General features: G+C 68.5%; 50 protein-coding genes, 1 tRNA gene and 1 pseudogene (1 of these 52 running past the window's edge). 30 read left to right on the plus strand and 22 right to left on the minus strand.

The window, feature by feature from the left end; translation table 11 throughout:
* On the minus strand, window positions 1-1205 hold a 1205-nt coding region (locus tag QR77_RS16670), incomplete at its 3' end, for a hypothetical protein (RefSeq protein WP_063798178.1).
* 293 nt (window positions 1206-1498) lie between these two features.
* Here QR77_RS16670 and QR77_RS16675 point away from each other — a divergent pair.
* The 5 genes from QR77_RS16675 to QR77_RS48675 all read left to right on the plus strand — a co-directional run bounded on the left by QR77_RS16675 (window position 1499) and on the right by QR77_RS48675 (window position 8426).
* Window positions 1499-3994, plus strand: a complete 2496-nt coding sequence (locus tag QR77_RS16675; protein ID WP_052489617.1) for a bifunctional SulP family inorganic anion transporter/carbonic anhydrase — start codon at window positions 1499-1501, stop codon at window positions 3992-3994.
* Window positions 3995-4341: 347 nt separating this feature from the next.
* Window positions 4342-6297 carry an acetate--CoA ligase gene (acs, locus tag QR77_RS16680; RefSeq protein WP_040022597.1) on the plus strand — a complete coding sequence of 652 codons (1956 nt, stop codon included), beginning with the start codon at window positions 4342-4344 and terminating at the stop codon, window positions 6295-6297.
* A 235-nt stretch (window positions 6298-6532) separates the two neighbouring features.
* Window positions 6533-7063 carry a phage holin family protein gene (locus tag QR77_RS16685; RefSeq protein WP_078876759.1) on the plus strand — a complete coding sequence of 177 codons (531 nt, stop codon included), beginning with the start codon at window positions 6533-6535 and terminating at the stop codon, window positions 7061-7063.
* Window positions 7060-8013, plus strand: coding sequence for an alpha/beta hydrolase (locus QR77_RS16690; RefSeq protein WP_040022598.1), 954 nt, complete (start codon window positions 7060-7062; stop codon window positions 8011-8013). Before QR77_RS16685 ends, QR77_RS16690 begins: the two co-directional genes overlap by 4 nt.
* A gap of 233 nt (window positions 8014-8246) precedes the next feature.
* Window positions 8247-8426 (plus strand): hypothetical protein, encoded by a 180-nt coding sequence (locus tag QR77_RS48675; RefSeq protein ID WP_078876760.1) that lies wholly within the window; start codon window positions 8247-8249, stop codon window positions 8424-8426.
* 35 nt (window positions 8427-8461) lie between these two features.
* Here the strand turns inward: QR77_RS48675 and QR77_RS16695 are convergent, their stop codons facing one another.
* The 3 genes from QR77_RS16695 to nth all read right to left on the minus strand — a co-directional run bounded on the left by QR77_RS16695 (window position 8462) and on the right by nth (window position 11439).
* Window positions 8462-9661 (minus strand): MarP family serine protease, encoded by a 1200-nt coding sequence (locus tag QR77_RS16695; protein ID WP_040022600.1) that lies wholly within the window; start codon window positions 9659-9661, stop codon window positions 8462-8464.
* Between the two features lie 72 nt (window positions 9662-9733).
* Window positions 9734-10438 (minus strand): CoA pyrophosphatase, encoded by a 705-nt coding sequence (locus tag QR77_RS16700; RefSeq protein ID WP_040022602.1) that lies wholly within the window; start codon window positions 10436-10438, stop codon window positions 9734-9736.
* A 191-nt stretch (window positions 10439-10629) separates the two neighbouring features.
* A complete protein-coding gene (gene nth, locus QR77_RS16705) occupies window positions 10630-11439 on the minus strand; it encodes an endonuclease III (protein WP_236710690.1) in 810 nt (269 codons plus the stop codon).
* A gap of 388 nt (window positions 11440-11827) precedes the next feature.
* Here nth and QR77_RS16710 point away from each other — a divergent pair, with 388 nt between their 5' ends.
* The gene (locus QR77_RS16710) at window positions 11828-12502 is read left to right on the plus strand and encodes a Crp/Fnr family transcriptional regulator (protein WP_040022606.1); all 675 of its coding nucleotides are present in this window, start codon (window positions 11828-11830) and stop codon (window positions 12500-12502) included.
* Window positions 12503-12662: 160 nt separating this feature from the next.
* Here QR77_RS16710 and QR77_RS16715 read toward each other — a convergent pair whose 3' ends face one another.
* From QR77_RS16715 to QR77_RS45105, 4 genes are all read right to left on the minus strand, one after another.
* A complete protein-coding gene (locus tag QR77_RS16715; protein WP_040022608.1) occupies window positions 12663-13493 on the minus strand; it encodes an MBL fold metallo-hydrolase in 831 nt (276 codons plus the stop codon).
* The gene (locus QR77_RS16720) at window positions 13490-14467 is read right to left on the minus strand and encodes an NUDIX hydrolase (RefSeq protein ID WP_040022610.1); all 978 of its coding nucleotides are present in this window, start codon (window positions 14465-14467) and stop codon (window positions 13490-13492) included. Before QR77_RS16720 ends, QR77_RS16715 begins: the two co-directional genes overlap by 4 nt.
* A 137-nt stretch (window positions 14468-14604) precedes the next feature.
* Complete coding sequence (locus QR77_RS16725) at window positions 14605-15075, minus strand: RidA family protein (protein ID WP_040022611.1); 471 nt, start codon at window positions 15073-15075, stop codon at window positions 14605-14607.
* On the minus strand, window positions 15072-15233 hold the full coding sequence (locus QR77_RS45105; protein WP_107068945.1) for a DUF4177 domain-containing protein: 162 nt from the start codon (window positions 15231-15233) through the stop codon (window positions 15072-15074). The genes QR77_RS16725 and QR77_RS45105 overlap by 4 nt, the downstream gene beginning before the upstream one ends.
* 72 nt (window positions 15234-15305) lie before the next feature.
* Here QR77_RS45105 and QR77_RS16730 point away from each other — a divergent pair, with 72 nt between their 5' ends.
* Window positions 15306-16268, plus strand: a complete 963-nt coding sequence (locus tag QR77_RS16730; RefSeq protein ID WP_078876763.1) for an ArsA-related P-loop ATPase — start codon at window positions 15306-15308, stop codon at window positions 16266-16268.
* The gene (locus QR77_RS16735) at window positions 16265-17635 is read left to right on the plus strand and encodes an ArsA family ATPase (RefSeq protein ID WP_040022612.1); all 1371 of its coding nucleotides are present in this window, start codon (window positions 16265-16267) and stop codon (window positions 17633-17635) included. The genes QR77_RS16730 and QR77_RS16735 overlap by 4 nt, the downstream gene beginning before the upstream one ends.
* Window positions 17636-17920: 285 nt before the next feature.
* Here the strand turns inward: QR77_RS16735 and QR77_RS16740 are convergent, their stop codons facing one another.
* Window positions 17921-18265: a WhiB family transcriptional regulator gene (locus tag QR77_RS16740; RefSeq protein WP_052489619.1), complete on the minus strand. Its 345-nt coding sequence runs from the start codon at window positions 18263-18265 to the stop codon at window positions 17921-17923.
* A gap of 450 nt (window positions 18266-18715) precedes the next feature.
* Here QR77_RS16740 and QR77_RS16745 point away from each other — a divergent pair, with 450 nt between their 5' ends.
* The gene (locus tag QR77_RS16745) at window positions 18716-21049 is read left to right on the plus strand and encodes a transglycosylase domain-containing protein (protein WP_040022615.1); all 2334 of its coding nucleotides are present in this window, start codon (window positions 18716-18718) and stop codon (window positions 21047-21049) included.
* Window positions 21050-21203: 154 nt separating this feature from the next.
* Here the strand turns inward: QR77_RS16745 and QR77_RS16750 are convergent, their stop codons facing one another.
* Window positions 21204-21668, minus strand: coding sequence for a GatB/YqeY domain-containing protein (locus QR77_RS16750; RefSeq protein ID WP_040022617.1), 465 nt, complete (start codon window positions 21666-21668; stop codon window positions 21204-21206).
* A gap of 63 nt (window positions 21669-21731) precedes the next feature.
* On the opposite strand from QR77_RS16750, the gene QR77_RS16755 reads away from it, so the two are divergent.
* From QR77_RS16755 to QR77_RS16770, 4 genes are all read left to right on the plus strand, one after another.
* Window positions 21732-22658 (plus strand): metallophosphoesterase, encoded by a 927-nt coding sequence (locus tag QR77_RS16755; RefSeq protein WP_040022618.1) that lies wholly within the window; start codon window positions 21732-21734, stop codon window positions 22656-22658.
* A gap of 31 nt (window positions 22659-22689) precedes the next feature.
* Entirely contained in the window at window positions 22690-23289 is a 600-nt protein-coding gene (locus QR77_RS16760) for an HD domain-containing protein (RefSeq protein WP_040022620.1), read from the plus strand.
* A 94-nt stretch (window positions 23290-23383) separates the two neighbouring features.
* Window positions 23384-23457: transfer RNA gene (locus QR77_RS16765), tRNA-Pro, on the plus strand.
* 99 nt (window positions 23458-23556) lie between these two features.
* Complete coding sequence (locus tag QR77_RS16770) at window positions 23557-25332, plus strand: PE-PGRS family protein (protein WP_236710691.1); 1776 nt, start codon at window positions 23557-23559, stop codon at window positions 25330-25332.
* Here the strand turns inward: QR77_RS16770 and QR77_RS16775 are convergent.
* The 4 genes from QR77_RS16775 to QR77_RS16785 all read right to left on the minus strand — a co-directional run bounded on the left by QR77_RS16775 (window position 25262) and on the right by QR77_RS16785 (window position 28552).
* Window positions 25262-26104: a hypothetical protein gene (locus QR77_RS16775; protein ID WP_040022622.1), complete on the minus strand. Its 843-nt coding sequence runs from the start codon at window positions 26102-26104 to the stop codon at window positions 25262-25264. The genes QR77_RS16770 and QR77_RS16775 overlap by 71 nt on opposite strands.
* A gap of 151 nt (window positions 26105-26255) precedes the next feature.
* Entirely contained in the window at window positions 26256-27791 is a 1536-nt protein-coding gene (locus QR77_RS16780; protein WP_040022623.1) for a LacI family DNA-binding transcriptional regulator, read from the minus strand.
* Window positions 27792-27838: 47 nt separating this feature from the next.
* Window positions 27839-28168, minus strand: a complete 330-nt coding sequence (locus tag QR77_RS43630) for a helix-turn-helix domain-containing protein (RefSeq protein WP_078876765.1) — start codon at window positions 28166-28168, stop codon at window positions 27839-27841.
* A 126-nt stretch (window positions 28169-28294) separates the two neighbouring features.
* Window positions 28295-28552: a helix-turn-helix transcriptional regulator gene (locus QR77_RS16785; RefSeq protein WP_040022625.1), complete on the minus strand. Its 258-nt coding sequence runs from the start codon at window positions 28550-28552 to the stop codon at window positions 28295-28297.
* 477 nt (window positions 28553-29029) lie between these two features.
* Here QR77_RS16785 and QR77_RS16790 point away from each other — a divergent pair, with 477 nt between their 5' ends.
* From QR77_RS16790 to QR77_RS16805, 4 genes are all read left to right on the plus strand, one after another.
* Window positions 29030-29872, plus strand: a complete 843-nt coding sequence (locus QR77_RS16790; protein ID WP_040022626.1) for a DNA-binding protein — start codon at window positions 29030-29032, stop codon at window positions 29870-29872.
* A 7-nt stretch (window positions 29873-29879) separates the two neighbouring features.
* A complete protein-coding gene (locus QR77_RS16795) occupies window positions 29880-30569 on the plus strand; it encodes a hypothetical protein (protein ID WP_040022628.1) in 690 nt (229 codons plus the stop codon).
* A gap of 1003 nt (window positions 30570-31572) precedes the next feature.
* Window positions 31573-31866, plus strand: coding sequence for a mobilization protein (locus QR77_RS48680; RefSeq protein ID WP_236710692.1), 294 nt, complete (start codon window positions 31573-31575; stop codon window positions 31864-31866).
* A complete protein-coding gene (locus tag QR77_RS16805; protein WP_040022631.1) occupies window positions 31863-33602 on the plus strand; it encodes a mobilization protein in 1740 nt (579 codons plus the stop codon). Before QR77_RS48680 ends, QR77_RS16805 begins: the two co-directional genes overlap by 4 nt.
* Before the next feature lie 114 nt (window positions 33603-33716).
* Here QR77_RS16805 and QR77_RS16810 read toward each other — a convergent pair whose 3' ends face one another.
* A complete protein-coding gene (locus QR77_RS16810) occupies window positions 33717-34538 on the minus strand; it encodes a DUF317 domain-containing protein (RefSeq protein WP_040022633.1) in 822 nt (273 codons plus the stop codon).
* Between the two features lie 324 nt (window positions 34539-34862).
* Window positions 34863-35216 (minus strand): annotated as a pseudogene (locus QR77_RS16815) (hypothetical protein).
* 381 nt (window positions 35217-35597) lie between these two features.
* Here QR77_RS16815 and QR77_RS16820 point away from each other — a divergent pair.
* Window positions 35598-36302, plus strand: a complete 705-nt coding sequence (locus tag QR77_RS16820) for a nucleotidyltransferase domain-containing protein (protein WP_040022635.1) — start codon at window positions 35598-35600, stop codon at window positions 36300-36302.
* Between the two features lie 138 nt (window positions 36303-36440).
* Here QR77_RS16820 and tyrS read toward each other — a convergent pair whose 3' ends face one another.
* Genes tyrS through QR77_RS16840 form a run of 4 tightly spaced genes read right to left on the minus strand, consistent with a single transcriptional unit; the run spans window position 36441 to window position 40763 of the window.
* A complete protein-coding gene (gene tyrS, locus QR77_RS16825) occupies window positions 36441-37844 on the minus strand; it encodes a tyrosine--tRNA ligase (RefSeq protein WP_040022637.1) in 1404 nt (467 codons plus the stop codon).
* A gap of 41 nt (window positions 37845-37885) precedes the next feature.
* Complete coding sequence (locus QR77_RS16830; RefSeq protein WP_040022639.1) at window positions 37886-38296, minus strand: NUDIX hydrolase; 411 nt, start codon at window positions 38294-38296, stop codon at window positions 37886-37888.
* A 57-nt stretch (window positions 38297-38353) separates the two neighbouring features.
* The gene (locus tag QR77_RS16835; protein ID WP_040028131.1) at window positions 38354-39307 is read right to left on the minus strand and encodes an FAD-dependent oxidoreductase; all 954 of its coding nucleotides are present in this window, start codon (window positions 39305-39307) and stop codon (window positions 38354-38356) included.
* Window positions 39308-39317: 10 nt separating this feature from the next.
* Window positions 39318-40763, minus strand: a complete 1446-nt coding sequence (locus QR77_RS16840) for a hypothetical protein (protein WP_040028132.1) — start codon at window positions 40761-40763, stop codon at window positions 39318-39320.
* Between the two features lie 202 nt (window positions 40764-40965).
* Here QR77_RS16840 and QR77_RS16845 point away from each other — a divergent pair, with 202 nt between their 5' ends.
* The 9 genes from QR77_RS16845 to QR77_RS16885 are packed head-to-tail and all read left to right on the plus strand — an operon-like array spanning window position 40966 to window position 50245.
* Window positions 40966-41493 (plus strand): ATP-binding protein, encoded by a 528-nt coding sequence (locus QR77_RS16845; protein ID WP_078876767.1) that lies wholly within the window; start codon window positions 40966-40968, stop codon window positions 41491-41493.
* Between the two features lie 44 nt (window positions 41494-41537).
* Window positions 41538-42848 carry a glycosyltransferase family 4 protein gene (locus QR77_RS16850; protein ID WP_040022642.1) on the plus strand — a complete coding sequence of 437 codons (1311 nt, stop codon included), beginning with the start codon at window positions 41538-41540 and terminating at the stop codon, window positions 42846-42848.
* Window positions 42845-43843, plus strand: a complete 999-nt coding sequence (locus QR77_RS16855; protein WP_040022644.1) for a D-2-hydroxyacid dehydrogenase — start codon at window positions 42845-42847, stop codon at window positions 43841-43843. Before QR77_RS16850 ends, QR77_RS16855 begins: the two co-directional genes overlap by 4 nt.
* Before the next feature lie 3 nt (window positions 43844-43846).
* On the plus strand, window positions 43847-44959 hold the full coding sequence (locus tag QR77_RS16860; RefSeq protein WP_040022646.1) for a radical SAM protein: 1113 nt from the start codon (window positions 43847-43849) through the stop codon (window positions 44957-44959).
* Window positions 44959-46077 carry a hypothetical protein gene (locus QR77_RS16865; RefSeq protein WP_040022648.1) on the plus strand — a complete coding sequence of 373 codons (1119 nt, stop codon included), beginning with the start codon at window positions 44959-44961 and terminating at the stop codon, window positions 46075-46077. Before QR77_RS16860 ends, QR77_RS16865 begins: the two co-directional genes overlap by 1 nt.
* A 16-nt stretch (window positions 46078-46093) precedes the next feature.
* Window positions 46094-46891: a radical SAM protein gene (locus QR77_RS16870; protein WP_040022649.1), complete on the plus strand. Its 798-nt coding sequence runs from the start codon at window positions 46094-46096 to the stop codon at window positions 46889-46891.
* Between the two features lie 23 nt (window positions 46892-46914).
* Entirely contained in the window at window positions 46915-48639 is a 1725-nt protein-coding gene (locus QR77_RS16875) for a carbamoyltransferase C-terminal domain-containing protein (protein WP_040022651.1), read from the plus strand.
* A 5-nt stretch (window positions 48640-48644) separates the two neighbouring features.
* Entirely contained in the window at window positions 48645-49259 is a 615-nt protein-coding gene (locus QR77_RS16880) for an HD domain-containing protein (protein ID WP_040022652.1), read from the plus strand.
* Window positions 49256-50245 carry a glycosyltransferase gene (locus QR77_RS16885; RefSeq protein WP_040022654.1) on the plus strand — a complete coding sequence of 330 codons (990 nt, stop codon included), beginning with the start codon at window positions 49256-49258 and terminating at the stop codon, window positions 50243-50245. Before QR77_RS16880 ends, QR77_RS16885 begins: the two co-directional genes overlap by 4 nt.
* 10 nt (window positions 50246-50255) lie before the next feature.
* Here QR77_RS16885 and gltX read toward each other — a convergent pair whose 3' ends face one another.
* Both gltX and QR77_RS16895 read right to left on the minus strand, forming a co-directional pair.
* Entirely contained in the window at window positions 50256-51629 is a 1374-nt protein-coding gene (gene gltX, locus QR77_RS16890) for a glutamate--tRNA ligase (protein ID WP_236711119.1), read from the minus strand.
* Window positions 51630-52176: 547 nt separating this feature from the next.
* Complete coding sequence (locus QR77_RS16895; protein ID WP_052488828.1) at window positions 52177-53322, minus strand: DNA cytosine methyltransferase; 1146 nt, start codon at window positions 53320-53322, stop codon at window positions 52177-52179.
* A 407-nt stretch (window positions 53323-53729) separates the two neighbouring features.
* On the opposite strand from QR77_RS16895, the gene QR77_RS16900 reads away from it, so the two are divergent.
* The 3 genes in view from QR77_RS16900 to QR77_RS16910 are tightly spaced (each overlapping or abutting the next) and all read left to right on the plus strand, a layout consistent with a single transcriptional unit that may run on beyond the window.
* The gene (locus QR77_RS16900) at window positions 53730-55562 is read left to right on the plus strand and encodes a hypothetical protein (RefSeq protein WP_040022658.1); all 1833 of its coding nucleotides are present in this window, start codon (window positions 53730-53732) and stop codon (window positions 55560-55562) included.
* Window positions 55562-57001, plus strand: a complete 1440-nt coding sequence (locus tag QR77_RS16905) for a hypothetical protein (protein ID WP_040022660.1) — start codon at window positions 55562-55564, stop codon at window positions 56999-57001. The genes QR77_RS16900 and QR77_RS16905 overlap by 1 nt, the downstream gene beginning before the upstream one ends.
* Window positions 56998-57671, plus strand: the start of a protein-coding gene (locus QR77_RS16910) for an FtsK/SpoIIIE domain-containing protein (RefSeq protein WP_040022662.1). 4363 nt of this gene lie beyond the right edge of the window; only the first 674 of its 5037 coding nucleotides appear in the window; it begins with the start codon at window positions 56998-57000; its stop codon lies beyond the right edge, outside the window. The genes QR77_RS16905 and QR77_RS16910 overlap by 4 nt, the downstream gene beginning before the upstream one ends.

Here is a 57671-nt window from a genome sequence, read left to right on the forward strand (position 1 = left end):
CCGGCCGGCGCCTGGCCGACCTCCAGGGCGCGCAGTTTGTCCAGGGTGACCGGGTCCTGGGCGTCCAGCCAGTCGGCGAGTTGCCGGAAGGACACGCACCGCACGTCCTGCTGCCCGCAGACCGTCTTGATCGTGTCCTCGACGGCGCGCATGTACGTGCCGCCGTTCCAGGACTCGAAGTGGTTGCCGATGATCAGCGGGGCGCGGTTGCCCTGGTAGGCGCGGTCGAAGGCCTTGACGAGGCCGTCGCGCATCTGGTTGCCCCAGTACTCGTGCTGGGAGGGGTCGCCGTTGGTCGTCCTGGACTGGTTGAACATGAAGTTGTAGTCCATCGACAGCGTCTCGAAGGCGCGGCCCGGGACCGGGACGGACTGCAGCGGCATGTTCCACAGGCCGTCGATCTTGCTGGGCCAGACCTGTGTGCCGGTGCCGCTCGAGTCGTAGCGGAAGCCCATGTCGCTCGCGGCCCGCATCAGGTTCTTCTGCCCTTCCAGGCAGGGCGCGCGGCCGCCGATGAGTTCCCTGTCGTAGTCGAAGGGCAGCGGGGCCTCGTCCTTGAGGCCCGAGTTGCCCTTCCACGTCTTGACGAAGGACTTGGCCTGCGCGATCTCGCTCTTCCACTCGTCGACGGACCAGGTGCCCACGCCGCCGTTCGCGCCGCAGAAGTGACCGTTGAAGTGGGTGCCGATCTCGTTGCCGTCCTTCCAGGCGCCGCGCAACTCCCGCAGGGTGTCCTTGATTCCCTTGGCGTCGTTGAAGCCGATGTCCGAGGCGCCGACGATGTGGTGCGGCGGGTCGTACTGCTTGGACTTGTCCTCGGGGAGCAGGTAGACGCCGCTCAGGAAGTACGTCATGTTCGCGCCGTACTTCTTGCCGACGCTCCGGAAGTGCGAGAAGAGTTTCTGGCTGTCCTCGCCCGCGCCGTCCCAGGAGAACACCACGAACTGCGGGGGTTTTTCACCGGGCTTCAGCCGCTGCGGCCTGATCTGGCCCGGCTGGGCTCCGGTGAAGGCGGTCGAGCCGTCCCCGATGAGCTGTAGGGCGTTCTTGTGTGTTCCGGGTGCGCCCTTGGCGGCCCCCGGTCCCGCCCCCTGTTTGCTCCGCGGCATCTCTTCCGGCTCGCCGGTCAGCGAACAGCCGGAGAGTCCTACGGCAACCGCCATGGCGGCTGCGCCGAAGGCGGTCCTCTTTGTGGCGGCCAGCATCCGCCCACCTCTTCCCTCAGATCACTTCGTCGGCACGGCGCCGAGCGCCGACAACGTCGCATCACTGGGAAAAATACGAAAGTATGACAAGCCGTAAAAAAATACTAATCACCATTAAGGGTGAAAGATTGCCCCGATTGCCCACAAATTAGTGCCAGAGTCTTTACCTGTCTTTACTCTCCATTACGATTCATTTACCGAGAGTGGAGCTGAGCATCCCGCCGCTGCACACCGTGACTCACGGCCGCGATCCCCATTTCCGCGACCGCGCCGCCCCGGAGGAGACGGGAAACATGTCTGTATCTGCCTACGTCCCCACTCGCACCGATCCCCCCGCCCAGGGCCCGCCGCCGCCCAGGCGCCGGCCCCGGATCACCGGCGGAGACCTGTCCGCCTCCATCACCGTCTTCCTGATCGCCGTCCCGATGTCGCTCGGCCTCGCCGTCGCCATGGACGCCCCTCTGGAGGCGGGCCTGATCGCTGCCGCCGTCGGCGGGATCGTCGCCGGGCTCCTCGGCGGCTCGCCGTTCCAGGTGAGCGGTCCCTCCGCCGGACTGACCGTCGTCACCGCCGAGTTGATCCAGCGGTACGGCTGGCGCACCACCTGCGCCATCACCGTCTGCGCCGGTCTCGTGCAGATCGCCCTGGGCTCGCTCAGGGCCGCCCGGTCCGCCCTCGCCGTCAGCCCCGCCATCGTGCACGGCACACTCGCCGGCATCGGTGTCGCCATCGCCCTCGCCCAACTGCACGTCGTCCTCGGCGGATCCCCGGGCAGCTCCGCCGTCGACAACGCCCTCGCCCTGCCCGAGCAGATCGGCAGGATCGGACCGGAGGCGCCGCTCGTGGGCGCGCTCACCATCGCCGTACTCATGCTCTGGCCCCGGCTTCCGGGGCGTACGGGCCGCGCTCTGCGCACCATCCCGGCCGCGCTCGCGTGCGTGGTGATCGCCACGGGCGTGGCCGCCGTCGCCACGCCCGGGATCACGCGGGTTGACCTGCCGTCGTGGAGTACGCATGTGCTGCCCGAGGCGCCCCGCGGCGCCGTCCTGCCGCTCGTCGCCGCCGTGCTCACCATGACGCTCGTGGCCGGTCTTGAGTCGCTGCTCTCCGCGGTGGCCGTGGACAAGCTGGCCGGCGACCGGGCCCGCTCATCCGGCAGGAGACGCTCCGACCTGGACCGCGAGCTGCGCGGGCAGGGCATCGCCAACGTGCTGTCGGGGCTGCTCGGCGGCCTGGCGGTGTCCGGCGGCGCGGTGCGCGGCTCGGCGAACGTACGGGCGGGGGCGACCGGCCGCGCTTCCACCGTCCTGCACGGCGCCTGGGTGCTGCTGGCCGCCTGGCTGCTCGTCCCCGTACTGGAGTGGATCCCGCTGGCCGCGCTAGGCGCCCTGGTGATGATGGTCGGCATCCAGATGGTGTCCTTCGCCCACATCCGTAACGTCCACAAGCACCGCGAGTTCCTGGTGTACGGGACGACGGTGGCCGGGGTGGTCGTCCTCGGCGTCCTGTACGGCGTACTCATCGGCATCGCCGTGGCGGTCGCGGTCGCGCTGCACCGGCTGGCCAGGACCCGGATCACCGTGGAGAAGGAGGACGGGCGCCACCGGGTGCGGGCGCGCGGCCAGTTGACGTTCCTGGCCGTGCCCAGGCTGATCCGGGTCCTGCACCAGGTGCCGGAGGGCGCCATCTGCGTCGTCGAGCTGGACGGCTCCTTCATGGACCACGCGGCGTACGAGGCACTGCACGAGTGGCAGACCGCGCACACCGCGCGGGGCGGCACAGCCGAGTTCACCGGCCGGAGCGGCGGGCGGATCGCCGAGCCCGCCACGGAGACGCATGCCTGCTGCCGGCCCTGGACACCCTGGCGTAACCACCACTGTGGCGAGCGCCCGGTGGAAGAGCGGACACAGCAGGCTCAAGGAGCCTCCTCAGCAGAGCGAGCAGGCGCGGGAGCGGGCACCGACACGGGCAGGGACACGGGCACGGGTACGGGTACGGGCACGGGACAACCGATCGGCGGGGCCCCGCGCTCCAGCCCTTCCCCGTTCGGTCCGGCCGACGTACGCAGGCCGAGCAGCAGTCAACTCGCCAGCGGGCTCAGCTCCTTCCAGCGCAACACGGCCCCGCTCGTACGGAATGAGCTGGCGCGGCTCGCGCGTGAAGGGCAGCGCCCGTCCCAGCTCTTCCTCACCTGCGCCGACTCACGGCTGGTCACCAGCATGATCACGTCCAGCGGCCCGGGCGACCTCTTCACCGTGAGGAACGTCGGCAACCTGGTGCCCCTGCCCGGGGCCGACTGCGGCGACGACTCGGTGGCGGCGGCGATCGAGTACGCCGTCGGCGTGCTGAACGTGGAGTCCATCACTGTCTGCGGGCACTCCGGCTGCGGTGCGATGCAGGCCCTGCTGAACTCCCCGCCGGACGCGGCCGGGCCGGCAACACCGCTGCGCCGCTGGCTGCGACACGGGAAGCCGAGCCTGGAGCGGATGGAGAGCCCCAGTCATCCCTGGGCCAGGATCTCCGGGCGCCTGCCGACGGACGCGGTCGAGCAGCTCTGCCTGACCAATGTGGTCCAGCAGTTGGAGCATCTGCGGGCGCATGAGGCGGTGGCGCGGCGGATCGCCGACGGCCGGCTCGAACTGCACGGCATGTACTTCCATGTCGGCGAGGCACAGGCGTATCTCCTCGCGGACGCCGCGGAGGCGGGCACCGCGTCCGGGGGCTCGGAGGAGGTGTTCGACCGCGTGCCGGCCACCGCCCCGACCGTGCTCGACGGAGCGCGGACCTGAAAAAATCTCAGGACCACGCGGCAGACGCCGGGGACGGCCCGGCGGGCGTGCGCGGGGCGCGGCACCACGTACCAACAGCGGCGCGTGACACGGCAGTCCGGCCTTCATATGAACCGTTCCCGTGCCACGTCCGTGAGTGTGAGTGGCCCCTTCCCCACCGCCCTGGGGAAGCGGGCCGTTCTTCGTTCGCCGTCCCCGCGTGATAAGTCGTGGGGCACCGCATCAGGCGATCCGCAATACAGAGACGCATAGGTCTAAACCAATTTCCTGAAGGCCCTTGTCACCCGGGCTTCTGCCTGATGAGCTAGGCCGGGGACACATAGGACGCCCTGGGAAAGGGAGATGTCGTGAGCAACGAAAGCCTGGCCAACCTGCTCCAGGAGAACCGGCGATTTTCACCGCCGGCGGAGCTGGCCGCGCACGCCAATGTGACGGCGGAGGCGTACGAGCAGGCCGCGGCGGACAGGCTTGGCTTCTGGGCCGAGCAGGCGAAGCGGCTCACTTGGGTCACCGAGCCGACCGAGACACTGGACTGGTCGAATCCGCCGTTCGCCAAGTGGTTCGCCGACGGCGAGCTGAACGTCGCGTACAACTGCGTGGACCGTCATGTGGAGGCCGGCCACGGCGACCGGGTGGCGATCCAGTTCGAGGGTGAGCCGGGCGACAGCCGTACCCTCACGTACGCCGATCTCAAGGACGAGGTGTCCCGCGCGGCGAACGCGCTGACGGAGCTGGGCGTACGCAAGGGCGACCGGGTCGCTGTGTACCTGCCGATGATTCCCGAGGCCGCCATCTCGATGCTGGCGTGCGCCCGGATCGGAGCGGCGCACTCCGTGGTCTTCGGCGGCTTCTCGGCCGACGCCGTCGCTTCCCGTATCCAGGACGCCGACGCCAAGATCGTGATCACGGCCGACGGCGGCTACCGCCGCGGCAAGCCGAACGCGCTGAAGCCCGCCATCGATGACGCCGTCGCGAAGTGTCCGCAGGTCGAGCACGTACTGGTGGTCCGGCGCACCGGCCAGGACACCGCGTTCGACGACAGCCGGGACGTCTGGTGGCACGAGATCGTGGGCCGCCAGTCCCCCGAACACACACCCGAGGCGTTCGGCGCTGAGCACCCGCTCTTCATCCTGTACACGTCCGGCACGACGGGGAAGCCCAAGGGCATCCTGCACACCTCCGGCGGCTACCTCACCCAGGTGGCGTACACGCACCACGCGGTCTTCGACCTCAAGCCGGAGAGCGACGTCTACTGGTGCACGGCGGACGTCGGCTGGGTGACCGGCCACTCGTACATCGTGTACGGGCCGCTCGCCAACGGCGCGACGCAGGTGATGTACGAGGGCACCCCCGACACCCCGCACCAGGGCCGCTTCTGGGAGATCGTCCAGAAGTACGGCGTCACGATCCTCTACGCGGCGCCGACGGCGATCCGTACGTTCATGAAGTGGGGCGACGACATCCCGGCCCGCTTCGACCTGTCGTCCCTGCGGGTGCTGGGTTCGGTCGGCGAGCCGATCAACCCGGAGGCCTGGATGTGGTACCGGGAGAACATCGGCGCCGGCAAGGCCCCGATCGTGGACACCTGGTGGCAGACCGAGACCGGCGCCATGATGATCTCCCCGCTGCCCGGGGTGACCGACACCAAGCCGGGGTCGGCGCAGCGCGCGCTGCCCGGGATCTCGGCCACGGTCGTCGACGACGAGGCCAACGAGGTCCCCGACGGAGGCGGCGGCTATCTGGTGCTGACCGAGCCGTGGCCTTCGATGCTGCGGACGATCTGGGGCGACGACCAGCGGTTCATCGACACGTACTGGTCCCGCTTCGAGGGGAAGTACTTCGCGGGCGACGGCGCCAAGAAGGACGACGACGGCGACATCTGGCTGCTCGGCCGGGTGGACGATGTGATGCTGATCTCCGGTCACAACATCTCCACCACGGAGGTCGAGTCGGCGCTCGTCGCGCACCCCAAGATCGCGGAAGCGGCCGTGGTCGGCGCGACGGACGAGACGACGGGCCAGGCCATCGTGGCGTTCGTGATCCTGCGCGGCACCGCGTCCGTGGACGACGGTCTGGTCGCCGAGCTGCGTAACCACGTGGGTACGACGCTGGGGCCGATCGCCAAGCCCAAGCGGATCCTGCCGGTCCAGGAGCTGCCCAAGACCCGCTCCGGCAAGATCATGCGACGGCTGCTCAGGGACATCGCGGAGAACCGTGAGCTGGGCGACGTCTCGACGCTCACCGACTCCTCCGTGATGGAACTCATCCAGAGTCAGCTCCCGAGCGCGTCCAGCGAGGACTGAGACCCCCGGACTCGTACGAAGCGGAGGGGCACCCGGCAGAGTCCGGGTGCCCCTCCGCGTTGTGGGCAGGAGACCGACCGGAGCCCAACAGGAGCCGGAACGGCGGACGGCGGGCCGAACACGCGGGGGCAGCGCGCGAGGACGGCCGTCGTCCGGCATGATCTGACAACGGATCCATGGACACGTACGGGACCCGTACACGCCTACACACGTAGTAACGAAAAGGGAGTCACGGATGAGCGACCCCGGCAAGCACGTTGCCGATACGGTGCGGACCGGCACAGTCGTCGGACCCATCAGTGCCGACCGCAGCATCGGCCAGCTCGTCGCCGGCGCGACCGCCGAGCTGTCCGCGCTGGTGCACGACGAGATCGCGCTCGCCAAGGCCGAGCTGCGCCAGGACGTCAAGCGCGGCGCGATGGGCGGCGCCGCCATCAGCATCGCGGGGGTGTTCGCCCTCTTCTCGCTGCCGGTGCTGAGCTTCGCCGCGGCGTACGGAATCCACAACCTGGGCCTCGGCCTCGCCTGGTCGTTCCTGATCGTGGGCGGCGCGTTCCTCGTGCTGGCCGGGATTCTCGCGCTGCTCGCCCTGTCGAAGTTCAAGAAGGTCAAGCCGCCGGAGAAGAGCATCGCCTCGGCGAAGCAGACGGCGGCCGTTCTCCAGAACGTGAAGCCCCACCCCCGAGCGGTCGGAGCGGCCGGACCGGTCGGAGCGGTCGGACCGGTCGGAGCGGACGTCGAGTCTGTGGCACGCTCGTCTGCATGACCGCCCCTGATTTCGGCTCCGGTTCGACGCCCGGCGCGACGGTTGCCTCAGCCGTACGGCTCGACGGGCCCTGGACCCACCGTGATGTGGCGGCCAACGGCGCGCGTTTCCATATCGCCGAGGCGGGCGACGGGCCGCTGGTACTGCTGCTGCACGGCTTCCCGCAGTTCTGGTGGACCTGGCGGCACCAGCTCACCGCGCTGGCCGACGCCGGTTTCCGCGCTGTGGCCATGGACCTGCGGGGCGTGGGCGGCAGCGACCGTACGCCCAGGGGGTACGACCCCGCGAACCTCGCCCTCGACATCACCGGTGTGGTGCGTTCGCTCGGTGAGCCCGATGCCGCGCTCGTCGGGCACGACCTGGGCGGATACCTCGCCTGGACCGCGGCGGTGATGCGGCCGAAGCTGGTGCGCAGGCTCGCGGTGTCCTCGATGCCGCATCCGCGCCGCTGGCGCTCGTCGATGCTCTCCGACTTCGCGCAGAGCAGGGCCGGGTCGTACGTCTGGGGCTTCCAGCGGCCGTGGATCCCCGAGCGTCAACTCGTCGCCGATGACGCGGCGCTGGTCGGGCAGTTGATCCGGGAGTGGTCCGGGCCCGGCCTGCCCGACGACAAGTCGATCGAGGTCTACCGGCGCGCGATGACCATTCCGTCGACGGCGCACTGCTCGATCGAGCCGTACCGCTGGATGGTGCGGTCGATGGCTCGCCCGGACGGGATGCAGTTCAACCGGCGGATGAAGCGTCCGGTGCGGGTACCGACGCTCCAGCTCCACGGGTCGCTCGATTCGGCCATCCGGACACGCAGCACGGCGGGGTCGGCGGCGTACGTGGAAGCGCCCTACCGGTGGCGGCTGTTCGACGGCCTCGGGCACTTCCCGCACGAGGAGGACCCGCTGGCGTTCTCCACCGAGCTGATCAACTGGTTGCAGGACCCGGAACCGGACCGCTGACGGTGGCGTGACGGGCGGTCGCGGGACCCGCCCGAAAGGCTGCCGGGGGCCGGCCGTCGAACCGCCGGCGGACGCGTCGGACGAACGCCGGACGTCCGTCGGCCCCGTCAGATTCGAACCAAAAGCGGTCCCGCAGAACATCAGTCCTACCAACAGCCAATTGCCTCACGCATAGGCCAATTGGCCGTCTCTCGCGCGATTACCGACCTTCGGGCACGGGCACACGTCGGGGTATGGGCTGGACGCACGACTACGGTGACGCAGCACGCAACCGCCGCTCGGCCTCTGCGCCGACCATTCACGACAAGGGCGGACCCGAAGATCAGGGCCATGATCCCCGGCTTGGCATTCCTCTCATCCTCCGCCGCAGGGCCCGCTGGGTCTCGGCCAGGCTCCGTCATACGCGTGGCTGACGCCGACCCGGCGGGCGCCGCCCCCGCAGGCGCCGTCAGAGCGCGCACCCCTCGCTGTCGACCTGCTGGTTAGCGGTGCGGCCGGCGTTGATGTCGTCGCGGATCTCGTCCGCCGTCAGGGCGTAGCCGGTGTCGGGGTCGTCGAGCGACCTGGCGAAGATGACCCCGTACACCTTGCCGTCGGGGGTCAGGAGCGGTCCTCCGGAGTTGCCCTGGCGGACGGTCGCGAAGAGCGAGTAGACATCGCGGCTGATCTCGCCGCGGTGGTAGATGTCGGGGCCGTTGGCGTTGATACGGCCACGGACGCGCGCGGAGCGTACGTCGTACCCGCCGTTCTCCGGGAAGCCGGCCACGATCGCACTGTCGCCGCTGCTCGCGTCGGAGTCGGTGAAGTGGAGCGGGCTCGCGGGCAGGCCCGGCACGTCCAGTACGGCGATGTCGCGGTGCCAGTCGTACAGGACGACCTTCGCGTCGTACAGCTTTCCCTCGCCGCCGATCTGGACGGTGGGCTCGTCCACGCCGCCGACCACATGGGCGTTGGTCATCACGCGGCGGTCGGCGAAGACGAAGCCCGAGCCCTCAAGGACCTTGCTGCACCCGGAGGCCGTACCGACGACCTTGACGATCGACTTCTGCGCGCGGGCGGCGACCGGGCTGCCGGCGAGCTTCGGGTCCGGCGGCTTCACGGCGGTGATCGGCTCGTTGGCGAACGGGCTGAAGACCTGCGGGAAGCCGTTCTGGGCGAGCACGGCGGAGAAGTCCGTGAACCACGTGGATGCCTGACTGGGTATCACCTGCGAGACCCCGAGCAGCACCTTGGAGTTCCGGACCTCCTTACCGAGGGTCGGCAGGGAGGTCCCGGCGAGCGCCGAGCCGATGAGCCAGGCGACCAGCAGCATCGCCACGACGTTGACGAGGGCGCCGCCCGTCGCGTCGAGGGCGCGCGCGGGTGACCAGGTGATGAAGCGGCGCAGCTTGTTGCCGAGGTGCGTCGTGAAGGCCTGGCCGACCGAGGCGCAGACGATGACGATGACCACGGCGACAACGGCCGCCGTGGTGGAGACATTCGCGTCCTCGGTGAGCTGGTCCCAGACCACGGGCAGGAGGTAGACGGCGACCAGGCCGCCGCCGAGGAAACCGATCACCGACAGGATGCCGACGACGAATCCCTGGCGGTAGCCGACGATCGCGAACCATACGGCGGCGAGCAGCAGCAGGATGTCCAGCACGTTCACCGTCAGTTGCCTCGCAGATTCGTCTCCGGTCGTCCCGCCCTGCCGGGGACGCGATAGCGCTGGGTCAGCCTGTCATGCACGCCAGTCGAACGGGACCTGTCTTGACGGGTCCCACGGCCGCTCCCAGCCGGCGAAGTGCAGGATCCGGTCGATGACCCCGGCCGTGAACCCCCAGACCAGGGCGGAGGCGACAAGGAAACCGGGGCCGTGATAGCCGCTGGGATGGACGGTGGTCAGCCGGTTGGCCGGATCCGTGAGATCGGCCACGGGCGCGGTGAACACCCGGGCCGTCTCCGCCAGGTCGACGGCGCCGACCGGGCTGGGGGTGTGCCACCAGCCGAGTACGGGCGTCACCACGAAGCTGCTGACCGGGATGTACAGCTTCGGGAGCACGCCGAAGAGCTGGACACCGGACGGGTCGAGGCCCGTCTCCTCCTGCGCCTCGCGCAGCGCGGCGCGCAGCGGGCCCGTGGTGGCGGGGTCGCCGTCCTCGGGGTCGATGGAACCACCGGGGAACGAGGGCTGACCCGGATGCGAACGGAGGCTGCTGGCACGCTCCATGAGGAGCAACTCGGGTCCGCGCTCGCCCTCGCCGAAAAGGATGAGCACGGCGGACTGCCGCCCGCCGCCGCCCTTGGGCGGCAGGAAGCGGCTGAGCTGCTCGGGCTCCACGATCCGAACGGCGTGCACGACAGGCAGGAGCCAGTCGGGCAGGCCGTCCGTGGTGACGGTGACCTCTGCCGTCGAGTCGTCGTAGGTCTTTCCAGCGCACGTCATAGGCACCCCTGTCGTACAACGCCTGCCGTCGGCCGGATCGTTCCGGACCTGTTCCGCACCACTCTTGCGTGTGTTGATACGGCGCTACTCCCTCGGGTGCTCACCCTCATGTGCTTCGTGCTTCGTGCGGTTCGCTTCGTGCGGTTCGTACGCTCACCGGCCCGCGGCCGCCCCGCTCGTCCGGCAGGACGTCAGGCGCCCAGCGGCTGCGCCGGCGCGCCCGGGTAGTCCGGGGGCGGGCTCAGCCGCTGGCCGGGCTGGCCGCCCATCTCGTACTTGAGCAGTTTCTTCGCCTTCTCGGGATCCGTCTCGCCCTCCCCGTACGACGGGCACAGGTGTGCGATCGGGCACGCGCCGCACGCGGGTTTACGGGAGTGGCAGATACGGCGGCCGTGGAAGACCACCCGGTGCGAGAGCATCGTCCACTCGCTCTTGGGGAAGATCTCGGCGATCTCCGCCTCGACCTTCTCCGGATCCTCCTGCTCGGTCCACTTCCAGCGGCGCACCAGCCTGCCGAAGTGCGTGTCCACGGTGATGCCGGGGACACCGAACGCGTTGCCGAGCACCACGTTCGCCGTCTTGCGGCCGACGCCCGGCAGAGTCACCAGATCCACCAGCCGGCCCGGCACCTCGCCGCCGAAGTTGTCCCGGAGCGCGGTGGACAGGCCGATCAGGGACTTCGCCTTGGCACGGAAGAAGCCGGTCGGCCGGATGATCTGCTCCAGCTCCTCGGGCACGGCCGCGGCCATGTCCTCCGGGGTCGGATACGCGGCGAAGAGCGCGGGCGTCGTCTGGTTGACGCGGAGATCGGTCGTCTGGGCGGAGAGGACCGTCGCGACGAGCAGTTCGAAGGGATCCCGGAAGTCGAGCTCCGGATGGGCGTACGGGTAGACCTCGGCCAGCTCCCGGTTGATCCGGCGGGCCCGGCGGACCATGGACAGTCTCGATTCGGGCTTGCCGCCGGAGCCGGACGTGCGAGCGGGCACAGTGGTGGGCGGCACCGCCGTTGGACCTTTTGCGGCTTTTTTCGGTTTCGCCGAGGGCTGTTCGCCCACAGCGGAATTACGCTTTGCGGACACTCTTCCGGCCCCCTTGGCCTGCGCTGTCTCCCGCGAGTTGGACACCCGGCCAGCGTAAAGCCCCGCACCGACATCCGCCCCGGCCCCGGCCGATCACCACTCGAACCGGCCCCCGGGCACGCTTGAGCACTCTCATACGTCAAACTTGTGACTGATCGAATAGTTTCAACAGCCGGTTATCGCGCCAGGCAACCGGAGGTCCGGCGGGCGGCAATGAGGCCGTGTGAAGCCGAGCCATCCGAGAAGTTGCGGCACGTACGGCATCATGGGGGCCACGGTCCCCATGAGCAGCTCGACAAGGAGAGAACACGTGGACGACGTTCTGCGGCGTGCCCCGCTCTTCGCGGCGCTCGATGACGAGCAGGCAAGTGAGCTCCGCGCCTCGATGAGTGAGACAACGCTCGCCCGCGGCGACGCTCTCTTCCACGAGGGCGACCCCGGCGACCGTCTTTATGTAGTCACCGACGGCAAGGTCAAACTCCACCGCACATCCCCCGACGGGCGCGAGAACATGCTCGCGGTCCTCGGCCCCGGTGAGCTGATCGGCGAGCTGTCGCTGTTCGACCCGGGCCCACGCACCGCCACGGCGAGCGCGCTCACCGAGGTCAAGCTCCTCGGCCTGGGCCACGGTGACCTCCAGCCCTGGCTGAACGCGCGGCCCGAGGTCGCGACGGCCCTGCTGCGCGCGGTCGCCCGCAGGCTCCGCAAGACCAACGACCAGATGTCCGACCTGGTCTTCTCCGACGTGCCGGGCCGGGTGGCCCGCGCGCTCCTCGACCTGTCGCGCCGCTTCGGCGTGCAGTCGGAGGAGGGCATCCATGTCGTCCACGACCTGACGCAGGAAGAGCTCGCCCAGCTCGTCGGCGCCTCCCGCGAGACGGTCAACAAGGCACTGGCCGACTTCGCACAGCGCGGCTGGCTCCGGCTGGAGGCGCGCGCGGTGATCCTGCTGGACGTGGAGCGCCTCGCGAAGCGCTCGCGCTGAGCTGTCCGCCCGTGCCACCTGTCCGCCCGGCCTGCCGGTTCGGACGAACATTCCGGTTCGGACGAACATTCCGGTTCGGACGAGCCCTCCGGTCCGGACGAGGACGGGTACGTCGCGCGCGAGGGCTCCCTCGCGCGCGTACCGTCCGGATCGGCCGGGGCTAGATCAGCCCGTGTTCCCGCAGGTACTCCAACTGCGCCCGCACCGACAGCTCCGCCGCCGGCCACAGCGACCTGTCCACCGCCGCGTAGACCTGCGCCACCACCTCCGGCGCGGTGCGGTGGCCGTTCTCGACCGCCGTCTCCACCTGCGCGAGGCGGTTGGCCCGGTGGGCGAGGTAGAACTCCACGGCGCCCTGGGCGTCCTCCAGAACGGGCCCGTGGCCCGGCAGCACCGTATGGACACCGTCGTCGACCGCGAGCGAGCGCAGCCGGCGCAGTGAGTCCAGGTAGTCTCCGAGGCGGCCGTCCGGGTGTGCGACGAGCGTGGTGCCCCGGCCCAGGATCGTGTCGCCGGTCAGCACCGCCCGGTCGGCCGGCAGGTGAAAGCTGAGCGAGTCGCCGGTGTGGCCGGGGGTGGGTACGACCCGCAGCTCCAGGCCGCCCGTCGTCACCACGTCCCCGGCGGCGAGCCCCTCGTCACCGAGGCGCAGCGCCGGGTCGAGGGCCCTGACCGGCGTACGCGTCAGCCGGGCGAAGCGCGTGGCGCCCTCCGCGTGGTCCGGGTGGCCATGGGTGAGCAGGGTCTGCGCGATCCGCTTGCCCGCCCTCTCGGCCGTCGCGATGACCGCCTTGAGGTGTACGTCGTCCAGCGGCCCCGGGTCGATGACGACCGCGAGGTCCGAGTCCGGCTCGGAGACGATCCAGGTGTTGGTGCCGTCGAGGGTCATCGCCGAGGCGTTCGGCGCGAGGACGTTGACCGCGCGCGCCGTGGCGGGCCCGGACAGCACCCCGCCGCGCGGCTGACCGGGAAGAGCGGCGGCCTCGGTCATCGGGAGCCTCCCTCAGGACGGCCCGCGGGACCGACCCGCTTGGTGAACTCTTCATGGCCCGGCCAGCTCAGCACGATCTCCCCGTCCTCCAGCCCGGCCGTCGCCAGAACGGGCGTCATGTCGCGGTCGCCGGCGGCGGCGAGCGCCTCGGCCGCCGAGCCGTACGCCTCAAGCCCGCGCAGCGTCGAGACGGTCGGCGGCATCATCAGCAGCTCGCCCCTGTCGTACGCCGCCGTCGCTTCGGCGGGCCTGATCCAGACCGTACGGTCGGCCTCGGTCGACGCGTTCCTGGTGCGCTGTCCCGCGGGCAGCGCGGCCACGAAGAACCAGGTGTCGTAGCGGCGCGGTTCGAACTCCGGGGTGATCCAGCGGGCCCACGCGCCGAGCAGGTCGCTGCGCAGCACCAGGCGCCGCCGGTCCAGGAAGTCCGCGAAGGACAGCTCGTGGCCGACGAGTGCCAGCCGGTCGGCCTCCCAGTCGTCGCCGGTGGTGTCGCCGACAACCGTTTCGGCGCTCTCCCCGGCGAGCAGGACGCCGGCTTCCTCGAACGTCTCCCTGACCGCCGCGCACACGATGGCCTGCGCCGAGGCGGGGTCCACGCCGAGGCGGCCGGCCCATACGTCACGGCTGGGACCGGCCCAGCCGACGAGGCGGTCGTCGTCCCGGGGATCGACGCCGCCGCCGGGATACACGTACGCACCGGCGGCGAAGGCCATGGACGCCTGGCGGCGCAGCATGTGCACGGCGGGACCGGGACCTGCGGAACCGGGACCCGCAGAACCGGGACCCGCAGAACCGGGACCTGCGGGACCGACCGAACGGGCCGAACCGGCGGAACCGACCGAGCCCGCGGGGTCGTCCCGGAGCAGCATCACCGTCGCGGCCCGGCGCGGTGTCACCGCCGTGATCCGCCCGGCGGCCAGAGCGCGAATCCGCTCCGGCCATTCGGGCGGGTACCACTGACCATTCGACATGGCCGGATCGTATGCGCTGACGCGCGGATGTTCGAGAGGCCCCTGCGAGAGGCCCCTGCGGGGAGCCCCTTCGAGAGGCCCCCGGGCGCTGCCTCCGCCCCGGCGCCTCCGAACGATCCGAGGAGCAGGACCATGGCTCAGTCCTCGGTCAGCTCCACCTGGATCTCGACCTCGACCGGCGCGTCCAGCGGCAGTACCGCCACGCCCACGGCGCTGCGCGCGTGCACGCCCTTGTCACCGAGGACCTGCCCGAGCAGCTCACTCGCGCCGTTGACGACCGCAGGCTGTCCGGTGAAGTCGGGAGCCGATGCGACAAAGCCCACGACCTTCACGACGCGCGCGATGCGGTCCAGGTCGCCCGTGACGGATTTCACTGCGGCCAGAGCGTTCAGCGCACAGGTACGGGCGAGGTTCTTGGCGTCCTCGGGGGTGACCTCGGCGCCCACCTTGCCGGTCAGCGGAAGCTTGCCCTCCACCATCGGGAGCTGGCCCGAGGTGTAGACGTAGCGCCCCGACCGTACGGCGGGCTGGTAGGAGGCCAGCGGCGGTACGACCTCCGGCAGGCTCAGCCCCAGCTCGGCGAGCGTGGCCTCGACCGCCCCGCTCACGCGGTCTTCTCCCTCTTCAGATACGCCACCAACTGTTCGGGGTTGTTCGCGCCGGGGACGACCTGGATCAGCTCCCAGCCGTCCTCGCCCCAGGTGTCCAGGATCTGCTTGGTCGCGTGTACAAGAAGCGGCACAGTTGCGTATTCCCACTTGGTCATGGCGCCGACTGTATCCGTCCCGTGAGGCAGCCTCGTGCGTAGCCCGTGGCCTTACTGGTTAGGCTCGAATGTGTGAGCAGGCTCCAGGTCGTCAGCGGCAAGGGCGGCACCGGTAAGACGACGGTCGCCGCCGCCCTCGCGCTCGCCCTCGCGACCGAGGGCAAGCGCACCCTCCTCGTCGAGGTCGAGGGCAGACAGGGCATCGCACAGCTCTTCGAAACGGAGGCTCTTCCTTACGAGGAGCGCAAGATCGCCGTCGCCTCGGGCGGCGGCGAGGTGTACGCGCTGGCCATCGACGCCGAGCGCGCCCTCCTCGACTATCTCCAGATGTTCTACAAGCTCGGCAGCGCGGGCCGGGCGCTGAAGAAGATCGGCGCGATCGACTTCGCCACGACCATCGCGCCGGGCGTGAGGGACGTACTGCTGACGGGGAAGGCGTGCGAAGCCGTACGCCGCCGGGACAAGCAGGGGCGGTTCGCGTACGACTACGTGGTGATGGACGCGCCGCCCACCGGCCGTATCACCCGCTTCCTGAATGTGAACGACGAGGTGGCCGGGCTGGCGAAGATCGGCCCGATACACAACCAGGCACAGGCCGTGATGCGCGTCCTGAAGTCGCGGCAGACGGCGGTGCACCTGGTGACGCAGTTGGAGGAGATGCCGGTCCAGGAGACCGCCGACGGTGTCGCCGACCTGCGGGCCGCCGAACTGCCGGTCGGCAAGGTCATCGTCAACATGGTCCGGCCGCATCTCGTCGACGAGGCAGCGGTCCGGGCGGCCGCCGGCGACCAGCGCAAGGAGGTCGCCAAAGCACTGGCGGCGGCCGGTCTCGCCGCGCCCACGAAGCTGGTGGGACCGCTCATGGACCAGGCCGCCGAGCACGCGCAGCGCGTCGAGCTGGAGCGCGCACAGCGGGCCGTCCTGGCGAAGCTGGGGCTGCCCACGTACGAACTCCCCCTGCTCGGTGAGGGAATGGACCTCGCCGGTCTGTACCGCATCGCGCGGGAGCTACGCCACCTTGGGGAGACCTCATGAAGCTCGACCCAGCGGCAGCGCCGCTGGCGATCGACCCGCTGCTCGACGACCCGGCCACCCGCATCATCGTGTGCTGCGGGTCGGGCGGGGTCGGCAAGACGACAACGGCCGCGGCTCTGGGCGTACGGGCGGCCGAGCGCGGCCGCAAGGTGGTCGTCCTCACCATCGACCCGGCGCGCAGGCTCGCGCAGTCGATGGGCATCGACTCGCTCGACAACACGCCGCGCCGGGTGAAGGGCGTCGACGGCCCCGGCGAACTCCACGCCATGATGCTCGACATGAAGCGGACCTTCGACGAGATCGTCGAGGCGCACGCGGACAAGGAGCGGGCCCGCGCCATCCTGGAGAATCCTTTCTACCAGTCGCTGTCCGCCGGTTTCGCCGGTACGCAGGAGTACATGGCGATGGAGAAACTGGGGCAGCTCAGGTCGCGCGACGAGTGGGATCTGATCATCGTCGACACGCCTCCCTCCCGGTCGGCGCTGGACTTCCTGGACGCGCCGAAGCGACTCGGGTCGTTCCTCGACGGGAAGTTCATCAGGCTGCTGATGGCACCGGCGAAGATGGGCGGCCGGGCCGGGATGAAGTTCCTGAATGTCGGTATGTCGATGATGACCGGCACGCTGGGGAAGCTGCTCGGCGGGCAGTTCCTGCGTGATGTGCAGACGTTCGTGGCGGCGATGGACACGATGTTCGGCGGGTTCCGTACGCGCGCCGACGCGACGTACCGGCTGCTCCAGGCGCCCGGCACCGCGTTTCTGGTGGTCGCGGCGCCGGAGCGGGACGCGCTGCGCGAGGCCGCGTACTTCGTGGAGCGGCTCGCGGCTGAGGAGATGCCGCTCGCCGGCCTGGTCCTCAACCGTGTGCACGGCAGCGGCGCCGCCCGGCTGTCGGCCGAGCGGGCGCTCGCCGCCGCGGAAAATCTTGAAGAGCTCGGCATTGTGGATCAGGAGCCCGGGAATGGTGTCGGTGACGCCGCTGCCCCGGCGGGCTCCTCTCCCGAAGCCCCCGAGGTTCCCGAGAGCCGGCGCTCACGGCCGAAGTCCGACCAGCCCGCTCCGACCGATCCGCCTGATCTGTCTGACCCGTCCGCCCCGTCCGCTTCCGCGACAGATGCGACCGCTTCCGCCCCCACGCCGGAGCCCACCTCTGTCACAACCGTGGAACAACTGACGGCGGGTCTGCTGCGCCTGCACGCCGAGCGCATGCAGGTGCTCGCACGCGAGCAGCGCACGCGTGACCGCTTCACGTCGCTGCACCCGGAGGTGCCGGTGGCGCACGTACCCGCCCTGCCCGGGGATGTGCACGACCTGGCGGGACTCAGGGCCATCGGCGATCGCCTCTCGGCTGCGGCCGACCAGACGTGACGGGTACGAGGCGCGCGTACGCACAGCACGCGCGTACAGCACGCACGTACGACAGGGGCTGAGGGCAAGGGCTGAGGACAAGGACAGGCGTGACGTGACCTTGTGACCACTTGCCCCGGCGATCAGGTGCGTCGGCGATCAGCCGCCTCAGCAGGCCAGTTGACGTCGCGATCTTGCAGAACCGATCCGGCAGAGAGACGTATCGGTACGGGACGTGCCCGTACCCCGTACGCACCGGGCCGGAACCGAACCGGAACGGACAGAACCGAACCCGACCCCGGGGGCTTACCCGGCCGCCGCGTACGTCTCGTACGTCTCGTCGTCCTCCAAGCCCACGGGCAGAATGCCCACGCTGCGCTCGTACTCCGTGCGCGCGGTCTCCAGCAGCCGGCGCCACGAGGTCACTGTGGGACGCCTGCGCAGAAGTGCGCGGCGCTCCCTCTCCGTCATCCCACCCCACACGCCGAATTCGACGTGGTTGTCCAGCGCGTCAGCCAGGCACTCGGTCCGCACCGGGCATCCCGTGCACACCGCCTTGGCCCTGTTCTGCGCTGCACCTTGAACAAACAGTTCATCCGGATCGGTAGTGCGGCAAGCTGCCTGCGCACTCCAGTCGGTTACCCAGCCCATGCCGGCGCCGTCCTCTCCCGAATCGAGGCTCCCCCACGGCGGCAGCGGCATATTCACCGCTGCCAGTTGAGGACGTTACGGAAGGTGCGCACGGCGCAACACCCCCTTCGGGCCCAATCTTGAATGGCCCGAACGGACTATGCGTACGCGGCAGATCACCCAGAGGAGTGACGCGAGGACATAACAAACCAACCCGGCATAGCCAGGCAATTAACGTGCACCACAACGGACATCAGAGGGCGTACGGGTGTAATTCAGGCAACGCTTTCCGGAGCTTCGGGTGGACCGGAAGGTGATGCCGGAGGGGGAGGGGGTCCGGCACAGCCAGTCGGAGCGGCAGGTCTGACGCGGGTCAGGCGTTGGTGCACAACCATGCCGCTGTGACAGTTGAGTACAGCTTAGGCCAGAGCCTTGACGCCTGTCCGGCGAATGAGAACGTAGGCTGCCCTCATGCGAAAGAAGCGCTCGGGTGGAGGTCTGTCCGGGACCCAGCAGGCCGCGAAGTTCCTCGGTGTCAGCGTGCTCGCGGGAGCGGTGCTGGCCGGCATCGCCCTGCCCGCCGCCGGAGCACTCGGTCTGGCGGCCAAGGGGACGGTCCAGGGATTCGACGAGATCCCCGCCAACCTCAAGACCCCACCCCTGAGTCAGCGCACCACGATCCTCGACGCGCAGGGCGGCACCCTCGCCACCGTCTACTCGCGTGACCGCACGGTCGTGCCGCTCAAGGACATCTCCCCGTACATGCAGAAGGCGCTCGTAGCCATCGAGGACTCGCGCTTCTTCGACCACGGGGCGATCGACGTGAAGGGCGTACTGCGCGCGGCGAACCGCAACGCCCAGACGGGCGGCGTCTCCGAGGGCGCTTCGACCCTCACCCAGCAGTACGTGAAGAACGTCTTCATCGAGGAGGCCGGTGACGACCCGGACAAGGTCGCCCAGGCCACTCAGCAGACGCTGGGCCGCAAGGTCCAGGAGCTGAAGTACGCGATCCAGGTCGAGGACGAGCTGGGCAAGAAGAAGATCCTCGAGAACTACCTGAACATCACGTTCTTCGGTGAGCAGGCGTACGGCGTCGAGGCCGCCGCCCAGCGCTACTTCTCCAAGTCGTCCAAGGACCTGACGCTGGAGGAGGCGGCGCTGCTCGCCGGCATCGTCCAGTCACCGAGCCGCTACGACCCCGTCAACGACCGGGCGGAGGCGACCGAGCGGCGCAACACCGTCCTCCAGCGGATGTACGAGGTCCACGACATCTCCAAGGCGGAGGCCGACCGCGCCAAGGCGACCCCGATCAAGCTCCACGTGAGCAAGCCCAACAACGGCTGCATCACGGCGGTCCAGGGCGCGGGCTTCTTCTGTGACTACGTGCGCGAGGTGTTCCTCTCCGACCCGGTCTTCGGCAAGACGCGCGAGGACCGCAACAAGATCTGGAGCCAGGGCGGCCTGACGATCCGCACGACGCTGGACCCGAAGGCGCAGAAGTCGGCGCAGGCCGCGCTGAAGAACCACGTCAACCAGTCGGACAGCGTCGCCGCCGCCACCACACTCGTCCAGCCGGGGACCGGCAAGGTCGTCGCGATGGCCCAGTCCAAGCCGTACGGCTTCGGCAAGGACGAGACGGTCATCAACTACTCGGTCAACAAGGGCATGGGCGGCTCGAACTTCGGCTTCCCGACCGGCTCGACCTTCAAGCCCTTCGTCGCCGCCGCCGCGATCGAGCAGGGGACGCCGCCGACGCAGGTCTACCCGGCCCCGTACGCGCTCCCGTACCCGTCGACCGTGAGCACGTGCGGCAAGCCATGGGTCAACACGGGGAACGACAAACTCACCAACGAGAACGAGACGGAGCACGGGCCGTACGACCTCAAGAAGGCCATGGCCCTCTCCATCAACACCTACTTCATCCAGATGGTCGGCGACGTCGGGCTGTGCCCGGTCAAGAAGATGACGGACAAGCTCCATGTCGTCCAGGGGAACGGCGACAAGCTCCCGCAGGTCCCGTCGATCGCGCTGGGCGCCCTGGGCCTGTCGCCGCTGACGATGGCCACGGCGTACGCGACGTTCGCCAACGAGGGTACGTACTGCTCGCCCGTCGCGATCGAGTCCATCACGGGCGCGGACGGCAAGAAGCTCGCCGTACCGAAGTCCTCGTGCAGCCAGGCGATGTCGAAGAAGACCGCCGACTCGATCAACACGCTGCTGCGGGGTGTGGTCGACTCCGGTACGGGTAAGGAAGCCGGGCTGACCGACCGGGACAACGCGGGCAAGACCGGTACGACGGACGGCCGTTACAACGCCTGGTTCGTGGGCTACACCCCGAACCTGTCGGGCGCGGTATGGGTCGGCAGCGCTCAGCAGAACGTTCACATGACGGACATCACCATCGGCGGCGTCTTCCACTCCGAGGTGTTCGGGGCCGATACGCCGGGGCCGATCTGGAAGGACGCCATGACGGGCGCGCTGGAGGGCCAGCCGGCGCCGCCCTTCACCACGGTCGACATCCCGGACGCCCCGAAGCCCGGCGACAAGGGCAAACCGGGCGACAACGGCGGCCAGAACGGCGGCCGCCACGGCGGGAAGCCCGGTAACAACGGCGGGCAGAACGGCGACGGCGGCAGCATCGGCGGCGGGGACAACGGCGGGAACGGTCAGAACGGCGGGCAGGACGGCGGGAACGGCGGGAACTTCCCCGGCGGCTTCTCGCTGCCGCCCGGCTTCCCCGGCGGTGGTGACCAGAACGGTGATCAGAACGGTGGCGGAGGCGGGGGCGGCGGGAACTTCCCGTAACCCGCGTTCGCACGCTCGCACGGATGAAGGCGCCCGGCCGGGGAACGACTGGCCGGGCGCCTTCGTGTGCCGGGAGGGGGGCGGGGCGGGGCGTACGACGCGGGGCGGCGCGCGGCGACGCGTACGGCACCAGGGACGCGACCCTCCGTCCCGTCTACTGCGCGAGGAGCTGCTTGACCAGGGCGGCGACCCGGCCGCCCTCGGCCAGACCCGCCACCTTCGGGTTCACGATCTTCATGACGGCGCCCATCGCGCGCGGCCCCTCGGCGCCGCCCGCCTTCGCCTCGCCGACGGCCTGGGCGACGACCTCGCGCAGCTCGTCGTCGGACAACTGCTTGGGCAGATACGTGTCCAGCAGCACGCCCTCGGCCCGCTCACGCTCGGCCTGCGCGGTACGCCCGCCCTGCTCGAACGCCTCCGCCGCCTCACGGCGCTTCTTCGCCTCCCTGGCGATCACCTTCCGCACCTCGTCGTCGGAGAGCTCACGGGCCGTGGTGCCCGAGACCTCCTCCTTCGTGATCGCGGTGAGGGTCAGCCGGAGCGTGGCGGAGCGCAGCTCGTCGCGCGCCCTGATGGCGTCCATGAGGTCGTCGTGCAGCTTTGACTTGAGGCTGGTCATGGGCCAAGTGTGGCAGGTGCCGCGGCGGGGCCGCCCCCGCATTTCGTCTGCGACCATGGGCGCATGCGCGCACGCTACGGAGTACCCCTGTCCATCGCGGCTGTAGGGGCGGCAGGCGTCGCCTACGCCGCCGCGTTCGAAGTCCGCTCGTTCCGGTTGCGGAGGGTGACCGTACCCGTACTGCCGCGTGGTATGCGCGACCTGCGGGTTCTCCAGGTCGCCGACATCCACATGGTGAGCGGCCAGCGCAAGAAACGGCACTGGCTCCAGTCGCTGGCCGGTCTGCGCCCGGATTTCGTCGTCAACACAGGCGACAACCTGTCCGACCCGGAGGGCGTCCCCGAGGTGCTGGACGCGCTGGGCCCGCTGATGGAGTTCCCGGGCGTCTACGTCTTCGGCTCGAACGACTACTACGGCCCGAAACTCCGCAACCCGGCCCGCTACCTCTTCGAGAAGGCCCAGGGCCGCCACGGGCTCAACGGCAACGCACCGGCCGTCTCGGCGGTGCACAACCCGTGGGAGCCCATGCGCGACGCCTTCGACGCCGCCGGCTGGATCGGCCTCAGCAACACCCGGGGGCGGCTGAAGCTCGACGGCCACGAGGTCGCCTTCACCGGCCTGGACGACCCGCACATCAAGCGGGACAGGTACGAGGAGGTCGCCGGCGGCCCCGAACAGGACGCGGACCTCTCGATCGGCCTGGTGCACGCCCCGTACCTGCGGAGCCTGGACGCCTTCACCGCCGACGGCTATCCGCTGATCCTTGCGGGTCACACTCATGGCGGCCAGCTCTGCGTCCCGTTCTACGGCGCCCTGGTCACCAACTGCGACCTGGACACGGACCGGGTGAAGGGCCTCTCCACGCACCGCTCGGCCGGCCACACCTCGTATCTCCACGTATCGGCGGGCTGCGGCACCAACCGCTACACCCCGGTCCGCTTCGCCTGCCCGCCCGAGGCGACGCTCCTCACCCTGACCGCGCGTGCCTGAGGCCCCTCCGGAGTCACGGAGAATCACCGGCATGAAGCTCGACGACCTGATCATCCCGACCACCCCTGCCTGCGCCGCCGCGGCGGAGGTGGCCGCCGCCTACTGCTCCCCCGCCCTGCTGAACCACTCCGTACGCGCCTACGTGTGGGCAGCCGCGTACGGCACGGCGCACGCCATCCCCTTCGACGCGGAACTCCTCTACGTGGCGGCGCTGTTCCACGACCTGGGCCTGGTGGCGGAGTTCGACAGCCACACGGTCCCCTTCGAGGAAGCGGGCGGCCATGTGGCCTGGGTGTTCGCGGCAGGCGCGGGCTGGTCGGCGGCGCGCCGGCTGCGGCTCTCGGAGGTGATCGTCCGGCACATGTGGGACGAGGTGGCCGTCACGACGGACGCGGAGAGCCACCTGCTGGCCCGCTCGACCGGCGTGGACATCTCGGGCCGGAACGTGGACGACTTCACCCCCACGTTCAGGACCGAGGTCCTGCGCCGCCACCCCCGCCTGGGCCTGCCGGACGAGTTCCTGACCTGCTTCCGCGACCAGGCAGAACGCAAACCCACCAGCACGGCGGCCACCGCGGTCACACGCGACAACATCGCCACCAGGATCACGACGAACCCCCTGGACCGCTAACCCCCGCCCCCCACCGGGGCCCACGAAACCGGATTTCGCGTGCGGCCCCCGGTGGGCTAAAGTAAACCTCGTTGCCACCGCAAGAGGCAGCGATCGGGGTGTAGCGCAGCTTGGTAGCGCGCTTCGTTCGGGACGAAGAGGTCGTGGGTTCAAATCCCGCCACCCCGACAGTGAAAACAGCAGGTCAGGGCCGGTGCTGAGAGATCAGCACCGGCCCTGATTTGCGTTGCGGGCCCATTTTGGGAGCCATTTGGGAGCCGACTGGGTGTGATCTTCGGGATCCGGCTCCCGGTGGCTCCCAGCGAGTGGCTCTCCGCCTTTGAGCAAGCCGTGCGCCGCGCGCACCCCGGGAGAGTCATCCCCACGGCTTGTGCCAAGGGGCCCGCAGACGGTACGACGATCGCCATGCACCCATGGTCTCCGTTAAATGACCGGCAGCTCGCGCTCCTCACCCGCATCGGGGGCGGAACCGACCCCGTCACGTCGGACAGCCCCGAGCTCGCTCTTACCGCCCGCGCGCTCAAGGAGCGGCGCCTGATCGCCATGCCCAAGCAGAGTGGGAAGTGGCAGGCGGAGATCACTGACGCGGGATGCTTCTACCTGGAGCACGGCCACCACCCGGACCGGCCGGAACCGGCTCAGCGCAAGCAGCGGTCGGCGGGTTCCGAGCAACTGACACGAACGGCACCTTCACCGCAGAAGCAAGCCACAGCCCCGTCCACGACGAAGCCGGCGCCGCAGCGCACCGCGGAGCCCCCTCAGCCGTTGCCGGCGGAAGTCGGAGCCGCTTTGATCGCGGAGGTACAGCAGGCTGGGCGATTCCTCCGGATCCCGAATCCCAGCGCCGAGGAGCGGGCCCGCTACCGCAGGGCGTTCGACGCAGCGCGGCACTGTGCCCCTGAGGGATACCACCTGAAGTACAGCGGGCGGGCGAAGGGGGACTTCTTCCTCGGGCTGCTCAGGGTGACCGGCGAGGACGAGACCGAGTGGAACCGGATCCGGCTGGCGCGCAGTCGTGTGATCACCGATGTCGAGGACGTGATCGCCGCGGTCACTGCGGACCACAGCGCCTTCGAGATCTCGGAGGATGTCCTCCCCCGGGTGCTCTCGCTGCTCCGGCTCCTTGCTGAGCAAGCCCTCTCACGCCACGGTGAGATCGCGGTGTCGAAGAAGCGCAGGCAGCCGAGGCCGCTGCTCACCGTCCACGGCAGGACGTATGAGGTCAGCTTCCGCGAACGGCAGAAGCCGGTCAGGTACGTCCCCAAGCAGCCGGGCCGCCGTACGTACGACTGGCAACGTGTCACCCCGGCCCAGAAGTCCGAGCCGTCCGGCGAGCTGGAACTGCTGGTCGGCCAGCAGTCGGACTACAGCTACGGCTGCAAGAAGGAATGGGCCGACACCGCCAAGAAGCCGTTGGAGGAGCAGATCGGTTCAGTCTTCCGGGCGTTGAAGGCGCGCGCGGAGGAGCAGGAGCGGGCTCGACTGGAACGTGAGGCGGAGCAGCAGCGCCTGCGAGAGGAGCGGGAGCGGCAGGAGGCCGAGCGCAAGCGCCTGGAAGCGGAGCGGGAGGAGCGCGAGCGGCGGGAGTGGGAGGCCGCCGTCAGCGGGGCTTCGATCAAGGCGGTTCACGCGGTACGGGCCGAGCACTTCGGTACGGCCCTTGAGAAGTGGCAGGCTGCCAGGGAGATCCGGACGCTCTGTGCCGCTCTGGATGAAGCCGCCGCCGCGTCGGAGGACGCCCTCGAAGCCGAGAGACTGCGAGAGTGGTCGGCTTGGGGCAGGGCGGAGGCCGACCGGCTCGACCCCACCCTGAGCGGCAGGGGCCTGGGTTCTCTCAATTTCCACGCGGAGCCGACGGGAGATCAACTGCGGCCGTTCCTCGACGGCTGGCACCCACACCGGCCGGAGAAGGAGAAGAAGCCAGCTACACAGGCGGCGCCGCCCAAGGCGGAGCAAGATCCGTGGCGCGGTCTCATCGACGCACGTCAGGATCAAGGCTGGCGACATGGACCCCAAGGTCGCGCTCAATGGTGGAGGCGATGACGCCGTGGCCACGGTCGCGTAGTGCCTTGACCGCCTTCTCGACCAGCTCTCCGATCCGGATGACCTCGGCACGTAGGGCAACCAACTCGTCGTAGCGGTCGGCCTTGTCTTGGCCGCACCACGCCCGGACGGTTCGCAGGACGGCCGCCTCCGCGTCCAGCTTGCGCTCGTCCCGCCGGTTGTAGGAGTACCAGGAGGGCTGGGCACGCTCCTGCTCGATGTTCTGCTGCTTGCGGTCCACCTCCGGAAGGATCTCGTCGGCGAGTCGGCCGGCCACGTGGCGGGCGATGCGCTCGGTGATCGACCACCCGGCAAGGCACATGCCGTGGCGGTTCTCGTACACCATGGCGTCGCTACGGAGCTCGGCCGCGTCGATGCCTGTGAGTGGTGCCGTCTCGTCGAGGCGGCTCAGCTCCAGAACCCCTGCGTCCGCCACGGTTCGGCGTAGGCGCAGCCTGTTCTTCGGGCGGACGAACCCAAGGATCATGCGGGCGGCCTCGAACTCCGTGCTGCCCCGGACGTGGCGGGAGGACTCCACCAGTGCCAGCTCCGCCGCGTCGTCCGCGCGGAACGTATCGACATCCGCCCACGGTGCTACGAGAGAGCCGGAACTGACCCACTCCTGCAGGCCAACGGCATCACCTTCGAGAAACCGCACGTGGATCCAGCCAGACCTGCCAGGGCCGCCCACTCGAATGATCTCCACCTGGCGAACCGCGCTACCCAGATCCTTCGGCTTGGCGCGGTAGGCCCAGTGTTCGCCAATCTCCATGTGCCCATTGAGCCAGGTCTGTTGGCCCCGCCACTGGGTATTTGCCGTAACTGCCGGAGCGAGCTGACCGCTCCATGTTGACGCTGGGCCGGTGAGGCATCGCGGGAGATGGCTGTGCTCCTGGCGGTGACCGCCAGGAGCACAGCAGCATTCACCGTTGGGGCTCTTCAAGCGCATGCGACTCTCTGCGTGCCCGTAGGAGATCGCCGAGTACACGGACTGGTGACGTGGGGCTCATCGCCAGGCGGGCGTCGAGTGCCGTCTCCCATTGTTCGGTCAGCCCGACCATGAGGCGCCTGCGCATGCCGGGGGTGACGTGGGCGTAGCGAGCGGAGACTGAGCCGTCGATGTGGCCCATGCGTTCGTCCATGAGGACCTTCTCGGTGCCGAGATCCTCCATCACGGTCCGGTGGGTGTGGCGAAGGCCGTGGGGCGTAAGGCCCTTGGCGATCGGGAGCCAGCAGGCGTCGGCTCGGTCGCTTGCGCCGCGTCCTCGGGCCGGGACGCCGGGCCACGGCTCGCCGAGCAGCGGTACGGGACGGGCCTCCTGTGGTGCCTTCCTCGGGTACCAGCCGGAGACCGCCGGGGTGAACAGCCATGTCGCAAAGCCGTTTCGGCGCCAGTGGGCTGCGTGCTGCGCCACCACGCCGCCCCGCACGAATCCCAGGTCCACGATGGCCTGCTCCACCCTCACCCGCTTCGCCTCGGTGACGCGGTCGGGGTGGTTGAGGACGTTGGACACCGTGCCCGTGGAGACTTCGGCACGGCGTGCGACGTCGATGAGCTTCGCGCCCTGGTGGCCGCCGGTGCGGGCCGCGCCCTGTCCCTGGAAGACGTAGGTCTTGCCGTGACACGGGCAGGCTTTCGGCTTCGTTCGGGCGACGTGGTTGGCAACCAGGGCCGACAGCCAGTCCATCGCATCGATCTTGCGGTAGCTGTCGTCCTTGGGCGGACAGCGCACCAGCTCGCCCGTGTCGAGTTCGTACAGCTGCCACTCGACGCGGATGGAGCCTGGGCGGGCGAACTCCGTGTCCAGGCCGACGATTTCGCCCCAGCGCATACCGGTGTATCCCTTGAGGACGACAGCGACGAACTCATCATCGCGGCCGGAGAGCAGGGCGGCCCGTTCGGCGGTCAGCAGGATGCCGAGCGGGTCAGTGATGACCTTCTCCGGGCCGCGGTAGCGGGAGCGGCCGGCGCGCTTACCGCGTCCGCGCCGCCTGGCCGCCGGGTTGGACGTGATCAAGCCCTCGTCGATCGCGTCCTCGAAGATCAGGTGGAGCGTCGAGCGCCAGGTCTTGACGCTGGAGGCCGCGTACACGGCCTTCTCCTTCTTCTCCCACAGATCGACGTCCGTGCGCAGGACGCCGGCGAGCCCTTTGTCCTCGAAGTCGGGGAGCAGGTGCTCCTCGATGTGACGCTTGTAATTCTGCATGGTCGAGGCGGCCAGGTCCTGGGCCGCGTACCAGCGGTTCGCGTACTCGCCGAAGGTCTCCTGGCCAAGCGACGGGTCGCGCCAGTCACCGCGCCGGTACTTGTTCTCGGCCTCGCTCGCGGCGCGCTGGGCCTCGCCCTTGGTGGCGAACCGGATCGCCTTGCCGTTCTCGTCGGCGACCGTGAGGTGCATGCCGGGCGCGGTCTTGTATCTGCCGCGCCAGTAGTTCCCACGCTTCTCCGCGAAACCCAACTTCCGTCTTCCTCCTTGCTCTTGGCTCGTGGCTGGGTGCGGGCGCGCTACGCGACGGTCTCGTACTGGGTACGGCGCGGCGGCCGGGCCCGCAGATGCCCCGTCGTCGCGTCCGTAGTCGGCCGAGGAGACTGGGCGGCGCGAGTTCGTGCAGCGGGAGGACTTGTTACTGCTGGACCGGCCGGCGCACTGCTGAAGGATTGCTTCGGGCGCTCTTCGTGGAGGCGGACGATCTCGGCGAGGTGTACGGCGGTGAAGCGGTAGGCGCGACCGACGCGGGTGTGCGGGATGAGGCCGCGCCGAGCACGGTCCTTGACCCACCAGGCGGAACAGCCGAGGGCTTCGGCGATTTCTTCGGGGCGGTAGAGACGGGGCAAGGAAGCTCCGCCCTCGGTGCTAGGAAGGCGGCGTACGAGGGCAGGGGGTATCTCGGAGTGGTGCAAGAAGAGTGGGTCCTAACTCGGTTGGGGGCCTGCTCACTCAGCAGTGCTGGGCGGCCTTCGTCACATGGCGCTCGGTCTCTGCAGCAGCACGAGGGGCGAGACGTGGAGGGCCTGGGCGAGGGCGACGAGGTCGTCGATGTCGCAGCGGCGTTCGGCACATTCGATGCGGGACAGCATCGTGTTGGACATCGGGCGGCCGAGGGCGGTGACACGGGCGGCCAACTCTCCTTGGGCGAGACCGCGTTCGGTACGGAGGACTTCGATGGTGCGGGCGGTCCGTATTCCGGCCGGACCGATTTCCAGGGATCGTGCTGCCATAGCTCCAATTGGAACTCGCATTCGCCGGTTTGGTAAACCGGCGATCGTCGGCTATGTTGCGCCCGGCCGGGCAAGGGGAGTTGCTGCGGGTTGGGTTCCGGGCAGCCGGCGGGTGATGGCTGCATCGGTCGGACGGGTGCTCTGACATGGGATGTTGTGTTGTAGCTTGCGCTCCGACGGAGGTCAACGGCCTCCCGATGTGATCCTTCTGGCTCAGTCCCGTGGGCAACCAATTTCGGCAACCGGCAGTCTGGGATTATCATTTAGGTAATGACCCGGAGCATGCGTTCGCCGTCAGCTGTCTGAATTCTCGGCGGAATGCTGGACTTCTGCGGCGTTGATGTGGCTGTCTTGGCTAGGCGAAGCCACCAACCCCCACGCCCCTCGGGCCGGGGCCGTACCGCCACCCTCCCCGCGCACCGCCCGACAAGGGCGCGCACCTCCACCTGCCCGACCTGACCCAGGAGCCGCCGACCCATGAGCCTCGACGCCCGAGAGTGGGTGTGGGACCACAGCCGAAGCAAGGGCACCGCCCGCATGGTGCTCGCGTTGATCGCCGACCGCTGCCGCGACCGGAACTGCGTCGCGTACGCCTCCGTCCCCACCCTGATGAAGCGAGCGAACGCCTCCCGTACCGCCGTACGCGACGCCCTGGCCAAGCTGATCGCCGACGGCGAGCTCGTGGCGCTCGGTGACCGCAAGGGGCCACGGGGAGAGACGTACTACCACCTCCCGGAAGCCGCCCGGTTCCTCGCCGAACACGCCGTTGAAGGGGACCGGGAACCGGCCCTTCCGGGAGATCGGATTCCGACCCTCGGGGTGCCGGAATCCGACCCTTCCGATCCTTTCGAAGAGGGGCCGGAATCCGGCCCTGGGCAACGGAATCCGACCCCGGGAGGGTCCGGATTCCGACCCGTCGGGGGCACGGATTCCGACCCCCAGAACGGTAGAGAACCAAAGGTGAACGGTAAGAGCAGCAGCTCTGCCCCACTCATCTCCGCCGACCAGTGGCAGATCGACGACGGCACCCGGACCTGGTTGCAACAGCACGGCCATCTCGACCGCCTCGGCGAGCAAGCCGTCCGATCGGCCGACGAGAAGTGGCGCGTCTACCGGGTCACGTGGCCTCCCCGTACCGCAGCCGCCTGGGCTGCCGACTGGCGCGCTTGGATCGCCCGGGAGCACACCCCCACCCCAGGCCGCCCGAACCTCTACGCCCTGCCCGGCGGCACGCCCACCCGGGCCCCTGGCATGACGCGCTCCGAGCAGCACATGGCCGCCCTGCTCGCCGCCCTCGACGAACCGACCGGAACGGAGTAACCCGCCCTTGGACCCACGCGAAGTCGCCGCTGTCCTCGCCTACACCGGTCGCCTCGACCCCCGCACCATCCGCACCGGCACGGGCGAAGCCCGTGACCAGATCACCCAGTGGCAGGAGTCGCTCGACGACGTGCCCTTCGCCACGAACCACGGCTGGGACGTCCGGGAGGCAATACGGGCACACGTCCTCGACTCCCCGTACCCGATCCTGCCCGTGGACGTCGCCCGCAGATGGCGGGCCCATCGGCGCGACCGCCTCGACCGGCACACCGACCCCACACCGACTGCCGACCCGGACGATCCTGCCGCTTGGCGAGCCGAGTTGCTCCGCGCCCGCCACGCCGTCGCGGCCGGCGTGGCCCCGCCTTCCACACACCGGCAGATCACCGGCGGTGACCCGCAACGCGACATCGAGGAGCACCTGCGCGCCATCGGGTCATACATCCCGCCGGCCGTCCGCACCGAGCTGACCCGCTACCGACCAACCCGCGCCGCACGCGAGGACGCCGTCACCGCAGGTGTCCCCGACGCCCTCAGTGTCCGGTGCGAGTGGTGTCACGCGCCTGCGGGCACCCCGTGCCGACAACGGCGGGCAAGCCCGGACGGCACCGCCAAGGGCAACGCGGTACGTGCGACTCCCCACCCGTCACGCATCGACCTAGCGACTGCCCGGATGGACCGACAGCGGACTGCGTGACGCGGGCCAGCCTCGCTCCTCACCGTAGCTTCGTAGTCCCACAGCCGTCGGGTCCCGGATCAGTAGGACCCGACGGACGAGGACGTCTCGATGAGCACCTTGGGGACCACGTCCCGGGGACCGAGCCTGCGAAGTTCGGGGACCGGATCTCGGTCCCCGACGGTCCCCGCGATCACGGTCACCCCTTGGCGGGGACCGTCATGTGCGGGAACACCACGCGTCGGAATCGGGGACCGTGACTCCACCGAACTGGGGACCGACTCGGGACCGGTCCCCCGGAAACTGCAGCTCAGACGGGCTATCTGGTTGGTCTCCAGAGCGTCCCCCTATGACGGGGACCGATCCCGCATCGGCGCACGCGGTTGGGGACCGGTCCCCGCAGTCCAGCAGGACGGGACGGTCCCCCTGACGACGTGTCACGGGGACCGTCCCCGATGAGCATCTCGTCACTGCCCCGAACCGTCTGGGGACCGTGCACCGCCGCCCGCACGCCGGGGAACCGGTCACCGGCGCACGTCCTTCGACCACGACTCTCGGCCCGACGGCCCTACCTCAACAGCCCGTCCCAGATCTCGTCCCGCAACAGCCCAAGAGCTGCCCCACCCCTGGTCAATCGGCGCCTTGGCAGTTCAGCTCCCCCACCCGAACACACCCCGGAGAACCGCACGTGCACGAACGACACAATGAACGCCTCGGCACCCGTCAACAGGAGGTGCCCACCACCCCAACCACCAGCGCAGCAAGTTGGAGGTTCGGACACTCCCCCGCAGGGGGAGCGCCCGAACCCGACCCCACCCCAGGGGTGGCGGGGCCCGACCAGCGCCAGGGGGCGCCGGACGGGAGGGCTGCGACCGAGGGCGGTTCGCAGCCAAGTACGGCCGGCCACACGCGCCTGACCAGGGGGAAATCCCGCCCGCGCGACAAGAAGCAGCGCCCCGCCCACAGCGTCCGACTCAACGAACGCGAACGCACCCTCATCCAGGACGGCGCCGATGCCGTCGGCATGAGTATCGCCGGATTCCTCGCCCACTCCGCCCTGGCCGCCGCCCGCGACCAGACCCGCACGGCCGCCAGCATCGCCGCCGACCACGACGTCCTCACCGAGCTCTTCGCCACCGGCCGCAAGCTCGGCTGGGCCAGCAGCAACCTCAACCAGATGACCAAGACACTCAACTCGGGCGGCGAAATCGACGGCGCCCGCATCGAGGAAACCCTTGCCTATGTCCGCCGAGCGGCCACCGCCACCAGGGCGGCCGTTGAGCGGATCAACAACCGCCAGATGAACGAGGCCGCTTGATTCCCCGCATCCACAAGCAAGGCAGCAGCACCCGCGGCCTGCTCAACTACCTCTACGGCAAGGGCACCCGCGAAGAGCACGTCGACCCGCACCTGGTCGCCTCCTTCGACGACATGGCGCCTGACCCCGGCCGCGACCCCTCCGCGACGAAGGAAGACCTCCAGCGGCTTCTCGACCAGCCACTGCACCTCCTTGACGCAGACCAGCGGCCCGACCAGCACGTGTGGCACTGCTCCGTCCGCGCGGCACGCACCGACCGCATCCTGAGCGACGAGGAGTGGGGCGACATCGCCCGCCGCATCGTGGCCGCCACCGGCATCGACTCCGGCGGCCCGGACGACGCCGGGTGCCGGTGGGCCGCCGTCCGTCACGCCAACGACCACATCCACATCATCGCCACCCTCGTACGCGAGGACGGCCGCCGCCCCGACCACCACCGCTCCGGCCAACGCGCCCAAGCCGAAGCCCGGCTCATCGAAGCCGACTACGACCTGCACCGCGTTACCCCCGGCGACGGCACCGCGGCCAAACGCCCCACCAGCGCCGAGCGCCACAAAGCCGAACGCCAAGGGCGAGAGCGCACGGTGCGGGAGGGGCTGCGCGAGACCGTGCGCGGCGCGTCAGCCGGCGCCGCCTCCACAGATGAGTTCTTCGACCGTCTGGCCGCCGAAGGCCTTCTGATCCGCAAGCGGATCGCACCCTCGGGCGAACTCCTCGGCTACAAGGTCGCGCTGCCCGGTGACCGCAACAAGGACGACGAGCCGGTCTTCTATGCCGGCTCCACCCTCGCACCCGACCTGTCCCTGCCCCGCATCCGCGAACGCTGGTCCCTTCACGCAGAGGCGGACTCCGAGGGCGGGCATGAGCCGGTGCGGCCCGCCCCGCCGCCGGTGACCCATCCCGCGTTCGCCCGGCGCCGGGCTGCCGCTGCCACCTGGCAGGCTTTGTTGATCATTGATCACGGCGACGATGGCGTGGCAGCAGCGCAGATCGCCGCAGCAGGTGAGGTCCTGGACGCGCTCGCCAAGACCTCTGCTGACCACACCCGTGCTGAACTCCGGCAGGCGGCCTTCGTGTTCGAGCGGGCCAGCCGCTCCCACGTGCGTGCCGTACGTGGGCATGACCACGCCCTACGGCAGGCCGCCCACGACCTCGTCCACAGCGGCCCCGCCCTCGGGCGCGGCGAAGACGGAGCCACCACAGCGATGGTCATCGACATGGTCTTCTTCCTCGTCATCACTGCGGCCAACTGGCACGACGAAAGGCACCACCGTCAGCAGGCAGCCGCAGCCCAGCAAGCCGCCGAGCATCTACGCACCGCCTACCAGGGCGCCGCGGCCCGCCCCTTGGCCGCCCTCCGTCGGCGAGGCCAGCGTCTGGCACCGCATTCTCAGCAACGGCAGGCCGATCTCCTGCACCGGGCGGTGCCAGAACTCGCCGAACGAATCCAGGCCGAGCCAGGCTGGCCTGCTCTGGCCGCCACCCTCGCCGACTCCCAGCAGGCAGGCCACGACCCGGCCGCACTGCTCGCCGAAGCCACACGACGTCGCGAGCTCGACACTGCCGACTCCATCAGTGACATCCTCGTCTGGCGCCTGCGCCGCAGCGCCCACCTGCCCGCCGCACCTGCAAACCCCCAGGCCACACCCACCCGAGACAGCCGGCGCACCCTGCCCCCAGCACCTGCGGCACCCTCGACGGCCAGGGCATCGAACTACCCCAGCCGTCCGCACTGATCGGTCAACGAGCCGGAACATAGCCGACGATCGTCGGTTACTGAGGCTGAACTCGTGGTCTCGTAGGGGCCGGGCCCCCGAACGGGGCCCGGCTTCATAACGTCGGGCTCCTGCTCAGCTGGCCGGGGCACGCAGGAGACGGTCCCGTGTGCTCTCCGGCAGCACCTGGCGTAGAACCGGCGCGGTGGAGCTGAGCGAGGAGGCGAACGCGGCGGCAAGATTGTGCGGCACGCTCGCGCTAAACGACGCAGCCCACAGATATGCGGCGCCCATAACCGGCTCAGCCCACGCCTGCCAGCCAGTCGCCCCTGGCTCCTGCGCCTCGACGCTCAGGGCGCGGGGATCGGTGTCCTGGATGAGGGGTGGGACCTCACCGAAGCTGAGATGAGAGGTAAAGGTGGGGTGCATCGCCACCGAGTAGGGCTGGTCGACATCGCGGAGCCAGCCGTGCTCCGCGACAACGTCCAGAACGAGCTCTGGGCCCATGAGCTCCGTGGTGGGCTGGTCGCGGGCGTCAAGCGCGAGGAGAAAGTCGCAGAGGACCTCACCCGGGATGCCAGGGGTGAAGTAGGCCGACCACCGCGCGAGCGGGCTGTCTGGATGCTCTCGGGCAGAAATCTGCCAGGCGATAGGCAGCTCACCCAGGTAAAACGGCTCATCCGGCAGCACCCATTGGGCCCACCGAAGAGTGTCGGGGCTAATGTGGAGGACGGTGCTGCGCACTACCTGCCGGTCCTCCGGGCCCTCGTTATGCTCCCGTCCGCGGACGATCACGAGGCTGGTCCAGCCGAGGCCGGCGAGCGTGTCAGCGACGGCATCGTAGAGACGTCCGTCATCACCAGCCAGGTGCCGGGGACCGACCCAGTACGCAGGCAGAGCTCCCCGGTTTGGAGTCGACGAGTCTAGCGGAGAGTCGGGATACAGGAGCGCCTCCAAGGCTTAGATGCGGATCTACTTGCCGCCAGCAACGCGGCAAGGGCGGCGGCGCCCGGACGGGAGCCTGCCAGTTCAAAGTGCCAGCCACCTCGGGCGGCAGGTGCCCGTGGGCCGCCTGTCCCGGTCCCGCCCCTCAGCCAGACTGACGACAGGCCGTCTGATCTCGCCACAGACTTTCGCGACGACATCACCGACGGTCATTCCCGAAGCCTCTGGGGCAACCGTCATTGCTCTGGGCAGCGGGCTGACAGACGCGGAGGACCGCCCCCTTCGGTGAGCGTGGGCTCTGTCCGCACCGAGTCAGCCGACGCCGGCAGACGTATCTCATCGAGGACAGGTGGTTTCCAGCACGCGCGTCACCGGGGCGGCGACAATATCGACCGGCATCTCGGTGTCGAAGGAGATGCTGTACCCAGGCACCGTCGCGGTACCGGTGACGCGATCTTCCATCCTTTGTCCTCAGTCCCCGGACAGCCGAGCCGACGACCAGCCCAAGCGGAACCGGCCGTCCTTTGAGTTGACGTGCACGTCGGCGCGGTCGTCCACAACCATGTGGAATTCCTCTGCGGCGAACTGATCCATCACAAGCGTGGGCTGACCCGGGCCAAGCTGCCAGTCGGGCACTTTCAGGGCCTTCGCGATGGTGGAGAAGCCGGGACTCATGGGTGCCACGGTCACGGCGATCATCTCTCTGAGCTGGGGGTTTCTAGGATTCGTCTACGTTGACATCCCTCTGCACCCGCTGGCCAGTCTTTCGCGACTCTTTCCTGTCTGCCCCCGGCGAACGGGCTGCTCTCCCTTCGCCGTCGGAACCACGGCATAGGAGATTTCCTCCCAAGCCGAACCCCTCTGCACAGCAAAGTGAGCCGAGTCGATGTCACCGCCGACGGAGGCCAAGACCATCGTCTGAGATCGCTCGCCGCCCTGTCGTTCGCCGGCAGGTGACGTCCGTTCTAGGGACGTGCCATATGCAGCGGCAGCCAATCTCGGGAGCACAGCACTGCGGCGTCCCCGAAGAAACCTCGTGCGCACGGTAGGCGGAGTGCTGATAGTTGCTACATGGATGCGATTGATGCTGCACGTGCCGTCGTAGAGGAACATCACTCTGACGCTCGGGCTGCGTTCTTGGGAGGCAGTGTCGTGACGGGCCGCCGCACGGCGATGTCGGACCTCGACATCGTGGTGCTCCTCCGTGGATCCCCAGCCCCGTACCGGGCAAGCCTTCGGAGCGGTGAGTGGCCGGTGGAGATGTTCGTGCACACCGAAGCGACGTGGCACGCGTACGTCCAACGGGAGGTACGTAAACGCCGGTCACCGCTGCTCTGGATGTGTGCCGACGGAATCCTGCTCTTCGACAACGATGGAGTCGGGGCGCACCTCGCCGCTGAGGCACGGAAGTTGACCGCTACCGGACCACCGGCGGTGTCGGCCGAAGAGGTCGATGACCGCCGCTACGCGATCACGGACCTCCTCGACGACCTCGCGGGGAGCGCGGACCAGAGCGAACGGTTGTTCATTGCCACCGAACTGGTCCGCCGAACGGGCGAGTTGGCGCTGACCGCTGGCGGATCCTGGAACGGGGGCGGGAAGTGGCTGGCCCGCCGTCTTGAGACCACATCCCCGGGGCTCAGCATGCACCTGCACGATGGCCTTGCTGAGGTCCTGGCGGGCCGGACGGAGCCCCTCGCGGCAGTGGTGGACGAGGTGCTGGGGCAGGTCGGCGGTCGTTTGTGGGTCGGCTACAAGCGCGGTGGAACTCCATGAACGAGGTCGCCGCAGGGCGGCAGGCCCGCAATGGAGTGGTCGTGCATCGCACACGTACAGCTCTGCCACACGGCGTCACACGGAGGCTGAGCAAGACGGCGCCGACCCACCGATGTGGGCCGGCGCTGGTTCTCGATCTCAGGCGTCGATACGGGCCACCTTGCGACCCACCTTGAGGTACAACTCGACGCCGTCGCCTGCCCCGATCTCGCTCACCACTGCGCCGAGCGCCTGCTGGACGGAAGCCTCCGTGAGCTGAGTGGTCTGCTGCTCTCCGTCTGCCTCACGGATGAGACGCAGACCCTTCTGCTGAGCTACACGGCGCACGGCGGAGATGCTGGGCGCGAAGTCCAGCGTGCGGCTGATCAGGGCACCCAGAGTGTCCTCGCCGTGCTCCTTCATGGATACGACTGGGAGGTTCTGGGTGTCCCCGAAGGACCGCTTGGAGAAGCGAGCTGTGAACTCCGCGCGGGCGGCGGCTGCGACGTGCGGGCCGTGGAGAGCGGCCACCACCTCACCGGCGAGGATCCGCTTGACGGCCATCGGGTGCGCGGTCCCCGCCTCCAGACGCTTGGTCACCACGCGGATCTCGTCGTCCGTCCACTCGGTGAGGAGCTGCAGGTACGGCTCGGTCAGGTGGTCGGGGATCGACATCAGCCGACCGTAGACATCATCGGGCGTTGCCGTCAGACCGACGTAGTTGCCCTTGCTCTTGCTCATCTTGGAGCCCGTGCCGTCGGTCCCTTCGATCAGCGGAGTGGTGATGACGACCTCGGGCGTCTGCTCCGAGATCTCCATGACCTTGCGGCACATCTGAAGGTTCAGCAGCTGGTCGACTCCGCCCAACTCGACGTCAGCTGTGATGGCCACCGAGTCCATCGCCATGACGACGGAGTAGACGAACTCGGCGAGGGACAGACCCTGTCCCTCAGCGATCCGGGTACGGAAGTCCTCACGCTGGAGCGACATGGAGACGGGTACTCGGGCGAGGATTTCTACGAGCTGCGGGAGGCTCACCTTGTTCAGCCACTCACCGTTGAAGCGCAGGTCGGCACGCTCGAAGTCGATGAACGGTGTGACCTGCTGCTGGTACGTGCTCAGGTTGCGGGCGATGTCCTCGTCGGTAAGAGTCGGCCGTTCGGAGGAGCGTCCCGAGGGGTCACCGATCTTCGCCGTCACGTCGCCGATGATGAAGACGACGTGGTGGCCCATGCGCTGCAGCCGGCTGGCGATGATGATCGGCACCGCGTGGCCGAGGTGAACATCGGGTGAGGTCGGGTCGATGCCGTACTTGATGACGAACTGGCGCCCCTCCGACCGCGCGGCCTCGATCTTCTCGGCGAGTACCCCGGCCGAGGGGATCAGGTTGATGGCGCGTCCCTCTACCAGCGCGGACTGCTCCTGAGGAGAGAGGTCGGAGAGATCCAGGGAGCGCCGGGCTGTTGTCTCGTCGAGCAGCTGCGAGACCGTATAGTCCGCGCCCAGGTCCGCTCCATCGAGGATGTGCATGACACTGGTGACGGACTCACTCAAACGGCTCATGGCGCGTATACGACCAGCTTCCGGGCCCGCGCGCCAACCTTTTACAGCAGTGCTGCGTCGAGGTAAGCCTGTACGGGCTCGAACAGCCCATACGGTACGTACTGCACGATCTCGCCGTGGGCCACCCAAGCGAGCTCGGCCAGCTCCTCGGTGTCTGCGACGTAGGCGGTACCGCTCAGCACGTCGCAGGCTGTGTATGACATCAGCCGACCCGTCTTCGGGTGGACCCGCTCGCCGAGCAGCTTCGCTGCGGAGACGGTCAGGCCCGTCTCCTCCCGGGTTTCGCGCACAGCGGCGCCCTCGCATGACTCGCCGGGCTCAACCTCGCCGGCAGGGAACTGCCAGGACAGCTGTCCCTCATTGACCCGACGGCGCACCATGAGGACCCGCCCCTCGTGGACGACGATCGCCGCGGCGATGCCTGGTCTCTGCCTCGCGTTCAGTTGCGTCACGTCTTCCCTCCAAGAGGGCCGCACGAAGCGAAAGATATGGCGGCCGCGGATCCAGAGTCAGTTCGGAGCAAGCAATTCCCGAACCTCCTCGGCGCACCCCCACGACAGAGTGACACCGGCACCCCCGTGACCGTAGTTGTGCACGACCAGCGCACCGCCCTCCCCCCGCTCCGCCTCCACGCGGACCGTAGTACGGGTCGGCCTAGCGCCGATGCGGTGCTCCAGGACACGGGCGCGGGCGAGGCGGGGTTCGACCTTGGCGCATCGAGCCAGAATGCCGGCCGCCGCCCCGTCGTCTGGAGCGAGGCCGCCTTCGCCGTCGATGGCTGTGCCGCCCAGGACGACGGTCCCGCCGTGGGGATAGAAGCACAGCAGATCCGGTGAAGTACCGGTGTCCTCGGAGAAGAACTCGGTGAGCCCCGGGTTGGTGACGACTACGTGCTGGCCGCGAATCGGCCGAAGTTCTGGATCCAGGACCAGCTCGCGGGCTCCCAAGCCCGCGCAATTGACGATCACAGGGACCGGACCGAGGTCCGCGAGCGAAGTCAGACGTCGCTGCTCGACCGTTGCGCCGGCCGTATGCAAACGGCGCAGGAGGTAGTCGAGATATGCGGGCATGTCCATCAGCGGCACTGTGAACCGGTACCCGGCGGTGAACCCGGTCGGAAGTTCGGTCGGCTCGCACGGCCGGAACCCCGGCAGGGTCGTAGCCCAGTCCGGTGGAGACTCGGCAGTACGCGATGCCTCAATGCCGCTGGTGAGCCGGACGCCTGTGGCCTGGTCCTCGGCCAGCTCCCGGAAGACCTCCAGGGACCGCTGCCCCCACCGGTCGACCTTGTCCTTCGGCTCGACCAGGTACGGGCCCCACATCGCCCCAGCGGCCAGCGAGGTGGCACCGGGCGCCTGCTCGGCGACCACCTGTACCAATGCCCCGGCCTCGGCGAGAACGACGGCGGTGGTCAGTCCTGCCACCCCAGCCCCGACAACGACAACACACTCCCCTGCGTTCATGATCTCGACATTAACGGCCGGGTGGCGTCGATGGAGCATGTCGGGCGAGGGCGTCTTCGAGGACCGGCAAGAAGCTGCGGACGTGCGGGTTGCGCTGGCGGCGGCGGAGGTCCGCGGCGAGCTGGTGCAGTAGGGCCGCGCTCCTCGGTGAACGCACAACGTCAAGGCGGTCAGCCGCGATCTGTCCGATCTCGCAGGCCGCCTCCAGGTCTCCGTGAGCGCTGTGCCCCAAGGCCAGCCATGCTCCCTCGAACATGGCCCTACGTTGGCTGGGATCGCCACGCGGAACGTCGTATGCCCCGGACAGGAGCATCTCGGTCCCCTGCGCGAGGAATCGTCGGGCCATCGTGCCGCCGTCGGCCTTCTGCCGCGCGCGCCCCATGTGAATGAAGCCGTAGCCGGCTTGGCAGTCCAGGTGGTTGCCGGTCAGGAAGTACATCCACCGGGGCTCCTCCTGGCTGCCGTCCCGACTTGCGATCAGTTCTCGGGCAGAGCCCCGGGTGTGTGCGAAGTCGTTGTCACGGCCGGCGGCGGCATACGCGTAGGCGAGCCGGGAAAGGACGGATGCCCGGGCGGCGGGCGGAGCGGCTTCGCTGGCGCGGCGGGCGGCCTCGCCCAGGGCGATTGCGTCCGCTGGGTGTCCTCGGCTCGCTGCCTGGAAGGAGAGGTCGCCGAGGATATGGGCGCACAGGGGAAGGTCGTTGGCCTGATGCGCGGCTCGCAGTGCCGTGGCGAAGTAGCGCTGCGCCAGGCCATGATCGGCGGCGTCGAAGGCCATCCAGCCGGCAAGCTGGCCGATCTCCGCGAGCGCGCGGATGAGTCTGCTCGTGACGACGGGCGAGTGACCGCCATCGTGAATGAGTAGTCCCACCGCGCGGAACTGAGCGCCTACGTAAGGGAGATGTCGCGCCCCGCCGTGCTCGTCGTCAAGCAACTGGAGCATGGGCAGGTGCTGCTCAACCTGGTCGACGAGTGGATCGGCGCCGTTCGACGGAGCTATCCGGGGCGCGTACTGGCCTCGCCCTGCCGTTCCGTCAAGGTACTGGGCGACGATCGCGAGGAGTCCCGCGCCTGAAATCGCGAGGAATCGGCGTCGGTCGACGAGCCCTCCCATCACCCAGTCCTCCACGATCGCCTCCATGCCCTGCACGGTCCAGGGCCGTGCGAGATCCGTGTCCGCCGGTACGAGCGCCGACGAGTCGCCCGCGCGGCCTTGCCACAGTTCGGCCACCGAGATGGCTCTGCCCAGCTCCTGGGAGAGCACGTAGGCAGCCATCATCGGCAACGGCGAACGCGGAAGGGAACCGCCATCCCTCCAGTGGTACGGCGCCGACTCGGCTACGGTGCCCGCTCCGAACACCCGGTTGAGCTTGCGAGCCAGCGCCTTGGGGCTCCATCCGAGTTCGTCGAGGCACCCCGACAGCACGGCGTTCGGCCCCCCTGCCTGCTGTGCCACGTGCGACCACCTCACGTCCCAGCGGTTCGTCGACCACTTCGCGCTCCCCATGGTGAGGCAGGCAGCTGCCGGATCTCCTGCCTATCAAGGAAGTTGACCGAGTTGACCGACTGATCGGGTGCTGTACGACCGGTCTCCTCCGGTGTTCTTGAGTCACGGCGGAAGGCGCCGCCTTCGACGCCGGCGGAGAAAGAGGTGGGCCTTGAGAAACCACACGAGCACCTCCCGAGACCGTCCGGGCAGTGTGCTGGAGCGTGACTCCGGGAGACCGGTCTCCGCGCCATCGCTCGGGTACGCCGATGGCGGCGGTACGACCACGCTGATCACGGACCTGCCGTACGGGCCGAGGGCGGCCGCGGTCGCTCGGGAAGCCGTCGCTGTAGCGCTCCACGGCACCGAGGCGGACCTGCTCGACGACGCCCGACTGATCGGTTCGGAACTCGCAACGAATGCGTTCGCTTCGGGGAACCCGCCCCTGGTCCTGTGTGTGGACCGTAGGAACCCGGTCGTCGGTGGCCTGGAGGTCGAGATCACCGTGACCGACGGTGGCTGCCTTCGACCCCCACCTACCTCTCACCCGGCGCCCGAGGAGCAGGCCGAATCGGGGCGGGGCCTGGTCCTCGTCGAGGCACTGGCCGACGCCTGGTCCCTGACGACCGGCGCCGACGGCACCCGCGCCTGGTGCCGGCTGACGCGCACGTCCAGCTCTTCGCCTGCGAGAACGCTCTGATACCCGCGCCCGCAAGATCCTGTCTTCGAAGGAGGCACCACACGGTGCGCATCGACCATGCGGCCCCGCCGTCCCCGTTCACCGACGCGGCCAGGGCCATCCGCCATCCTCGCGTAGTTGTCGCCCTTCACGAAGGCCTCTACGGCGCCGAGTCGGGCACCGGCTTCAGTAACCGTGCCTTCCTCACGGCACTCGCCCGCCTCCTGCCGACGGGCCGCCTCTCCGTGGTCTCCCCACCCGTCTCTGAAACAGCGGTCGCGCACGATCGGCGGTGGAGCTGCGAGGTCCAGCTGATGCTGGAGGAGGCGGAGGCCGAGGTGATCACGATTCCCGAGGTCCAGATGCCCCCGGGGTCGGTCCGCGGCTCCACCCACCTGTGCGGCCTGGCGGGGAAGGCTGCCGCACGCGTCGCCGATCGCACGAGCCGCTGCCTGCTCGTCGGCCTCGACGTTCCCTTCCTCGGCCTCGCGGCTTACACGCCACCGACCACAGACCTGCTGCTCGTCCCCCGCTCTGCAGCGGCCCTGACGCGGCCTGGAGACCTGTCCCGAATCCGCTGGGAACGTGAGGGCCTGCGGGCGGCGACCGCCCAGGGCGGTCGTATCGGGGCCATCTCCACCCACATGCGAGACCACCTCGTCACGAACTGTTCCATCCCGCGGGCGGGCATCGTGAACATCCCGAACGGGCTGATCCGAGAGGAGATGGCCAGGCCAACGCATGTTCGGCCCCTGCCCTTCAAGGCTCGAGCCGGCTTCGTGCTTGCGATGGGGCGCGCTGTGCCCATCAAGGGGTTCGAAGACCTCCTGAAGGCGCTGCACGTTCTGAAGGGCCGAGGAGTCCGTCTGCCGCACCTGCTCCTGGCCGCCGTCACGTCGGATGATCACGAGCACCTGACCTCGTACCAGAGGCACCTGGCGGCAGGTATCCGCGCCTACGACTTGTCCGCGACGCTGATCCCCCGCTTCACCCCCTCCATCCGCTCCTGGCTGCACAGTCCCGCGCTGCGCGCGGTCGTCGTTCCCTCGCGCGAGGAACCCTTCGGACGGATACCTCTGGAGGCGTTCGCGGCGGGAGCGGGGCCGGTCGTCGCGACCAGCGCCGGCGGACTGGCCCAGACCGTCATCGAAGGCGAGACCGGATTCACCGCCGCACCCGGGGACTCCCAGTCTCTGGCCTCCGCCCTGCGCCGAGCCCTGACCACCCTGCCCCGAGAACGCGAACGGCTCCGGAACGCCGGTGCGGCTCTAGTGCGTTCACGCCACGACTACGAGGCCAGCATCGGCTCCGCCATCGGCAGCATCGCCCCATGGGCTCTGGCTCCGTCGCCCACAGGGGAAAGCAGGGGCCGATGAGCTGGCCGGTGGTGCTCATCAGCCTGGAATCCCCGCACTCCTTCTGGCGGTTGTCCGCCGAGCACGAGCGTTTCCTACGTGCTTCTTTCCCGGGTGTGGATTTCCGTACGGCCGCCGAGGAGGACGTGCCGTACCGGCTGGCGGAAGTCAGCATCTACTTCGGCTGGCGGTTCGAACCATCGTGGCTGGTCGGCGCGCCGCATCTGAACTGGATCGCATCCCCGGCCGCCGGTACCGACCATCTGCCCGTTGCCGAGGCGCACTCCGCCGGGGTGGCCCTGACCCGCTCGTACGGGTTTCACGGCCGCCCCATGGCCGAGCACGCCATGGGGCTGGTCCTGGGCTTCTCTCGCGGGTTGTTCACGAGCCAGCGCGTCCAGCGGAACCGGACCTGGTGGAAGGACGACCTCGCCGAGGAGTTCTTCGACCTGGCCGGGTCGACGATGACCATCGTCGGCTGCGGCAGCATCGGTGGCCATCTGGCCCGTACCGCGCGCGCCTTCGGTACGGACGTGATCGGAGTACGACGGACACCGCCTGTGGCGGCGGGGGACGGGATCACCTGGATGCACGCCTCGGCGGTGCACCAGGCCGTCGCCATCGCCGACGTGGTGGTCGACCTGCTGCCGGCCACCCGGGCCACGAACCATCTCTTCGACCACGGCCTCTTCGCGGCCTGTAAGCCGGGAGCCGTCTTCCTCAATCTCGGCCGTGCGACAACCGTCGACCAGTCGGCCCTCCTGGCCGCCCTCAATACCGGCCACCTGCGGGGCGCCGCGCTGGACGTATCCGACCCGAGGCCCCTGCCCGCTCGCCATCCGCTGCGGCTCCACCCCCGGGTCGTGCTCACGCCGAAGAGTTCGACGCTCTGCCACACGTACATGGACGGGGCGGTCGCGTTCTTCGCCGAGAACCTGCGCCGATTCCTTGCTGGCCAGCCGCTCAACGGCCTGGCCGAAGTACCCGACGCCCATTCCCCCCTCGCAGGAGGCTGACCCATGCCCACCACCCGCCACCGTGACCTGATCGCAGCCTTCGCGGCTACCGGCCGCAACCACCCCTACCTGGCCTTCACCCTGAACTCGTTGTGCAACCTGGACTGCGTGTTCTGCAAGCCCCGCTGCATGCCGGACTACGGGCACAAAGACCGCCCCCTGACCACCGCCGACTACGCGGCCATCGCCGCCGAGGCCGGGATTTGGAAGATCCGGAAGGCGCACTGCTCCGGCGGCGAACCGACCCTGCGGGCGGACATCCTCGACGTGATCGAGGGCCTCGCCGACGGCCTCGGGTCCGACGCCGCGATCGGCATGACGAGCCACGGCAACCTACGCCGCGGGCTGAGCGTGGAGAAGCTGCACCGCGCCGGACTGACGTACCTCAACCTCAGCCTACACAGCCTCGACCCGACGCGATCCGCCACCATCATGGGCGGCGGCGACCCGCGCACGACTCTGCGCACCCTCGATGACGCCCTCTCCCTCGGCCTGCGAGTGAAGATCAACTGCGTCCTCCAGCGCACCTACCTGGACGACGCCTTCGCCGTGGCCGAGCTGGCCCGCGACCTGCCTATCGCCGTCCGCCTCATCGAACTCCAGAACATCGGGCCCGCACAGGCGCTGTTCGACACCGAGTTCATCAACGAGGCGGACGTCCGCAATCGTCTCCACGAATGGTTCGCGGGTGCGGGGGAGGTCTCTCGTGAACAGCTCGGGGTCCGTAGCCCCGGGCGGTATCTCCGTCCCGACGGCTGGGCGGGCTCAATCGGCTTCATCTCCAACTCCAGCTGTGCCACATGCTCCGACGCCAACCGCATCAAGATCACACCCACTGGGGTGGCCCGCCCCTGCATCCTCCACAACCGTGACATCCCCCTGAAGCCCCACCTCGCCGACAGCACCCTCGGCGATGCCTTCGCCCACCTCTTCCAGGCCATGCTCGACCGCAACACGAACGACGCCTGGCAGGGCTTCCATTACGTCGACTACGACCTTCGCTGGGACCGGATGGAGCGTCCCGAGGGCACCCCGGTCCTGCTGCCTCTGCTCCCCGTCCTCCCCTCGGACGCGGCTCAGCCCTCGTGCACCCGAGCCTCCACCGGAGAGCGGTGATGGTCGCGGCCGAAGCGCCGCCGCTGTACCCGGGTCTCGGAACGCTGTACGAAGGCGAGTTGGACGCCTACGGGGTCGGGGCCATGATGCTCACCCACAAGTGGCAGCCGGCCGATTTACTGGCTCCCCACTCCGACATCGACGTGCGCGTCCTCCTGCCCGAGGCACCCGCGAACTGGGAGGAGTGGAATCACCGTCTGGCCGCCGCGCATAAGTCCGCGGTCCGCCGGGAGGTCTCCCACAGGCGGCTTCTGGAGCATCCGCCCGGATTCGCGTTCACCGTGACCGAGGCGGACGGACGGTTCGTCTCCGCACCCGAGCTCGCGACCTGGTCGCTGATCAGCGGGAGCGCCCGGGACTTCCAACGCTGGAAGTCCCAGGCCCAGATGGCGCCCTGGTGCGAGGTCGACGAACGCTTCTACCGGGGAATCCTCCAGGCACGGGTCGGAGGCCGGTACCAGTTGGCGGCGGACAGTACCGACAACGTGGTCGAGGACATCACCGCGTACCGGCGTCACTGCGTGGCCTGGCACTACCTCGCCCCCTGCTGGTTCGCCGCCGCCGCACTCGCGACACGGACCCGCTGCCCCGGCAAGACGGCCGCGCTCACCCAGTGGCGCCCGGACGGGCTGGACGCGTACGCCGAGCTGTTCCTCCGACACTCCGAAGGCGGACCCGACAGGCGACGTCGTAGCCCGCGCCACCTGCTCCGCGCGGCACACGTCTCCCTGGAAACGGCCATGCGCCGCATTCCTCAGGCAAGCCGCCCTCCCGACAAGGGCAAGGAGTCCGCTGCCACCGACTGGGTAATGACCGCCGGAATGCTTCGCGTACGTGTCGCCCGCTGGCTGTACTACCTCGATCCGCCGCCCGGTGTCGCGACCGAGTACCTGATCCAGCGGGAGGCGAAGGAACTCCGTTCCGCCGCGCAGACCCTGAACGCGCTCGCGGAGGACGGGGTCACTCCCGCCCAACGCCTGGCCGCCCGAATGGCCGGGCTGATCCCCACCGGACCGACGACTCCCGACACCCTGCGCACCACCCTCGCGCTCTGGCACCGGCAGAGGTCCACGGTGCAGGACTTCCTCAGCCTCCCGCCCGGTGCCATCCACCCCTGACACAAGGAGCCTCGCCATGCCCGCGCGTGCGTCCCAGCCCCGCACCCTGAAAACGGCGAAGATCAAGATCACGACGAAGTGCAACCGGTCCTGCGACTTCTGCATCTTCGCCGACGGCGCCCAGGGCGAGAACATGGCCCCAGACCTGTTCTCCACCATCCTGACCCGGCTGGAGACCATCCCTTTCCAGCAGTTGCACATCAACGGCGGCGAACCCACCGTGCACCGGGACTTCCCCGCTCTCAGCGAAGCCGCCCGGACACGCCTGCCGGACAAGGTCATGGTTCTGGGCACGAACGCCATCACGCTGGCCCGCAACCAGCGGATCATGGAAGCCACGCTCCGCTCGTACGACCAGATCCTCATCGGCTGCGACGACGAGCACGAGAACTACGCCGAAGTACACGCCGCCGTGCCCCGTCTCCGCGAAGCCGGCAAGACCGTGGTCGTCAACAGCGTGCTGGAAGGCATCAGTTCCTCCCGGCTCGTGGAGCTCGCGAGGCTGTGCGACACGTACGGCGCGATCCACGTCACCAACCACGTGCACCACGTCGATGTCGGCCAGCCGTCGAACAAGCTGCGCGGCATCTGCGACCGCTACCTCGACCAGCACCTGATGATCGAGATGGACGGGTCCTGCTACCGCTGCTTCAACGCCATGGCGAAGGACGACAGCGAGTTCAGCATCTGGGACGAGGACTTCGGGGCCAAGGTGTTCGCCCCCCGCGGCCATCACTTCCGGTTCTGCCTGCGCTGCCACGAGTACACGGACTCAGGCGCCGCTCTCCTGCCTGCCCGCATTCCGACCGCATGACTCCAGACCGGAGGTACACGACCATGCCCGCAGTCCTCGGGCTGAACTTCCACCACGACACCGCCGCCGCCTTGATCGTCGACGGCCGCCTCTACGCGGCAGAAGAGGAACGCTGGAGCGGCGTCAAGCACAACCACCCCACCCGCAAGGGCACGCTCGCCGCGCCGGTCCGTGCCCTTCAGTGGTGTCTGGAGGCCGCCGGCATCGAACCGCAAGACGTCGACGCCGTCTGGGCCGCCTCCATGCGTCCCAATCCTGCCGCCGGCTGGTGGCTCACCGAGGAGCGGGACGAACTCGCCGCTCTCTTACCTGCCCCGCTCGGTGGCCATCTCCGCCTCCTCTCCCACCACACCGCCCATGTGCTCTCCGGGTACCTGCTCTCCGGACACGACCACGCGGCGGGCCTCGTCATTGACGCCGGCGGCTCCTCCCTCGGCTCCGACTTCGGTCCGGGGCGGGAACGCATCACCGGCTACGACCTGCGGCCGGATCGCATCGACCGCGTCCACCAGAGCATGCCGACGGTGGTCCCAGGCCCTGTCGGCCCTCGGCGCGTCCACTCCTCCCTCGGGCACTTCTACCGAAACCTGGCCCGCAGAGTGATCCCGCCGGGCGACGAACCCGAGGGCAGCATGATGGCGCTTGCCGCGTTCGGCGACCCCCAGCGTTACAGTTCGCAGATCCGCGAGCTCGTACTCCTCGGCGACGACGGCGAGGTCAGCATCGGCCACCCCTGGGGCTCGGCGGATAACAGCACACCGCTGCTACTCCGTGGCCGCGTCTGGACCGCTGACAACGTCGTGGAGCAAACCGACTCGGAACGGGCCGACCTGGCCGCCACAGTCCAGGAGGTCTTCTCCGAGTCGGTCATCCACATCGCACGCCATCTGCAACGGCTCACAAGAGCCTCGGCGCTGGTGTTCTCGGGTGGGTGCGCCCTGAACTCCCACCTCAACGGCCGACTGGCCGACGACAGCGGCTTCGACACCCTCTTCGTGGCGCCGGCACCACACGACGCGGGCACCGCTGTGGGCGCCGCCTTGTACGCCTGGCACTACCAGCTCGGGCAGGAACGTCTCCAGGTGCCGACCGACGCGGCCTGGGGCCCTAACCCGGGCACTCTGAAAGCGGGTGCGATGCCATCCGGGTACCGCGCTCTGACCGGCCTGGGGGCGGACCTGGCACCGGCGGCGGCAGCGCTGCTCGCTCAGCACCGCATTGTCGGCTGGGTACAGGGACCGCTCGAATTCGGGCCCCGGGCCCTCGGGCACCGCTCGATCCTCGCCCACCCGGGCCACGCCGCCACGCGGGACCGACTCAACGCGATCAAGCAACGAGCTGCGTACCGCCCGTTCGCCCCGGCCGTCCTCGCCGAGCACGCCACGGAGTGGTTCATGTCGGCGGGCGACCCCTTCATGAACCGCGTCGCCCACGTCCGCCGGTGCCGAGCCGACCGCATAGCCGCGGTCACCCACCACGACGGCACCGCGCGCGTCCAATCCGTGGCCCCAGACCATCAGGGCCTGCACGAGCTCCTGCAGCGGTTCCACGAGCACACCGGCCTGCCGCTGCTGTTGAACACCTCCTTCAACCTCAAAGGCACGCCGATCCTGCGATCCGCCGAGCAGGCCGTACAGGCGGCAGCCGGCCTCGGACTCGACGCCCTCGCCGTCGGAGACACCCTTCTGATCGCCGACCACGTCCCCGACCCCCGGGCTCTACCCCAGCCATCCTTACGAGAGGGGTGACGGAAATGGCCGTTGTCAATCTGCCTCACATCCTGACCACACTCGCCACCAGCACATGGGCCGTCGGGGACCGTTCCCGCGCCCGTGTGGCTGCCGGTCTGGCCCTCGCGATCTACGCCGGGCATACCCGAGATCAGGGCACCCCGTACGTCCAGCATCCGCTCGCCGTCGTCACGGTTCTGCGGTCCGAGCTCGGCGTTACACATCCCGAAACCCTCCTCCTCGGCCTTTTGCACGACGCACTGGAGGTCGATCCGGGCTCAGAGGCTCTCGTCACCCACCAGCTGGGGGCAGCCTTCGCTGAACGCCTACGCGCGATGACGCCCGACCATCGGCTCGAACGCCGGCCCAAGGTCCCGGGCGACGAGACCCGATGGCGCGTGAAGACAGCGGCCCTCCCCGCAGAGGAGCTCCTGATACGGCTGGCCGACCGCATCCACAACCTGCGCGACCTGGCCGCCTCGCCGAACCAAGAACGCCGGCGGAAGTTCGTACGGAACCTCACAGACTTCCACCTCCCCCTGGCCGCCGCCGCACGCCGCCTCAGCCCTCACCTGGAAGCCGCACACACGCTGCTCAACGCCGAGTACATCCACCGCCAACAGGAGATACGCCCGTGAGACGGATCGTGTACTCGATGGAGCCGGTCGGTCGGACTGGCGGCCGGGTCTACCTCCGGATGCTTCACGAGGCGACCGCCGACGATGTCGAGTGGCGCACGGTTCCGGACCACAAGCGCACCTACCACGTCCGCCGCTGGCGGAAGCTCCGCCACCTCGCCCGACTGGCCCCGACCGTCCGGGCGCTGAGTTCCGCCGCCACCGGCACCTTCGTGTGGGACGACCTCAGCCTGCTGCTCTTCACACAGGAGATGCGGGCCCGCACGGTGTTCCTCCTGCACCACTACGAGCCGTTGCAGCACGACTCCACTCCCGTGGAGGCCATGCTCTGGGAGCGGCTGTTCCGGGTGCTGCCGCAGTGTGCGGCCGTGGTGTGCGTATCCCCGTACTGGGCTGACTTCCTCCGGTCCCGCGGTGTCCACAACGTTCGGGTGATCTACAACGCCTTCGACATGACCGAGATCGAACGGGCACGCGCCCTTGACCGGGCTGAGTGCCGCGCCGAATTCGACCTGGCCGCAGACACGATCGGCGTGTACGCGGGCAAGGCCGTTCACTGGAAGGGCACCGCGGAGGTCGCCGCGGCCCTGGCCGGCGCACCCGGGCTTCAAGTGATCACCAGCGGCAGCAACACCATCGGCTTCGGCGGTGCGCACTACGACGTGGAGCGCGAGCGATACCTGCGGCTGCTGCGGGCATGCGACGTCGGCGTCTTCCTGCCCCGGATGCGGGAGGGCTGGAGCCGCTGCGCAGCCGAGGCACTGCTGCTCGGGCTGCCCTGCCTGATCCGACCGGTCGCGGGCCTCGGCGATCTCGCGGCCCTGACCGGCCAGCCGGCGCCAGACCTCGACCGTCTGTCGGCGCAGGTCCGGGAACACGCTACGGCGCGCCGAACCGAAGCCAAGGCCGCGTACGAGGCCCTGGCCCAGTTCGACCTGCACTACTTCGGAAACGCCTGGGGCGACCTTCTCGCGCAGGTCTCCTGACCGGGGACGCCTATACCTGCGCGGCCAGCTTCTCGGCCGCGGCGTCCAGACGGGCCAGGACGCGGTCCCGGCCAAGCAGTTCCATGGACTCGAACAGCGGGAGCCCGATCGTTCGGCCGGTGACCGCGACCCGGATGGGCGCCTGGGCCTTGCCCAGCTTCAGCCCGTGCTTCTCTCCCACGGCGAGCGTGACGGCCTTCAGGCCGTCCGTTTCCCAGTCCGAGACGGTGGCGAACTCGGCGCGGACATCGGCCAGGATGCCATCGGCACCCGCCTTCATCGCCTTGTTCCACGACGCCTCGTCCTCGACAGGCGAGTCGAGGAACAGGAAGTCCACGTTGTTGGTGATCTCGGACAGCAACGCCAGCCGGGTCTGGGCCAGCGGTGCCACCGTCTCGAAGACGGCCTGGTCGAACGCCTCCGGCTGCCACGGCGCGTACGGGGCGACGAGCCACGGCCCGCAGGCAGCTGCGAACTGCGCGGGCGCCAGGGCACGGATGTAGTCCCCGTTGAACGCCGTCAGCTTCTTCACGTCGAAGAACGCCGGGGCGGTGTTGACGTCCTCGATTCGGAAGAGCCGCTCCAGCTCCTCGTACGGCATGAGCTCCCGGTCACCGCCGGGGCCCCAGCCGAGGAGCATCAGGTAGTTCACCATCGCCTCGGGAAGGAAGCCGTCGGCGAGGTAGTCCTCCAGCGCGACCTTGTCGCGACGCTTGGACAGCTTCTGCCGCTTCTCGTTCACAATCACCGGCAGGTGCGCCCACACCGGCGGCTGGGCACCGAGCGCCTCCCACAGCAGCTGCTGCTTCGGCGTGTTCGAGAGGTGCTCCTCGCCGCGGATGACCTGGGTAATGCCCTCGTCCAGGTCATCGACCACGTTCGCGATCAGGAAGACGGGGGACCCGTCACCGCGGGCGATCACGAAGTCCTCGATCGCGCTGTTCGGGAACGCCGGCTCCCCGCGGATGAGGTCGACCACGACGGTCTCGCCCTCGTCCGGTGTCTGGAACCGCAGTGCCCGGCCCTCCTCGAAGGCCAGCCCGCGGGCCCGACAGAACCCGTCGTACCCGAGGTGCTCCGACCCGGTACGCTCCTTCAGCTGCTCCCGGGTGCAGTCGCAGTAATACGCCTTGCCCGCCGAGTACAGCTGCTGGGCGGCCTCGCTGTGCCGGGCCGCGTTGTGCGACTGGAAGTACGGCCCCTCAAAGGCCGCGTCCTCGCCATGGATACCGATCGCCGCGAGAGCGCTGACGATGCCGTCGATCCACTCCTGCTTGTTCCGGGCCGCGTCGGTGTCCTCGATCCGCAGGACGAACGTGCCGCCGGACTGTCGTGCCACGGCCCAGTTGTAGAGAGCGGACCGTGCGCCACCAACATGGAACATGCCGGTCGGAGACGGGGCGAAACGAACGCGAACCGGGGCAGTAGACATGTGCTCCAGGGTACCGACGCCGGGCACCCGCCCTGAACCACTCCGCCTCTCCCCACCCTGTCGTTTTCCCCGGCCGCCCTCGACTCCTATTCGTACACCATTTCGTCGCTCCTGATGCCGCCGGTCGCCTTGCCCCTTTCAGCGCGCCGAGCGACAACAGAGATACACCGTGGTTCCACAGCCCAAGGTGAATTCGGTGGAGGTCGAAGGTGCCCTTCTCCCCTATGGTGCGACGGGCTTGCAATCAGAGTCTCCATGACCGGTGGACGGACCGCTCCGTCGTCATGGAAATCACTTAGGGTCAACACTCAAATAGACCGCTGAAACCGAGCTCACGGCATGACCATTGATTAGCGACCGCAACTCAAAGGCCAGCCATGGAGGGCTCACCAAACGCACAACAGGAAAGCTACGCGAACCTGGCGAGGGACTTACTAGGCCACCAGCGGGCAATTGGCCCGCCTCAACGTCCTCGGACGGACATCAGTTCGTCGGAGGCTCAGCAGGCGAGATCTACGGCAGCGGTAGCGAAGCCGTCATCGCGCTGCCGAGACGCGTCGTTCTTCGCCTGCAGAACTTCAGCATCGAAGAGTCTGGAGGTCAGCGCCTCTGTCAGGGGTGGGGGTACGGCGTTGCCAATGATGACCTGAACCTCGGTGCGAGTCAGCTCGTAGCGAGGCTTGACCCTCTCATCGACGAACTTGAAGTAGTCCGGGAAGCCCTGGATGCGCGCGGCCTCATGGGCGGTTAGACATCGAGGAACAGCAGGGTGAACAAAGCGTCCGCGCCCCATCGTCGCAAATCCACTGGTAATGGTCTGAGACGGACGATCCCACCATAGACGGCCATACATGGCGGTATAATTGTGCTCGCCGCGATGGCACTCGGGGCGCTCTTCGTTCGGCAGATTGTGCTCGTCATTCTCGAAGAGATACTTCATACGCCGTTGGTTGTCCGCGTTGGGTATAGCAGCTTCATCGAAGAATGATTTGGCGGGAACGCCGAGCAGGTCACCGATCGCCCACCGCAGGTCATGCGGTACGGCAATGCGGTCCTCGACCTTCAGCAAGTCAGCAGCCGAGAACCCAAAAGGCAGCGCGTCTTCGCGGATGGCCAGTAGTATGTGGCGCTTGCGTGTCTGAGCGACCCCGAGCTTGAGCAGGTCGATACGACCAGTGGCGACATCATATCCAAGCCTCTTGAGGTGAACGATGGCGCGGGAGACCACCTGCTGCTTGTCGTTGACAACGGCCAGCACGTTCTCAATGACGACTGCACTGGGGCGCAGAACCTCTGCGGCACGAGCCATACGCAGGTACAGCCGGTTCTTGGGATCATCGCGGCGGGTGTGGTTGTTAAGGTTACTGTGCCCCTGACACGGTGGCCCACCGATCAGGAGCTCCACCTCACCCACCGCGGATAGAGTCTTCTCCTCCTGAGCGGTCAACGTGGCGCCAAGGTCACCATCGAAGAAGGATTCGACGCTCCCCTGTTGGACGTTGGCCTTGGGAAAGTTAGCCTTGAAGACTTTGGTGGGAGCCGCCTCAAAGTCAACCGCGAGACGAACGTCGAGCGAGACGTCAAGCCTGTGCGCCGCCTGGGCAATACCGAGGGTGAGGCCACCACAGCCGGCGAAGAGGTCCACGACTCGCAGGGAACCGACACCCTCCTCAAACTTCGGCCGACGCTTGGCCCGCAAGGGGTGTCGCTCACCCACGTGTGACCCCCATCTGCACTTGCTCGTAGAACCGGCGGAACGAGCGGTCATCGTACTCGATCAAGGTTGATCACGCGCTGCAGACGGGCACCTACCCATCGGCTGACGTGCCGATCACGTCGGGTTCGCGCCCCCTGAACAAGCTCGTCAACGACCATCGCCCTGCGCCCCTGTTGCTCCTGCGGCGTCGACGAGATCGACGCCTGCGTTACTTCAAGGGGACCAGAGTCAAGCCAGGAGCATTTTCGCGCCGTGTCGCAACATTTGATCTACCGTCAGGCCCGCTGGCAGCTAAAATTCTGCAGCCCTGGGCTCGGTCGACGAAGGACAGCAGCATGCCGCTAGAGGTCAACAAGCACGTCGAACGGATTCGTCGTTACCAGCCGTTCGACGTCGCCACCTCTGAGATGGTCTATGAGACGCAGGCAGACTGGACACAGCCACAGTTCCCCGTCGTGACACTGGACTACCTACTGAGCGCCATCGAGCGACAGGCCACGAAGACCATCGTTCTCACCGGAGACGCCGGGCATGGCAAGACGAGCCTGTGCGCCAGCCTTCTGGCCAAACTGCGGGCCGGTGACGAGCCGATCACGCCAGATGTCCGGAAGGCGGTCTTCCTCGGCCTGTCCGAGGCAAAAGGCGCGAGCCGCCCTGTCGGCCGGACCCGTAGCGGACGCCCGCTGTACATCCTCAGCGATCTGAGCGAGCTCAGCCCGCAGGCCGGTGCTCACAAGCTCGTGGAGCTTCTCGACCCTCCGGACAAAGGCATCGCGATCATCTGCGCGAACGAGGGCCAACTACGCAAGTGCGTCGCCGAGGATGACAACCTTGGCAAAGCCGGCACGGGACGTGCCAAGGTTCTGGTGCAGACCCTCACGGAAGGCATAGTTCGCGGGCAGGTCAGTGATTCTGATGGTGCTGTGACCGTCATCAACCTCAACTACCAGTCCGTAGCGGCGGACGGTTCCAACGGCGGGCTCATCCCTTGGGTCCTGAAGCAGTGGACAACGACCCAGTCATCGCGGTGGAAGCGGTGCGAGACCTGTGATGCGCGCACGGTCTGCCCGATTCTGGCCAACCGCAACGAACTGAGTGATCCCACCCGCGGGCCTCAGCGGCGGGCCGCGATCCGGGACATGTTCGCTGCGGCCGAGCGGACCGGGGCCGTAATCACGACACGTCAGGCGCTGTCGGTCACCAGCTACATGCTCACCGGCGGCCTGTCCTGCGATGACGTCCACGCCAGGTACCAGCGATCGCATTCGAACCGGCAGTGGCAAGCTCCCCACCTGTACCATCAAGCGCTCTTCGGCGACCGGTTGAGTCAGCAACAGCGTCACCTGGTTCCTGCCTTCTTCGCGCTACGGAAGTTGGACCCGGGCCGGGTCTCCCGTCGACAGGTCGACGACCGACTGGACCCAGACACGGCGGGCGACTTCCCTCCCGCGGACGCCAGCAGCTACCTGCAGAAGGTCCGCACGAGTCGGGACGCCCTGAAACAGGCCGAACAGTTGCGGGGCGTGTACGCGTTCCTGCGGCGAGCCGACTTCTTCAACAGTGACGACGATACGGACCGTTTCGCCCGCATGGGTCTGCAGGCCGGAGACGACTTTGTGCGTGTCCAGGACAAGAACCGGGACCCGGCAGACACCAGAGTGCGAGACCTATTTCTCAAGGGCCTGGAGGCCGTCCAGGGCATTCACCGGGCAGCGAGCAACCCTGACTTCTTCGTACTTGACCCCGCCTTCTTCACACACCGCGCCCGCGCGGCCGTGGTCTCCCGGCGAGTGCCCAGCAAGGGCGTCGAGGTGGTCGACCAGGTCACCCAGTGGCAAAGGGAAGCCGGCACGAGCACCACCCCCGAGATGCGGAGTGCCGTCGAGTGGCTCAACCGGGCCATCTACATCCGTATCCCAGCCGTCGCCCCTGACCAGGACGCAGTCTCGGTGGAAGCGGACCTCTTGCGTTTCGAGTTGTTGACGCGGTGGGCCGCGGGCCTGCGCAGCGAGGTGCAGCACGAGGCAGAGATCCGCGGCCTGAGTGGAACCCTGGCTGAGCTGGCTGACTCGTCGGACAAGGACGACGAGATCCAGGTACTGGTGGGCAACGTCATGCGAAAACTCATGATCGACGTCGGCGACAAGATCAGGTCGGTGCGTGCGTAATGGCTGATCGTTCCAAGGCCGAGGTCGTCCTTCGCCTCTTTGGGGTAAACCTCGAACAGCAGGGCCGCGGTTTCTACATCTCGCTTGAGATGCTCGCGATCGCCCGCGGCGTCTACCTAGCACATCAGGAGGACCCGGAGCAGTTCGCAGGGCTCCTGGACAACGGAGCCGGCACGGCTTACAAGAGAACCTCGCACGACCTGGCCCGGCGAATCGCGACCAAGACCCGCATAGTCGAGGGCGATGAAGAACTCGGCAAGGCCGTCGAGCTGGACTCTCCCGAGACGATGGAAACGCTCCACGCCCTGTTCTCTTCGCTGTTGGTTGAGATCCCAGGGCGGCGTAGCCAGCCCAGCTGGTTCGGCGCGCACATCTATCCGTTCGTCGGTGAGCTCATCCACTACGACGCAGTCGAACGACGAGTCAAGCAGATCGATGCCAAGAAGAGCGCTAAGAAGCGCAAGCAGGCCACCAAAGTCGATGTCGGCATCAACGCTCCTACTATCGAGCGCTACCTCTTCCGCGATGGTGGGAGTTGGGCCTACAAGGCCCTTCGTGCCGACTTCGATCCTGACCGCAAGGACGCGACCCGGCAGGGCCTGAGCGACCTCGTGCAGGACAGCGAAACGCCGCTGGGCAATCTCGCCAAGGCCCTCAGCGCGCACGACTTCGACTACGACGAAGCTCCCGTGGAGGGCTCAGACACAGGAATCGAGCTGTATGAGGAGCTCAGCCCCTGGCCTGATCTGTTGAGGGAGGGGACCTGCAACATCGTCAGTCGGATCGCTACGGTCCCGAGGGCCAAGCGCACGGAGAGCCTCATGCACTGGGTCCCCTACTGTTTGGCACGCCATCAGCTCCACCTCGCACGCACCAAGCTCGGTGCCACCAACCGTGAGTCGATCCTGTTGGACTTCGGCAACGAGGCAACCCCGCTGCGCAGGGAATCGCAGAAGAACCTCGCTGGCTTCCGCAACGACATCGTCAAAGCGATCAACGTCCAGGCCCAGGTAATGATCGGCGAAGCCGAAGGCGACGAGAGTAAAAGACGCCGCTACGAGAGATTCATGAAGGAAGGCGGCACCGCGGTCGCCTCACCCCGAGCGTTCTTCAGCGAGACCCTCGCCGCTGTCGGAGCCTTGAACGCGACGGCCGGGCGACGACACTTCACCATGAAGCCCCCGATGCTCGAGGCTCTGGTCTCTGCCACCGTCGCTCAGGAAGCGGAGATGGAGTTCGACAAGTTCTGCACGCTGCTGTACGAGAGGTATGGGCTTGTGATGGAGGACAAGGTCGCGGCAACGAGCCCGTTGGCCTACGAGGTCGACCCATCGGTCCTTGACCACAACGGCAAGGCGTTCCGGGAGAAACTCGCCGCTATTGGTCTGCTCACTCAATATTCAGATGCAACCAGCATGGTTCGAGGGGAGCCCCGGTGACCGACAGCAGCATCCGAGCGCTCGGTCGGTTCGTCGCCGACGAAGCACTCCGCAAGGTCACTGAGGCCAACGGGGCCCGCGCCGTCCTACGGGTCAGCGGCTTCGACCGACCGACCGTGGCCGAGGCTCTCCGCCACACTGCCCGGCAGCTGTTGGGCTCGCCGGACCGTCAGGTTGTCGTCAAGGTCGGCACCTCAGAGCCAATCGAAGGTGTCCCTGCTGACTACCTGTTGGGGCCGCAGGACCAGCTGACCAAGTGGCGAAATTCGGGACAGGGCAGAGCGGTGTTGCTCTTCGAGTGGGGGCAGTCTCCGGACGCACAGGGGCTGGCAGCTATGAACGCCCTGAACGATGCCACGATCCTGGGCAACTACCGTGACCTATCCGGCGAGCGCGGGTTCGACAGATTCATGGCGGAAGCATGGCGGGAGGCGGGGGGTATCGGCACTGTTCCAGCCGCGATGGGCACCGTTCTGCTGGCGATCTGGGGTGCCGTCACGGATGAGGAGCCCCGGTCCTTGCACCGCTGGGCAGCCTTCCTGGTCGACACTGCGCAGAAGGTCGCAGCAACTCAGGTCCGCACCCCTGACGTGGTCTACCCGGAGATCTCTGCTGCCCTGCCGGCTCTTGATCTCTTCCCAGACCGAGGACTCTTCATCAAGCCCGCCGC

The sequence above is a fragment of the Streptomyces sp. 150FB genome (assembly GCF_000818195.1).
Taxonomy (GTDB): domain Bacteria; phylum Actinomycetota; class Actinomycetes; order Streptomycetales; family Streptomycetaceae; genus Streptomyces.

What these genes read in the sequence shown, in the direction of transcription:
- QR77_RS16675 (WP_052489617.1), top strand. Translation starts at nt 1,499, where the DNA reads ATGTCTGTATCTGCCTACGTCCCCACTCGCACCGATCCCCCCGCCCAG.
- QR77_RS16685 (WP_078876759.1), top strand. Translation starts at nt 6,533, where the DNA reads ATGAGCGACCCCGGCAAGCACGTTGCCGATACGGTGCGGACCGGCACA.
- QR77_RS16690 (WP_040022598.1), top strand. Translation starts at nt 7,060, where the DNA reads ATGACCGCCCCTGATTTCGGCTCCGGTTCGACGCCCGGCGCGACGGTT.
- QR77_RS48675 (WP_078876760.1), top strand. Translation starts at nt 8,247, where the DNA reads ATGGGCTGGACGCACGACTACGGTGACGCAGCACGCAACCGCCGCTCG.
- QR77_RS16700 (WP_040022602.1), bottom strand. Translation starts at nt 10,438, where the DNA reads ATGACGTGCGCTGGAAAGACCTACGACGACTCGACGGCAGAGGTCACC.
- QR77_RS16715 (WP_040022608.1), bottom strand. Translation starts at nt 13,493, where the DNA reads ATGACCGAGGCCGCCGCTCTTCCCGGTCAGCCGCGCGGCGGGGTGCTG.
- QR77_RS16720 (WP_040022610.1), bottom strand. Translation starts at nt 14,467, where the DNA reads ATGTCGAATGGTCAGTGGTACCCGCCCGAATGGCCGGAGCGGATTCGC.
- QR77_RS45105 (WP_107068945.1), bottom strand. Translation starts at nt 15,233, where the DNA reads ATGACCAAGTGGGAATACGCAACTGTGCCGCTTCTTGTACACGCGACC.
- QR77_RS16735 (WP_040022612.1), top strand. Translation starts at nt 16,265, where the DNA reads ATGAAGCTCGACCCAGCGGCAGCGCCGCTGGCGATCGACCCGCTGCTC.
- QR77_RS16740 (WP_052489619.1), bottom strand. Translation starts at nt 18,265, where the DNA reads ATGGGCTGGGTAACCGACTGGAGTGCGCAGGCAGCTTGCCGCACTACC.
- QR77_RS16745 (WP_040022615.1), top strand. Translation starts at nt 18,716, where the DNA reads ATGCGAAAGAAGCGCTCGGGTGGAGGTCTGTCCGGGACCCAGCAGGCC.
- QR77_RS16750 (WP_040022617.1), bottom strand. Translation starts at nt 21,668, where the DNA reads ATGACCAGCCTCAAGTCAAAGCTGCACGACGACCTCATGGACGCCATC.
- QR77_RS16755 (WP_040022618.1), top strand. Translation starts at nt 21,732, where the DNA reads ATGCGCGCACGCTACGGAGTACCCCTGTCCATCGCGGCTGTAGGGGCG.
- QR77_RS16760 (WP_040022620.1), top strand. Translation starts at nt 22,690, where the DNA reads ATGAAGCTCGACGACCTGATCATCCCGACCACCCCTGCCTGCGCCGCC.
- QR77_RS16775 (WP_040022622.1), bottom strand. Translation starts at nt 26,104, where the DNA reads ATGGAGATTGGCGAACACTGGGCCTACCGCGCCAAGCCGAAGGATCTG.
- QR77_RS16785 (WP_040022625.1), bottom strand. Translation starts at nt 28,552, where the DNA reads ATGGCAGCACGATCCCTGGAAATCGGTCCGGCCGGAATACGGACCGCC.
- QR77_RS16790 (WP_040022626.1), top strand. Translation starts at nt 29,030, where the DNA reads ATGAGCCTCGACGCCCGAGAGTGGGTGTGGGACCACAGCCGAAGCAAG.
- QR77_RS48680 (WP_236710692.1), top strand. Translation starts at nt 31,573, where the DNA reads ATGAGTATCGCCGGATTCCTCGCCCACTCCGCCCTGGCCGCCGCCCGC.
- QR77_RS16820 (WP_040022635.1), top strand. Translation starts at nt 35,598, where the DNA reads ATGGATGCGATTGATGCTGCACGTGCCGTCGTAGAGGAACATCACTCT.
- tyrS (WP_040022637.1), bottom strand. Translation starts at nt 37,844, where the DNA reads ATGAGCCGTTTGAGTGAGTCCGTCACCAGTGTCATGCACATCCTCGAT.
- QR77_RS16835 (WP_040028131.1), bottom strand. Translation starts at nt 39,307, where the DNA reads ATGAACGCAGGGGAGTGTGTTGTCGTTGTCGGGGCTGGGGTGGCAGGA.
- QR77_RS16855 (WP_040022644.1), top strand. Translation starts at nt 42,845, where the DNA reads ATGAGCTGGCCGGTGGTGCTCATCAGCCTGGAATCCCCGCACTCCTTC.
- QR77_RS16860 (WP_040022646.1), top strand. Translation starts at nt 43,847, where the DNA reads ATGCCCACCACCCGCCACCGTGACCTGATCGCAGCCTTCGCGGCTACC.
- QR77_RS16865 (WP_040022648.1), top strand. Translation starts at nt 44,959, where the DNA reads ATGGTCGCGGCCGAAGCGCCGCCGCTGTACCCGGGTCTCGGAACGCTG.
- QR77_RS16870 (WP_040022649.1), top strand. Translation starts at nt 46,094, where the DNA reads ATGCCCGCGCGTGCGTCCCAGCCCCGCACCCTGAAAACGGCGAAGATC.
- QR77_RS16875 (WP_040022651.1), top strand. Translation starts at nt 46,915, where the DNA reads ATGCCCGCAGTCCTCGGGCTGAACTTCCACCACGACACCGCCGCCGCC.
- QR77_RS16880 (WP_040022652.1), top strand. Translation starts at nt 48,645, where the DNA reads ATGGCCGTTGTCAATCTGCCTCACATCCTGACCACACTCGCCACCAGC.
- gltX (WP_236711119.1), bottom strand. Translation starts at nt 51,629, where the DNA reads ATGTTCCATGTTGGTGGCGCACGGTCCGCTCTCTACAACTGGGCCGTG.
- QR77_RS16900 (WP_040022658.1), top strand. Translation starts at nt 53,730, where the DNA reads ATGCCGCTAGAGGTCAACAAGCACGTCGAACGGATTCGTCGTTACCAG.
- QR77_RS16905 (WP_040022660.1), top strand. Translation starts at nt 55,562, where the DNA reads ATGGCTGATCGTTCCAAGGCCGAGGTCGTCCTTCGCCTCTTTGGGGTA.